Genomic DNA, 56,855 nt, shown 5'->3' with positions numbered 1-56,855 from the left:
TCGTTGAGGCGCCAGGAACGCCGCACCGGAATCCAGAGGCGGTCAGCGGTCTCGAGTGCGAGGTTCGCCGTCTGGATCGCTCTGGTGAGCACGGAGGTGTGCAGCACCTCGGGCAGCAGCCCCTCGGAGGCGAGCAGCTCCCCCGCGTGCGCCGCCTCGGTGCGTCCCTTCTCGGACAGTCGCACGTCGACCCAGCCGGTGAAGAGGTTCTTCTGGTTCCACTCGCTCTCGCCGTGGCGCAGCAGTATCAGGGTGTAGGGGGATGGCATGCCCCAAGTTTAACGGGGCCGCGTGACGGCGCCGAGCCGCGGGATGCGCGGCACGTGCGCTTCGGCGCCGGCATCCGTCGGCACGATGGTCTCCTGGGCGGCCGCCACCGCTCCGTCTGACGTGCGCACTGTCAGATCGAGCGCCGGGTCCGTCGAGCGCTTCACCACGGCGAGCGCGATCGGCCCGAGCTCGTGGTGAACGGCAGACGACGTCACGCGCCCGACGACGGCGTCCCCGGCAAGCACCTCGGCGCCGGCAGGCACCGCGATGCCCTCCGAGCCGTCCAGGTGCAGGAACACCAGCCTGCGCGGCGGGTGTCCCAGGTTGTGCACCTTCGCGATGGTCTCCTGGCCGCGGTAGCAGCCCTTGTTCAGGTGCACTGCGGTGCGCAGCCAATCCAGTTCGTGCGGAATGGTGCGCTCGTCCACCTCGGCGGTCAGGCGGGGTCGCCATGCGGCGATGCGCAGCGCCTCGGCCGCCAGCGTCCCGGCCGCCTGCACCTGGCCGGATGCGGCCCGCTGCACGAGCACACCGAGGGCATCCCGCGGAACGAGCGTCTCCGCCCAGCGGTATGCCACGCCGGGATGCTCCTGGCCGGCTTGCTCGGGATGCGCGTACTGATGTCCGCCGGCGACGACCGACGGCCATGGGTCACGCCACTGCAGACGCACGCCGTTCGCCGACGCCGCTGCGGTCTCGAGCACGGTGGATGCCTGCGTTGCCGAAGCACCGTCATCCGGACCCTCGAAGCTGCCGAGGGTGGCGAAGTCGTTCGTGCGGTCCACCGGCTCGACGCGCAGCATGAAGCGCATCTTCTGCAGGAAGTCGAGCACGGCATCGGTGTCGGAGTGCTCGACGAGCAACCAGGTCGTCTCGCCGTCGTCGACGATGTGCAGCGCGTGCTCGATGTGGCCGGCTGGGTCGAGGAGCAGTGCCTCGGCCGACTCGCCGGGCGCGAGATTGCGCAGCGACTGGCTGCTCATGGAGTCCAGCCAGCTCAGCCGGTCGCCGCCGGAGACCGCGATGACGCCGCGAGTGGAGAGGTCGACGAGCGCATCGCCGCGCTGCAGTACGCGCTGTTCGGTCAGCGGGTTCCCGTAGTGCGCGGCAACGCCTGGGTCGGATGTCTCGTCCCCTGCGGCCACAGCAGCCGGGAGCGCGAGGAATGGGGAGGCCGTCACTTCGTACCGGCTTCGGGTCCGGCCGCTGCCTCGTCGGCTGCCGAGTTCGCCGGGGCGGCGCCTGCGAGATCGGTGCGGGCGAGCCGGGCGGACGCGTGGGTGCGCAGGTCCTGGCCGAGTGCGGCGATGTCCCACGCCCAGAGCAGATGCGATTCGACCAGGCCGTAAAGCCGGGTGGCAGCCGAATAGTCCTTGGCGCCGGAGGTGCGCAGCACGGCATCCGTCGCGAGATCGATGCGGGGGCCCTTCACCTGTCCCACGTAGAGCTCGGAGATGCCGTCGGGATGGAGGATCTGCGCCTCGATCTCGAACGCGCCCGCCGACGTGCGGAGCGTCTCGACCGACTGCGCGGTGTCGAAGGGTCGCGTGTCGGAGCCCGGGAGGAGCCCGGGGCCGGCGTCTTCCGGCAAGAGCGTGCGGCTGAGGCGCCAGTAGCCGAGCTCGGTCGCCAGCGGCGTCAGCTGCTCGTCGAGCAGCCACGTGTAGGAGCTGTAGTTCAGCGCGGGGAGTCCGTCATGACTGAAGCTGATGCGCTGCCCGAACTCGCGCTCGACGTGCTCGTCGCCGATCGCGTAGTCGAGCACGCCGGTGCCCTCCCAGACTCCGAGGAGCCACGAGAGCGGAACGAGCTCCGCGGGGAGCCCTTCTGGGATGGAGATCAGCGCTGGCCCCGGAACAGGTTGTAGACGACCAGAACCGAGACGCCGGCGATCGCGAGCACTGCCAGCGACAGCAGGCCGACGAACACGAGCTCGAGGGTGACAAGCATGTGATTCAGTCTACGAGGTCGCCCGGCCACGGCGGCGCGCACGGTTCACGCATGCACCAGCGCGAGCACCAGTGTTGCGACCGCCAGGATGACGAAAGCCCCGGCAAGGCTCGTGCCCATGCGGATGACGAATCCGTGCTTCTCCTGCGTCGCCAGCTGAATGCACATGGAGACGAGCACGGCACCGGCCATGGCGATGCCGAGCCACCCGAGGTAGGCGTGCGTGCCGGCGAACGCTCCGATCAGCACGGCGGCGATGAGGGAGGCGACCCAGACGCCCACGACCGAGGTCCACCGCATGGTCGGGGTGAGGGTTTCGCCGGTCACCCGACCATTGTCCCTCGCGACGATAGGATCGGGATACTTCTCAACCGGGCGGGAGGTCGCGTGGCTCAACTGTTGGTGCTCACGCCCACGCCCGCGAACGAGGTGCTCGCCTCACTCGGATTGCTCTCGCATCGGGTACGGCAGGTCGCGGCAGACACGTCGTCGCTGCTGAACGCATCGTCGTGCGACCTGATCTTCCTCGACGCCCGGCGCGACCTGGTGGGTGCGAAAGCCCTGAGCAAGATCCTCGCCTCCACGGGCAACGCCGTGCCCGTCGTGCTGGTGCTGACCGAGGGCGGACTCACCGCGGTGACCGGCGACTGGGGTGCTGACGACGTGATCCTGGAAGGGGCCGGGCCCGCCGAGGTCGATGCTCGCATCCGTCTGGCCATCGAGCGACGCTCGAACGACCCGGCGCAGTCGAAGATCCAGGCATCGGGCGTGACGATCGACGAGGCGAGCTACTCCGCGAAGGTGCACGGGCGTCCGCTCGACCTCACGTTCAAGGAGTTCGAGCTGCTGCGCTTCCTGGCCACGCATCCGGCCCGCGTGTTCACGCGCGAGCAGCTGCTCAGCGAGGTGTGGGGGTACGACTACTTCGGCGGAACACGCACGGTCGACGTGCACGTGCGGCGCCTGCGCGCGAAGCTCGGCGACTCGGAGTCGCTGATCGGTACGGTGCGCAACGTTGGCTACCGGTTCAACGTCGTCGACGACGAGGACGCCTGAGCGCGTGTCGTCGAGGTCGGACGACGTGGCGGACGCCCTGGCGGTGGCCGACGCCGCGTTGCGTCACGACGGCACCGACCCGTTCAACGAGCAGACCCGGCTCGACCTCGCGTCCGGACGTCGGGCGGTGCACGTCGCCCGGCACGGCGGCGACCCGGTGGCCGCCGCGGCCACCGGGAACGGCGAACTCGACCTCGTCGTCGAGCCCGGGGCTCGGGGGCGCGGGGTCGGAACCGCGCTGCTGGAGTCGCTGCTTCCCGAACTGGAACCGGATGTCTCCGCCTGGTCGCACGGCGATCATCCTGCCGCCCGCGCTCTCGCGGCCGGCCACGGCTTCGACCTCGTGCGCACGCTGCTGCGGCTGCGGCTGCCGTCTCTGGAGCCGGTGGCGGGCACGGAACCGCAGGCGGGCATCCGTGTCGAGGAGTTCGATCCCCAGACGGATGCCGCGGACTGGCTGGCGCTGAACGCCCGCGCGTTCGCGTCGCATCCGGAGCAGGGGCGGATGAGCGCCGGCGACCTCGCCGAGCGCGAGGCGGAGCCATGGTTCGACCCCGCCGACTTCCTGGTTGCCAGGGACGCGTCGGGCCGGATGCTCGGCTTCCACTGGATGAAGCTCGACCCGCGCACGGGCGAGGGCGAGGTGTACGTGCTCGGCGTCGACCCCGATGCGGCGGGCCGCGGCCTTGGAAGGCTCCTGCTGACCGAGGGCCTTGAGAGGATGCGCGCCAAGGGCGTGGCCTCGGCATCCCTCTACGTGGAGGGCGACAACGAGCCTGCCCTGGCGCTGTACCGCAGCGTCGGTTTCGTCGACGATGCGGTGGATGTGCAGTTCCGCCGAGTGTCCGCACGGCAACCGGCCGGGGCTTAACCTCCCGTTTTCCCACGGTGCCATGATGAGTGGATGGACGGCGAGGACACCCTGATCGGCACCGGGCTGAGCCCCGAGTTCGACGACGACTTCGAGCAGCCGTGGAATCCCGACCTCGATCCGAGCCTGCCGCCCGACCGCTACCTCGACCGTGAGGTGAGCTGGCTCGCGTTCAACCAGCGGGTGCTGGAGCTGGCCGAGGATCCTCTGGTGCCCGTGCTCGAGCGCACCAACTTCCTCGCCATCTTCGCGACCAATCTCGACGAGTTCTTCATGGTGCGCGTCGCCGGTCTGAAGCGGCGCATCCTCACCGGACTCGCGGTGCAGACCAACACCGGCAGGGCCCCGGTGGACGTGCTCGCCGACGTCTCCGAGAAGGCGCACGAACTCCAGGTGCGCCATGCCGAGGCATACCGCGACGGCGTGATGCCCGCGCTCGCCGATGCCGGGATCTCGATCGCGACCTGGGACAGCCTCGACGCTGCCGACCGCGAGCAGATGCGCGACATCTTCTCGCGTCAGATCTTCCCAGTGTTGATGCCACTCGCGGTCGATCCGGCGCATCCGTTCCCCTACATCTCCGGGCTCTCGCTGAACCTGGCGATCCGGGTGCGCAACTCGAAGACCGGCAAGGAGCAGTTCGCCCGGCTCAAGGTGCCGACGATGCTGCCGCGGTTCGTGCGCATCGACCAGCGCGAGTCGATCGGGCAGATGCGGTTCATCATGCTCGAGGACCTGATCGCCCACCATCTGGGCGACCTGTTCCCCGGCATGGAGGTTCTGGCGCACCACGTGTTCCGCGTGACGCGGAACGAGGATGTCGAGATCGACGAGGACGAGACCGAGAACCTCATCCAGGCACTGGAGCGCGAGCTGCTGCGCCGCCGGTTCGGCCCGCCGATCCGGCTCGAGGTCTCGAAAGACATGGATCCGATCACGCTCGACCTGCTCGTGCGTGAGCTCGACATCACCGAGCAGGAGGTCTACCGGCTGCCCGCGCCGCTCGACCTCGGCGGCCTCTTCGAGCTGAGCCGCATCGAGCGTCCGGAGCTGCACTATCCGAACCACGTGCCGACGACGCCCGCGCAGCTGATGCCGCGTGAGCCCAACGCGAAACCGGATGTCTTCGCCTCGATCGCGCGCGGCAACATTCTGCTACACCACCCCTACGAGTCGTTCGCGACGAGTGTTCAGGCGTTCCTGGAGCAGGCGGCGAACGACCCTCACGTGCTGGCCATCAAGCAGACCCTCTATCGCACGAGCGGCGACAGCCCCATCGTCGAGGCGCTGATCGACGCGGCCGAGCGCGGCAAGCAGGTGCTTGCGCTGGTGGAGATCAAGGCCCGGTTCGACGAGCAGGCGAACATCGAGTGGGCGCGCAAGCTCGAGAAGGCCGGTGTGCACGTCGTCTACGGGCTCGTCGGCCTCAAGACGCACTGCAAGCTCGCGCTCGTCGTGCGCGAGGAGAACGGGGTGCTCCGGCACTACAGCCACATCGGCACCGGGAACTACAACCCAAAGACGTCGCGGATCTACGAGGATCTCGGCCTGCTCACCGCCGACGACCAGGTGGGCAAAGATCTCACGCGACTCTTCAACGAGCTCTCCGGCTACGCCATCGAGAAGAAGTTCAAACGGCTTCTGGTCGCCCCGCTGCACCTGCGCAAGGGCCTCATCAAGGCGATCGAGAACGAACGCGCCAACGCGGAAGCGGGGCGACCGAGCGGCATCCGCATCAAGGTGAACTCGATCGTCGATGAGGCGATCATCGACGCGCTCTACCGGGCGAGCCGGGCGGGTGTGCCTGTCGATCTCTGGGTGCGCGGCATCTGCGGGCTGAAGGCCGGGCAGGAGGATTACAGCGCGAACATCCGGGTGCGCTCGATCCTCGGCAGGTACCTGGAGCACTCGCGCATCTTCGCGTTCCAGAACGACGGCGAGCCGCAGGTGTACATCGGAAGCGCCGACATGATGCACCGCAACCTGGACCGCCGGGTGGAGACGCTCGTGCGCCTCGTGGATGCTGCGCACATCGCAGAGCTCGACGACCTGTTCGACCGCGCGATGGACGACCGCACGTCATCGTGGTGGCTGACCTCTGACGGCACCTGGGTGCGCCACAGCCTGGATGCGAATGGACAGCCGCTGGACGATCTGCAGAATAGGCTCATGCAGGTGATCTCGCACCGACAGCGCACGGGCAGCCGCCGGTGACCGAAACGGTCATCTATGCCGGCGGCGCGGTCTGCTGGCGCCTCATCGACGGCACCCCGCACATCCTGGTCGTGCACCGGGCGAAGTATGCCGACGTGACCCTGCCCAAGGGCAAGGTCGACCCGGGCGAGTCCCTCCCGCAGGCGGCGCAGCGTGAAGTTCTCGAGGAGACCGGGCTGAAGGTGACGCTCGGCGTGCCCCTCGGCATCACGAACTACATCATCTCCAGCGGTCGCGAGAAGTTCGTGCACTACTGGGCGGCCGAAGTGAGCGAAAAGGCCGTGCACGCCTCCACGTTCGTGCCGAACGACGAGATCGCCGCCATCGAGTGGGTTCCGCTGAAGCGCATCCGCAAGTACCTCAGCTACGAGCGGGACGCGGAGATCGTCGCGCAGTGGGCCGCGCTCTACGACGAGGGCGTCACGAAGACGTTCGCGCTCGTCGTGCTGCGGCACGCGAAGGCCACCTCGAGGTCGCACTGGAGCGGGAAGGATGCCCTTCGCCCGCTCACCAAGGTAGGCGTGCAGCAGGCCGCCAGCAACGTGCCCACCATCGCGGCGTGGCGGCCGAAGCGCATCGTCACCTCGTCGGCCGTGCGGTGCGTCGCGACCGTCGCTCCCCTGGCCGCAGCATTCGGCGTGAACGCGAAGAGAACGACCGCTCTCTCACAGGATGCCTGGGAATCGGGCACGGCGACGGCGGGCATCCGCGAGGTGGTCGGCAAGCGCGTGCGCGCCCGCAAGACAGCCGTGCTGTGCAGTCACGGGCCGGTGATCCCCGACGTGCTGCGCGAGATCGCACTCGCCACGGGCACCACCATGGGCAGCTACATCAGAGACGCCGCGGCGCTCGAGGTGGGCGAGTACTCCGTGGTGCACCTGTCGAAGAGCAACCCGGCTTCGGGCATCATCGCGATCGAGACGCACAGCCCCCGGCAGTAGCCGCCCGCCGTTCACCTGTCGTTCACCGCGAGGCGGGATTCTGGTCACGCCCCGCACATATCTTCGCTCCCGGGCGGCCATCCGGCGCTCCCCCACATCCCGAAGGGAACACAGTGAAGTTCAACAAAGCAGCCGCGGTCGGCACGGTCGCGCTGGCATCAGCGCTCGCGCTCACCGCCTGCTCCACGGGCGGCGGCAACGCGAGCAGCACCAGCTCGTCGGCATCCTCCGCGTCGGCGGCGGACTACAGCTCGCTCTCCGGCACCATCACGGCCGGCGGCTCGAGCGCTCAGGCCAATGTGCAGGCCGCATGGACGGCCGCATTCCAGGCGCAGGCGGGCGGCGTCAAGGTGAACTACGACAAGTCGCAGGGATCCGGCGGCGGCGTGACCAACTGGCTGAACGGCAGCTACGACTTCGCGGGAACTGACGCGGCCCTTTCCGCGGAGCAGTTCGCGCAGGCGAAGACGACGTGCGGTCCGGACGGCGCGGTCAACATCCCCGTGTATCTGTCCGGCGTCTCGATCGTCTACAAGCTCGACGGGGTGTCGAAGCTGAGCCTCGACGCGAAGACGATCGCGTCGATCTTCGCCGGCAAGATCACCGCCTGGAACGACCCTGCGATCGCGGCACTGAACAGCGGCGTCACCCTTCCGGCGACTCCGATCTCCGTGGTGCACCGCTCGGATGGTTCCGGCACGACAGCCAACTTCACCACGTATCTGCACCAGCAGGCACCGTCGGTCTGGACGTGGGATGCGGGCACCGCCTGGCCGAACAGCGTCGGCAGCGGTCAGCAGGGCGGCTCGGGCGTCGTGAACACGGTCGAGGCGGGCAACGGCACGATCGGCTACGCAGACCAGAGCTCGATCGGCAACGCCACTCAGGCATCCATCGAGGTCGGCTCGACCGGAAAGTTCGTGAAGTACAGCGAAGCAGCGGCGACGAAGGCCCTCGATCAGTCGGGTCAGATCACGCCGCAGGGCGACGGTGACCTGACCGTCAAGATCGACACCACGAAGATCACCGACACGAGCGCCTATCCGATCCCGCTCCTCTCGTACGACGTCGTCTGCAAGAGCTTCAAGAACGCCGACCAGGGCAAGCTCACATCCGCCTACCTCGGCTTCGTCGTGAGCAAGACCGGTCAGCAGGTCGGGGCAAAGAACGCCGGCTCGGCTCCTCTGCCCGACTCGTTCCTCACGAAGGCCGCGAAGACTCTCGCTGCCGTGAAGTAGCCGCCTCGCGAATCGCGACAACCGGCATCCGACCATTCCGTTCCGACCGTCAGAAAGAGTGAAGTGACAGACAATACCGCTGTGCGATCACCTCTGGCGAACGTGTCCGAGAATCGGTCGGATGCCGGCCGGCACCCGGATGGCCCCCGGACCACCTCCCGGGGAACGAAGGTCAAGGCGCGCCCGGCCGACCGCATCTTCCGCTTTCTGAGCACCGGTTCCGCCGGCCTGATCATGGTGATCCTGGCCGGCGTCGCCCTGTTCCTCATCATCAAGGCCGCCCCGGCGATCGGAGCCAACTGGAGCTCCCCCGATCTCGCGGCCGGCACCACGCAGGGACACTCGTCGTTCTGGGCGTACGTCGGCCCGCTGATCTGGGGCACGCTGTTCTCCGCGTTGATCGCGCTCGTGCTCGGCACACCCGTGGCGATCGGCATCGCGCTGTTCATCTCGCACTATGCGCCCCGCAGACTCGCCAGCGTGCTCGGCTACCTGGTCGACCTGCTCGCCGCCGTTCCCTCCGTGGTGTTCGGCCTCTGGGGCATCTTCATCATCAGGCCGTTCCTGATTCCGTTCCAGGACTGGCTGAACCAGTACCTGGGTTGGATCCCGCTGTTCTCCGGGCCGGTCTCGCATACCGGCTCGACCATGCTCGCCGGTGGCATCGTGCTGGCCGTCATGATCCTGCCGATCATCACGTCGATCGCGCGCGAGATCTTCCTGCAGACGCCCCGGTTGCACGAAGAGGCGGCACTCGCTCTCGGATCCACCCGCTGGGAGATGATCCGGCTCGCCGTCTTCCCGCACGCTTTCAGCGGCATCGTCAGCGCCACCCTCCTCGGGCTAGGCCGTGCACTCGGCGAGACCATGGCGATCGCGATGATCATCTCGCCGTCGCTGATCTTCTCGGTGCGCATCATCACCGACACCATGAACTCGCAGACCATTGCAGCGAATATCGCGAACAACTTCCCCGAGTCGAACCCGCTGCAACGCGAAGCCCTGATCGCCACCGGCCTCGCACTCTTCGTCATCTCCTTCGGCGTGAACTTCGTCGCACGCTGGATCGTGGCACGCACCGGCGCAGGCAACCGACGTCGCATCAAGCGCGCAGCCGCACAGGCCAGCAAGGAGGCCGCTGAAGCATGACCGCCACCGTCGTGCAGAACCGCCGCAACCAACAGGGCCCTGCGCGGAACGGCCGCAGCCCACGCGGCCCGGTGCCCAACGCGCTCACCTCCGCACAGTTGCCGCGCTTCGCCGAGCTGTACACGCTGGCCGGTGCGCTCGCGGTGAGCGCTGCCGTGCTCGCCATGATCGGCTTCAGCATCGTCGGCTGGCTGGTGCTGAGCGCTGTGGTGTATCTGGTGGGCTTGGGCATCCTCTCCACGGTCGTCGAGAACCGGCGCAAGGCGACGGACCGGGTCATCCGGGGACTGGTGACGATCGCGTTCCTGCTCGCGCTCATCCCGTTGGTCTCGACGCTCATCACCGTGATCGTGGGCGGCGCACCCGCGCTCACCTGGGACTTCATCACCAAGACCGGCGGGAGCGTTTTCGACCCGAAGACGCTCAAGGTCACGGTCGTCACCGGTGCCCTTCAGGCCATCGTCGGCACACTCGTCATCACCGGGATCGCTGCCGTGATCTCGATTCCGATCGGAATCATGGCCGCGATCTACCTGGTCGAGTATGCGCAGCCGAAGCAGTGGATGTCTCGCACCGTCACGTTCCTCGTCGACGTGATGACGGGCATCCCCTCCATCGTCGCGGGCCTGTTCGCCTTCTCGCTCTTCACGCTGGTCGTCGGGCCCAAGGCGTTCAGCGGGTTCTCGGCGTCGGTGGCGCTGTCGGTGCTGATGATCCCGATCGTGATCAGGTCGACGGAGGAGATGCTGAAACTCGTCTCCAGCGAGCTCCGCGAAGCGTCCTACGCGCTCGGCGTGACCAAGTTCGCGACCATCACCCGGATCGTGCTGCCGACCGCCATCGCCGGCATCATCACGGGCGTGATGCTCGCCATCGCGCGAGTGATCGGCGAGACCGCGCCCATCTTCATCGCGGCGAGCTTCACCGACAATTTCAACGCCAACCCGTTCAACGGGCCGATGCAGTCTCTCGCCGTGATGGTCTACACCAACTACAAGTTCCCGTCGCAGGACATAGCGTCGTCGTACCAGTCCGCGTGGGGTGCCGCACTGTTGCTGGTGATCCTCGTGGTCATCCTGAACCTCGTCGCCCGCGTCGTCGCCAAGCTGTTCGCCCCCAAGGGCCTGCGTTAGCGACCGTTAGAAACCCGAACAGGAGCAAGCGTGTCCAAGCGCATCAACGTGAACGACCTCAACGTGTACTACGGCGACTTCCTCGCCGTCGAGGGCGTGAGCATGACCATCGAGCCGCGCACCGTCACGGCGTTCATCGGGCCGAGCGGATGCGGCAAGTCCACGTTTCTGCGCACCCTGAACCGCATGCACGAGGTGATCCCCGGCGCGCATGTCGAGGGCGAGGTGCTCATCGACGGCGACAACCTCTATGCGCCAGGCGTCGACCCCGTGCTGGTGCGCCGGCAGGTGGGCATGGTTTTCCAGCGGGCCAACCCGTTCCCCACGATGACGATCCGCGACAACGTGCTGGCCGGGGTCAAGCTGAACAACCGGCGGATGTCCAAGACCGACCAGGACGACCTCGTAGAGGAGTCGCTCCGCGGAGCGAACCTATGGAACGAGGTGAAGGACCGGCTGCACCTTCCCGGCTCCGGTCTCTCCGGAGGCCAGCAGCAGCGTCTCTGCATCGCGCGCGCGATCGCCGTCTCTCCTGACATCCTGCTCATGGACGAGCCCTGCTCGGCCCTCGATCCGATCTCCACGCTCGCCATCGAGGATCTCATCGAGGAGCTGAAGAAGGAGTACACCATCGTCATCGTCACGCACAACATGCAGCAGGCGACCCGGGTGTCGGACCGCACGGCGTTCTTCAACATCGCCGGCACGGGCAAGCCGGGCAAGCTCATCGAGTACGACGACACTGCGACGATCTTCACGAAGCCGTCGGTGCAGGCGACCGAGGACTACGTGTCAGGTCGATTCGGGTAACGAAGACGAGAATGCCGGGCCGCAGAACGCCTCTCGGCGCGAGGCCGCTCGAAGCGGCGAATGATGGAGCCCGGGGTTACTGCGGCCCGGCCATACGAGTGTAACGAACTCGCACGGAGGGTATTCCCGGCCGAAGGGTCTGCGGTCGGTGACGCTGCGGCGGAGTTACACTCGCAGCCCGATGTCTCCGCACACACGCCTCCCGATCCCGTCGCCGGCGCCGCCTGCCGCGACCGAATCCGCGCGCCTGCCAGGGCTCGACGGACTGCGTGCGCTGGCTGTCATCGCCGTCATCGCCTATCACTACGTGCCGGCGGCGCTTCCCGGCGGCTTCATCGGCGTCGACGTGTTCTTCGTGATCAGCGGCTTTCTCATCACCTCGCTTCTCATCGGATCCCTCGGGCGTCGCGAGCGGCTGCGTTCGTTCTGGATGCGCCGGGCTCGCCGTCTGCTTCCCGCCCTCGTCGTGCTCGTGCTCGCGTGCTGCACCGCCGCGCTGTTCATCGGGCGGGACGTGCTCGCGCACATCGCTTCGCAGCTGGTCGGAGCGCTCACGTTCAGCAGCAATTGGGTGTACGTCGCACTGGACCAGAGCTACTTCGCACAGGGCTCGCCTCAGCTCTTCCGTAACCTGTGGTCGCTGGCCGTCGAGGAGCAGTTCTACCTGGTCTGGCCGTTGATCGTGCTCGCCCTCGTGCCGTGGATGCCGCGACACGGTCGCGCTGGCGTGCCTTTCGCGCTGGCCGCGGCATCCGTCGTCACCATGGCGGTTCTGTACAGCCCCGGAGCAGATCCCAGCCGTGTCTATTACGGCACCGACACTCACTTCTTCGGGCTGGCGCTGGGCGCGACCCTGGCGTTCGTGCTCGATCGGGCGCGACGCTGGGATCTGTACGGGCAGGAGACCGCCGCCGAACGCCTCACCCGACGCTCTGCACCGGTCGTCGGCGTGCTCGCCCTCGCCGGTCTCATCGTCTACGCGGTGTTCGTGCACGACCGCGACGCCTTCAACTACGACGGCGGCCTGACGCTCGTGTCGGTGCTCACGGTCGCCCTGGTATGGGCGGCGACAAGGCCGGCCTCCGCGCTCGGTGCGGCACTGGATGTGCGGCCGCTGCGCGCGATCGGCGTTCGCTCGTACGGCCTGTACCTCTGGCATTGGCCCGTGTTCGTGCTTGTCGGTGCCGTCGCATCCGCAGCGTCCGTGGGCTCGGCGTCCTGGGCCGTGCCGCCTATCGCGCTGGCGATCAGCGCCGCCGCCACCGCGCTGTCATACCGATTCGTCGAGACACCCATTCGCCGGAGCGGCTTCCGCACGCTCGTCAGACCGTTCACGAGAACATCCCGTGCCCGGCCGGCGCTCTTCGGCGCGGCGTGCGTGGCATGTGCTGCACTGCTGGTCGGTGTGGTCGGCACGTCGGCGGCGGCCGTCGAGGGTATGAGCGGAACGGCCGCCGAGCAGCAGGTCGCGGCCGGTCGGCGCGCGATCGAGCAGGCGCAGCACCACACGCCAACGTCGTCGCCCGCTGGGCATGCCGCTGACGCGGCAGGCGCTCCGGCGTCGTCAGGGCCGACCTCGACGCCGTCACCGACGCCCAGCGCGTCGGGTCCGGCCGCGTCTTCGGATTCGTCGCCTGTCACTGCACCGGCGCCTCGCGACGGAAGCGACATCACAGCGATCGGCGATTCGGTCATGCTCGCCTCTGCGCCCGCTCTGCTCCGCGCGTTCCCGGGTATCGCCATCGACGCCGTGGTCTCGCGCTCCCCGAGGGATGCGCCTGCTCTTCTGCAAGAGAAGGCCGCTGACGGAACGCTCCGCCACACTGTCATCATCGGCCTCGGCACGAATGGATACCTCGGAACGGGCACCCTGGATCGCGATCTGCAGGCCGTCGGCCCCGGCCGTCGCATCGTGTTCGTGAACATCTATGCGGATCGCCCGTGGCTTGGCGAGGTGAACGGCGATCTCGGCGCGTTCGTCGCGTCGCATCAGCAGGCCGCCCTTGCCGACTGGCACGATGCCATCGCAGCTCACCCGGGTTTGCTGTCGCCCGACGGCATCCATCCCGGGTCCGAAGGCGGTGTTCTCTATGCCGAGTGCGTGGCGGCGGCACTCGATCGCTTCTGACGCGATTCGAATGCTCGAATTGCTGTTTTCTCTTGCGGGTTCACTCCAGTGAGTCGCTGCGCCAGAGGCGTGCAGCTGCGGTGAGTTCCGCGGCGAATTCCGAGAAGCGCAGCGCTCGTCTGGTCAGCAGACTCGCGCGCTCCGGCTCGGTCGGCTCCGCGTCGTCGGCGAGGCTCGTGCACCCGGCGGCGCTGACACGGCAGAAGGCGGCGGCGCGTTCGAGTGCGACGGCGAAGTCGCCCTCGAAGACTCCACGCAGGATGCGATCGGCCAGGTCGATGATCTCGCTGGGCCCGGTCGGCGTCTCGGCGCCTGCCACGACGGGATCGATCGACTGCAGCACCTCGGTTCCACGCTGGAACTGCAGGCTCGTCGCGTGCGGATCCTCGCGGATCGCGAGCCGCAGAAGGTAGATGCGCCACAGTGCGCCCGGCAGGCTGTGCGCCGCGGCACGGGACCACAGCTCAGCGATCGCGTCGATACCGTTGTCGTCGGTGTACGAGACGAGGCGCGAGACGATCTCGGGGTCCGGATGCCTGCGCACCCGCTCGAGCAGCGCCGCCGCGGTCTCGTGCGCCACGCGGCTCGTCTTTGCAGGATCGTCTGCCCCGTGCAGGTCGTCGAACCGGAAGCCGGGTAGCTTCGTCGGCTTGTGGTACGGGCGGTTCGAATCGGTCACCCCACAAGGATTCCGCATCTGCCGCGTGGATGCAGGCAGAGCACGGATGTCAAGGGTCTACCCCCGGATGAGGGCCGACGATAGTGTGAAGCGTCATGAACATCCTGCTGATCATCGTGGTCATCGTCGCCGTGATATTGCTCTTCACGGGCGGTTTCGTCTCGGCGGTCAACTGGCTGCTGTGGGTCGGAATCGTTCTGCTGCTCCTGGCCATCATCGCCTGGATCATCCGCGCACTGACCGGGAGCAGGCGCGCCTGACGGGCCGCGAATCCCTCACCGACTAAGGCGGGCGTTGCAGACAGGTGTCGCGGCGCCCGCCTTTACTTGCGGCGGGTAGCTCGTTGCTCCATTCGCCCTCCTCGATGTCAGAGGCGAGGGCTACCTTCGTGGAATCGGGGACGACACGAAGGAACGGCATGGCAGCGGACATGTCCGGAGCGCCGGCGATGGTGCCCCCGGAGAATTACGATATCTCGACCCACCGGTTAAAAGCCGGTTGCTCTGCCTCTGAGCTACGGGGGCCTGGCACAGAGCCGCGCAAGGTGTGCGGAACGTGTTCCGAGTCTAAGGCACTCACGGAATTCAACCGGCGGGCTCGGAGCCCCGACGGTCTGCAATCGGTGTGCCGGGAATGCAATCGAGAGTCTGCTCGCCGGTACTACGCCGCGAACCGGGAAAAGCACATTCAGGTGATTGGCGAGCGGAAGAGGCAACGTCGTAGACAGCTTCAGCGGTTCGTCGCCGACTATCTACGGGCGCATCCGTGCCTCGATTGCGGGGCTACTGATCTGCGAGTGCTCGATTTCGACCACCGTCCGAACGAGATCAAGCGGGAAGCAGTCATGAAGCTTGTCGTTCTCGGCTTCAGCGAGTCCATCGTGATGGCCGAGATCGAAAAGTGCGACGTACGGTGCCGGAACTGCCACGCGATCGTGACGTACGAACGTATGGGCCGCAACTGGCGCACCGAGGCGATGCTGGTCGCCGAGGCGGTCCCGGTCGCCGAGACAGTGCCGGAGAGCCGGTCAACCCCTGAAGCGTGATCACCGGATCCGGTGCGGTTCCTGCCACAGCCGGGAATGATTGCAGGGAGTGGTGCGTTTGACATTCATGCAAACGCATACATCTATGAGCGGCCGGTGTGACCGGTCAACCCTGGAGGGGGACATCCCGATGCAATTCGGCATTTTCTCGGTCAGCGACATCACGCGCGACCCGACGACGGGCGTGACGCCCAGTGAGGCCGAGCGCATCGACGCCACGGTGCAGCTCGCGGTCAAGGCCGAGGAGGTCGGACTGGATGTCTTCGCCATCGGCGAGCACCACAACCCGCCGTTCTTCTCCTCCTCCCCCACGACGTTGCTGTCGCACGTCGCGGCACTGACGAAGCGGCTGATCGTCACGACGTCGACGACGCTCATCACCACGAACGATCCAGTGCGCATCGCCGAGGAGTACGCGATGCTGCAGCACCTCTCCCAAGGCCGCATGGACCTGATGCTCGGCCGCGGCAACACGGCGCCGGTCTACCCGTGGTTCGGCCAGGACATCAGGCAGGGCCTGCCTCTCGCGCTCGAACACTACAACCTGCTGCACCGTCTCTGGCGCGAGGACGTCGTGGACTGGGAGGGGCATTTCCGCACACCTCTGCAGGGCTTCACGTCGACGCCGCGCCCGCTCGACGACGTGCCGCCGTTCGTGTGGCACGGCTCGATCCGCACCCCGGAGATCGCCGAGCAGGCCGCCTACTACGGCGACGGATTCTTCGCCAACCACATCTTCTGGCCCAAGGAGCACACGCAGCGCATGGTGGAGTTCTACCGCCAGCGCTTCGAGCACTACGGCCACGGCAGCGCCAAGCAGGCCATCGTCGGTCTCGGCGGCCAGACCTACATCGCCAAGACCTCGCAGGAAGCCCGTGACGAGTTCCGCCCGTACTTCGACGAGGCGCCGGTATACGGCAACGGGCCGTCGATGGAGCAGTTCACCGAGAGCACGCCGCTCACGGTGGGATCCCCGCAGGAGGTCATCGACAAGACGCTCGGCTTCCGCGACTATGTCGGCGACTACCAACGCCAGCTCTTCCTCGTCGACCACGCCGGCCTGCCGCTCGGCAAGGTGCTCGACCAGCTCGAACTGCTCGGCGGCGAGGTGGTACCGGTGCTGCGGCGCGAGTTCGAGTCGCTGCGCGACCCCGAGGTTCCGGATGCGCCCACTCACGCGAGCCTGGTGAAGGCCAAGTACGGAGACGCCGAGCCCCGGCAGCCACGGCCGAATGCGAACCGCGGCGACAATGTGACCGGCGGCTCGCCGTATCAGGACACCGACTCGCTGACCGCCTCGCCGTTCGGGGAGGACTGAGATGGCTGAGCAGAAGGCGTTCCGCCTCGCGGTCGTGAACGCGGGCATCAGCGATCCCTCGTCGACGAAGCTGCTCGGCGACCGCATCGCGCAAGCGGTACGGAAGACGGCCGAGCGCCGCGGAAACACGGTGCGCATCACCACTGTGGATCTGCGGGAGCTGCTGCCGGAGTTGTCTGGCGCGCTGGCATCCGGATTGCTGGGCCCCCGGTTCACGGCCGCGGTCGAGGCCCTGCGCGAGGCCGACGGCATCGTGGCGAGCACCCCCGTCTACAAGGCCGGCCCGAGCGGACTGTTCAGCTCGTTCTTCCAGGTACTCGACAACGATCTGCTGATCGCCAAGCCCGTCGCGCTCGCGGCCACCGCCGGTACCGCCCGGCACGCCCTCGTCGTCGACGAGCAGATGCGGTCGCTGTTCGCGTACCTGCGGGCGCTGAGCGTGCCGACCTCGGTGTTCGCGGCGACCGAGGACTGGCAGGACAAGGCGCTCGGCTCCCGCATCGAACGCGCCGCTTTCGAGCTGCTGTTGCTCATGGAGAGCGGATTCGAGCGCGAGGTGCGCGGTTCGAGCTGGCGCAACTACCAGCACGAGTACGGCAGTGCCGGCGGCACGGAGCTCGCGATCGACCTGAACAGCGACCTCATGAAGCTGGCCACAGGCGGTTCACTCAAGCCGCGCAACTCTGTGATCGAAGGCATCGACGAGGACTAGCGGCGCCCGGCCCGCGCTCAGTATGCTGACCGCATCCCCATAAGAGAGCGCTCTCAGCATGTCTCATCGGTGCTCGAGAGACGATGCGGAGACGAAGGCGACTCGTGACAGGCTCGGATTCCTCGTTCACCGGAGTGAGCAGACGGCAGTTCCTCGGCACCGCGAGTGCCATCGCGATCGGCAGTCTCGGGACCGCCGCTTTGGCGGGCTGCACCTCGTCGCCCAGCGGCTCGAAGGCATCCTGGAGCCCGCCTTCGTCTCCGATGCGCTTCCCGAAGGGATACGTGTGGGGCGCCGCGACGAGCGCCTACCAGATCGAGGGCGCCTGGAACGTAGACGGCCGCGGCCCGTCGATCTGGGACACGTTCTCTCAGTCCGGCCTCGGGCGAATCGCCGACGGCTCGACGGGCGACGTCGCCGACGACCACTACCACCGGTGGCGAACCGACCTCGACCTGCTGAAGACACTCGGAGCGGGCGGATACCGGTTCTCGCTGGCGTGGCCGCGCATCCAGCCGGCGGGATCGGGCGCCGTGAACCAGAAGGGCCTCGACTTCTACAGGCAACTGATCGCCGGGCTGGCGGAGCGCGGCATCCGCCCCGCGATCACGCTCTACCACTGGGACCTGCCGCGGCCGCTGCAGGACGCCGGCGGCTGGCCGCTGCGCGACACCGCGAATCGGTTCGCCGACTACGCCGACATCGTGTTCGGCACCTTCAAAGACGTCGACGCCGACTGGTACACGCTGAACGAGCCGAAGACGCAGGCGTTCAACGGGTACTGGTACGGCAGCCACGCGCCGGGGATCATGGACCCCAACCAGGCCGCAGCGACAGTGCACCACCAGCTGCTCGCGCACGGGCTCACCGTGCAGTCGTTCACCGCGAACGGCGCCGCCGGCCGGGTCGGACCCGTGCTCAATCTCACGCCCGTGAGCGCGATCCAGCGGCGAAGCTGCAGACATCCAACGTTGATGCCGTGCAGAACCGGCTGTTCCTCGACCCCGTGCTGAAGGGCAGCTACCCGAAGGATGCCATCGGCACCGAGAACGGGCAGCTGCCTGCAGACCCCGACCGGTTCGCCGCGCTCATACGAGACGGCGATCTGAAGACGATCTCCTCCCCCATCGGCGTGCTCGGCGTGAACTACTACGGCGTCGCCGGCGTCGACCTGAACGGGCAGATGGTGCAGATCCACCAGACGTCGGCCGCGACCTGGCAGCAGATCTGGGCGCCGGGACTCTACGAGCTGCTCACCCGCCTCAAGGACGATTACAAGCGGGTGCCGATTGTGATCACCGAGAACGGCGTCCCCGACGACCCGATGCAGAACGGCCTGAACGACACGAAACGCATCGACTACCTGCGCTCGCACTTTCAGCAGGCGGCGCGAGCCATCGACGCGGGCGTCCCGCTCGAGGGCCACTACGTGTGGGCCCTGCTGGACAACTTCGAGTGGGCCGAGGGCTACACGCAGCGCTTCGGGCTCGTGAACGTGGACTATCCGACGCAGAAGCGCACGCCGAAGAAGAGCTTCGAATGGTACAAGAACGTGATCGCGGCCAACGCGGTGGCGCCAGCGTAGTCGCCGGCGTCCGCTCGTGGTCACATCATCGCTGCACGACCACCTTGCCCACCGTGTGACCGGACTCGACCAGGCGGTGCGCTTCGCGGAACGTCGCGGCATCCCATCCCTGCAGCACGGTCTGCGCGGTCGAGGTGACGCGACCGGCGTCGACGAGGTCCGCGACGGTATCCAGCAGTTCGTGCTGCCTGATCATGTCGGGCGTGCGCTGCACCGGACGCGTGAACATGAACTCCCAATGCCAGGAGAGGCTCTTCGCCTTGAGCACGTCGAAGTCGACGTCCTTGCCGGAGTCGATCGCCACGATCGCACCGAACGGCTTCAGCAGCCGTGCGTAGTCCGCCGCACGCCCGGCGCTGTGAGCCGTGAAGATCCAGTCCACGCCATCCGGCTCGGCGGCGAGGGTCTCGCCGACCAGGTCGGCGTGGTGGTCGACGGTCGCCACTGCTCCCAGTGAGCGTGCCCAGCGCACGTTCTCTTCGCCCGACGCTGTTGCGATGGTGCGCACGCCGGGCAAGAGCTCGCGCACGAGTTGGAGCATGATCGACCCCACGCCGCCGGTTGCACCCACGACGAGCAGCGCGCCTCGACTGTCAGCGGTCAGTGCGAGCTTGTCGAACAGCGACTCCCACGCCGTGATGGTGGTGAGCGGCAACGCTGCGGCCTCGGCGAATCCCAGCGACGACGGCTTGCGCCCGACGATGCGCTCGTCGACGAGTTGAAGATCGGCATCCGACCCCTGACGGTCGATCTGGCCTGCCCACCACACCTCGTCACCCGGACGGAACAGCGTCACCTGACTTCCGATGGCGCGGACCACCCCTGCTCCGTCGAAGCCGAGAACGCGAGGCGCGTCGAGTGCCGGACTGGCCGCGCGTTGCTTGACGTCGACCGGGTTGACGGATGCCGCCCGCACCTCCACCAGCACATCGTGCGGCGCGGGCTCCGGGTACGCCAGCTCGACGTCGACGAGGCTGCGCTCGTCGTCGATGGGCAGACCCTCGGTCAGTGCGATGGCGTGCATGCAGAACCTCCCTGCTGAGCGTTCGACAGAAACTTGCGGGTCACACGAGACGCGGCTCGATGCCCCACCGCGTCTTCAGGGTCTCGCCCGGCGCCAGCCAGGTCAGTCCCTGCGACGAGTTGAGGGCGTTCGCCGGCGCCGTCATCGGCTCGATCGCGACGGCGACGTCGCCCGAGGGCAGGGTGGCGAACGAACGATGCGTGAACGCCTGCACATAACCGTAGGAGTCGTCGACCCACAGCACCACCGAGCGGCCGTCGGGCGCGGTCAGCGAGTGCTCGGCGCGTCCGTCCTGGTGCTTCACACCGCCGAACCCGGTGTCCAGGTGAAGGTCTCCGACACGTCGGCCGCTGCGCAGGTCGAACTCCGTGCCGTCGACCGGACTCTCGCCGATCACGTTCATCCGCTCGTCCACCTCGAAGTGAGTGGTGGCCTCGAGCCGCAGCATGAGGTCGGCGGTCGGAACGCCACCGATCTTGAGGTAGGGATGCGTGCCGATCGCGACAGGAGCATCCTTGTCGCCCGCATTGACGATGGTGTGCTCCACAGTGAGTCCGTCCGCGCTCACGCTGTAGCGCACGCTGGTGTCGAGCAGGAACGGATAGCCGAGCTGCGGGTACACGGTCGCAGAGAGCGTGACCGAGTCCTTCGTGCGCATCACCAGGAGGTAGGGCGAATACCGCAACAGCCCGTGGATCGCATTGCCGCGTGCCGGCTCGGTCACCGCAAGCTTCTGCTCGCTGACGGAGCCGGACTCGTCGCGCCACCACCACGTGGCATCCGCCACCCGGTTGGGCCACGGCACGAGCACGCTTCCGCAGCCCGACGGCGTCGCCATCGACTCGGGATATGGCTCGGTGACGTCGATGCCGCCGACGGAGTACGAGCGGATGCTCGCCGCCACCTGCGTGATCGTCACCCGCGCCTGCCCCGCGGGGCTGTCGCACGTGAGCTCGTACTGGTCTCCGGTGGGCGCGCGCATGCTCCCAGCGTAGGACCGTCGCTCAGCCTGTGGGGGCGGTGCGAACGACACGGGCATGCGCGGCGCGGAGGGCGCGCAGAGCACGGGCATCCGCGGACGCACCGAGGTAGACCGCCTCGAAGTCCGCCAGTTCGCCGATGCGGCCCAGGTGCACCTGACCTGCCTTCGAGCCGTCCGCCAGCACGACGGCACGAGCGGATGCCTGCACCATCTCGCGCTTCAGCTCCGCCTCCGGCAGGTTGATGTTGGTGACGCCGGCGCGAGCATCCACCCCGTTGCAGCCGATGAATGCGAGATCGGCGTGAACGTGCGCGAACATGAGCGAGGCCAGTGGCGCCACGAGCGAGTGCTGCAGCGGGCGGAGGGTGCCGCCGGTCACGATCACCTGCACGCGCGGACCGGCGTTCTCCAGTTCGAGCGCGATCGTGAGCCCGTTCGTGATGACGGTGACGTCGTAGAGGTCTTCGCGGCGCACCAGTTCCCGGGCGAGAGCCATGCAGGTGCTGCCCACGTCGACGATCACGCTCATGCCGGGCTCGACGAGCTCGACCGCGCGGCGCGCGATCGTCAGCTTCTCGTCGGCAGAGCTCTCCAGCGCCTCCTCGAACGAACGCTCGTGCAACGGCCCGGTGACCCTGGGCATCGCTCCCCCGTGCACGCGCCGGATGCCCTGGGTCCCCTCGAGCACCGCGAGATCGGCTCGGACCGTCACCTCCGAGACCCCGAAGGTGTCGCTCAGCTCGCCGACCCGCACGAATCCGCGATCGCCGATGAGCCCCAGCATGCGCTGACGCCGAATGGTCGCCGGAGCGCCGGCATCGGGTACCGCGCCGGCGGTCGAACCCGGAACGTCAACCACAGCAGCAACTTACGTTTGCTTTTGATTGGTTGTCAATCCGTAAGGTAGGGTCGACGTGTGGGCACCATCACGAAACGCGAGTACCGCCTCGCCGACGGGCGCCAGCTCATCTACTTCGATGACGCCGACAGCACCCTGCCGGCGGACCGCGCGCCCGACCTCCGCACGCTCGATCCACGGCCGCAGACGGCGCGGATGCGCCAGGACCCGCTGACCGGCGACTGGATCTCGATCGCCGCCGCACGGCAGAACCGCGTGGTGCTCCCGCCGGCCGAGCTCGATCCGCTCGCGCCGCAGTCGGCCGGCAACCCGTCGGAGATCCCGAGCGACTACGACGTGGCCGTGTTCGAGAACAGGTCCCCGTCATTCGGTCCCGGGCTGGACGATCCGGATGCGCCGCGCAGCCTCGAGGACCTCGCGGAGGTGGGCATCGGACGCGTTCGCACCTCCGTCGGCCGATGCGAGGTGGTGTGCTTCAGCTCGGCCACCTCCGGGGCCTTCGGCAGCATCCCGGCGTCGCGGGCGCGCACCGTGATCGAGGCGTGGGCGGACCGCACCGCCGCACTCTCGGCGATGGACGGCATCCAGCAGGTCTTCCCCTTCGAGAACCGGGGCGAGGCGATCGGGGTGACGCTCGGGCATCCGCACGGGCAGATCTACGCGTACCCCTACATCACACCCCGCACGCAGCGGCTGCTCGCCTCGGTTGAGGCGTACGGGCCGACGCTGTTCGGCGACATCCTCGACTTCGAGCGGGCGGGCGAGCGGATGCTCCTGGCCGGCGCGCACTGGAGCGCTTACGTTCCGTTCGCGGCAAGGTGGCCGCTGGAGGTGCATCTCGTGCCGCACAGGCAGGTGCCCGATTTCGCGGGCACGACGGATGCGGAACGCGACGAGCTCGCGACGCTCTACCTGCGCCTGCTGCGCGGCGTCGACCGGCTCTACGACACCCCCACCCCCTACATCGCGGCCTGGCATCAGGCGCCGGTGAACGTGCACCGCGGTGACGTGCGGCTGCACCTGCAACTCACCTCGCCGCGTCGGGCGGCCGACAAGCTGAAGTTCCTGGCCGGCAGCGAAGCGGCCATGGGAGCATGGGTCGGCGATGTGCCGCCGGAGCGGCAGGCGGAATCGTTGCGCACGGCGATCGCGCTGGCAGACAAGGAGAACCCGGTATGACCGACCTCGTCGCGGCTGCTCGCGCGCGCTTCACCGAGCTCTTCGGGCACGCTCCGCAGGGCGTATGGTCGGCGCCGGGCCGGGTGAACCTGATCGGTGAGCACACCGACTACAACGACGGGTTCGTGTTCCCGTTCGCCATCGACCGGCGCACGGTCGGCGCGCTCGCGCTGCGCGACGACCGGGCGATCCGCGTCACGTCGTCGTTCTCCGACCGCGTCGTCGAGACGTCGCTGTCCGACCTCGGGCCCGGCGGCGAGCGCGGCTGGCAGAACTACCCGCTCGGCGTGGCCTGGGCGCTGGGTCAGCTCGGCGCCGATCTCGACGCCGTTCCGGGCTTCGACCTCTACCTCGACTCCGCCGTTCCGGTGGGCGCGGGCTTGTCGTCGTCGGCCGCCATCGAGTCCGCAGCGGCAGTGGCGCTCAACGACGTGTGGCGGCTCGACCTGGATCTCAAGACGCTCGTCAAGGCCGGGCACATCGCCGAGAACGAGGTGGTCGGCGCACCCACGGGCATCCTCGACCAGTCGGCGTCGTTGCTCGGCCGTGCAGACAGCGGCATCTTCATCGACTGCCGCAGCTTCGAGACCGACGTCATCCCGCTCGGGTTCGACGAGGCGGGGCTCGAGGTGCTCGTGATCGACACCAAGGTGGAACACGAGCACGCTGATGGCGGATATGCCGCGAGACGGGCATCCTGCGAGGCAGGTGCCAGAGAGCTCGGCGTTGAGTCGCTGCGAGAGGTTTCGATCGCGGACCTTCCGCGGGCGCGTGAGGTGCTCGACGGCGAGACGTTCCGTCGCGTGCGGCACGTCGTCACCGAGAACCAGCGCGTGCTCGACACGGTGCGCACGCTGCGGGAGCAGGGCCCGCGGGCGATCGGCGACTTGATGGATGCCTCGCACCGCTCCCTGCGCGACGACTTCGAGGTGTCCGTTCCGCAGCTCGACCTCGCCGTGGAGATCTCGCAGAACTACGGCGCCATCGGCGCCAGGATGACCGGAGGCGGCTTCGGCGGATCCGCGATCGCGCTGGTGCCGCACGAGCTGGTGTCCCAGGTGGAGGCATCCGTCGACGCGGCGTTCGCCGAGCACGGCTACGCCCAGCCCGACCTGTTCGCCGTCGTGCCGTCGGCGGGAGCCTCGCGCGACGAGTAGCTGCGGCGGCGCGTTCGCGACGCCGCAGCAGGCAGGAATGCGCTTGCCACGCGAGAACAGGCACGATCTGCCTGTTCTCGCGCGATCTACCTGTTCTGGGCCGACACAGTGGCTTGCGACCGGCCAGGGCGGGCAGACTGGGGGCATGTCTGCGCATCCGGATGCCCGCCTGACCGCTCTGCCATCGTTGGTTTCGGGGGCCGATCGTCCGCGCCCTGAGGTGGCGGACTCCGCGTGGGCCGCACCGGGCTCCCACCTGATCGGCGCCGTCACCCTGCGGGAGCGTGCGAGCGTTTGGTACAACGCCGTGCTGCGGGCCGACAACGAGCCGATCGTCATCGGTGAGCGGTCGAACATCCAGGACAATTGCTCGTGCCACGTCGACACGGGCTTCCCCCTCACGCTCGGCTCGGGAGTCTCGGTCGGGCACAACGCTGTACTGCACGGCTGCACGATCGAAGACGACGTGCTGATCGGCATGCACGCCACCGTGATGAACGGAGCGGTGATCGGCGCCGGATCGCTCGTCGCCGCGGGGGCGCTGGTCACTGCGGGAACGATCGTGCCGCCGCGGTCGCTCGTGGCCGGCGTGCCCGCGAAGGTGCGGCGTGAGCTGAGCGACGAAGAGGTTGCGGGCATCCGTCACAACGCCGAGGTGTACCTCGAACACCTCGAGTTGCATCGCACTGGAACGCGGATCTGAACGCCTCGGACTCGATCTGCAATCCGACTCCAACTCGGCTCGACCTCCAACTCCACTCCACCCCGACTCGAAGGAGACGGCATGACCAACCTCGCCGCTGTGATGACCGCGCTTGAAACGATCCAGATCCAGGAGAGACCGGAGCCCGAACCGGGCCCGGGGGAGGCGGTGGTTGCGATCCGCGCGGTCGGCGTCTGCGGATCCGATGTCTCGTTCTTCCGCTATGGCCGCATCGGGCCCTATGTGGTCGAAGGCGACTTCATACTCGGCCACGAGGTGTCGGGCGAGGTCGTCGCCGTGGGTCAGGGCGTCACGAGCGTCGTGCCGGGCGATCGCGTGGCGATCGAACCGAGCGTGCCCGATTGGACGTGCGCCCAGTGCCGCGCCGGGCGTTACCACCTGTGCCGGAACCTGCGGTTCCTCGCCACCCCTCCCGTGGATGGCGCCCTCGTGCAGAGGCTCGCCATCGATGCGCGCACGCTGTTCGTCATGCCCGAGTCGATGACGTTCGAGGAAGGGGCGATCGTCGAGCCGCTCTCGGTAGGGCTGTGGGGATGCCAGCGTGCGGGTCTGCGCCCCGGCGACGACGTGCTCGTCACCGGTGCCGGGCCGGTCGGACTGCTTGCGGCCGAAGCGGCACGTGCTCTCGGCGCCCGCACCGTGACGATCACCGACGTGGTCGAGCCACGCCTCGAACTGGCGGCGAAGCACGGGTTCGATACCGAGCTCAGCGGGTCGGGCTCCGGCTCATCGCGCAGCTTCGACGTGCTGCTCGAGTGTTCCGGCGCACCGGGCGTTCTGGCCGACGGTCTGGCCCGGCTCGGCCCTGCCGGCCGGGCAGCCGTGATCGGCATCGCCAAGCAGAACGCGGACCTGCCACTGCACACGCTGAATTGGAACGAGATCACGATCTCGATGGTGAGCCGCTACCAGAACACGTGGCCGCTCGGAATCGCGCTCATCTCATCCGGACGCGTCGACCTGAGCGGCGTGCACACGCACAGCTTCCCGCTCGCACAGACGGCGGACGCACTCGCGATCGGCGCGACCGACCCCACGGCCGTGAAGGCGATCATCTACCCGCAGGATGCCTGAGAGCCGCCCGGCACTGTCCGCGTCACACCGCGATCTGCTGGACATCTGGCTCGGCGATTGGTCGGTCGTCGCCGACCACTCCTGGCCCCTCCAGGAGACGGCTGTGCTCCAGATGCGATCACGCTCCGGAGAGCACATTGTGAAGGCCAGTGAGACGAGCCACCACATCGGCCGGGAGATCGCGGCGCATCGCGACGTGCTGAACGCGCTCCACGATCTGCCTGCGCCGCGCCTGCAGTTCGCAGACATCCAGGCGGGAATCCTGGTCACCGAATACCTTCCAGGACGGCTCCTGCTCGGAACGCCTGAGCAAGAGCACCCGGATTTCTTCGAACAGGCAGGAGCGATTCTCGCCAGGCTGCAGGTTCCCGGGCCGCTTTCCGATGAGTACCTGGACGCGGTGGCGGCACGCACCCTCGACGGGATCGAACGGGCGGAGTGCCTCGTCGACGACCTGTCACGCAGACGGCTCAAGATGAAGCTGCGGAGCCTGTCAAGGCATCCGGTGCGGCTCCACTTCACCCACGGCGATTATCATCCTCGCAACTGGCTCGTGCACGAGGGAAGAATCGCCGTCATCGACTTCGGCCGCGGAGCACAGCGCTCGTGGGTGAGCGATCTCGTGCGGCTTCGCAGCAAGGACTTCCACGACCGACCCGAACTCGAAGCCGCCTTCATGCGCGGCACGGGACGCGAACTCGACGCAGACGACCGTACCGTGCTCGAGTTGGAGACGATGCGCGAGGCGGTCGGTACCGTGGTCTGGTCGCACGGGATCGGCGATGACGACTTCGAGGAGCACGGTCGTGTGATGATCCGCCGGCTGCTCGAGGACGACGCGTAGCCGGTGCGCCGCTACTCCCCCCGCTCGACCTCGACCTCGGTGCCCCCGGTGAGTTCGACCAGCTGCTCATAGGTGAGCGGGAAGACCGTGTGCGGATGCCCCGCCGCGGCCCAGATCTCGGGGTAAGCCTTCAGCGCGGTGTCGACCCACGTGCGCAACGGTGCGGGATGGCCGGTCGGAGCGACTCCCCCGATTACTTGTCCCGTGGCTTCGCGCACCGTCTCGGCGGATGCCCGCTTCAACGTTCCGCCGAGCTCCTCACCCAGGTAGGCGGTGTCGACACGGTGTCCGCCAGAGGTCATCACGAGCACAGGATCGCCGTCGAGCGTGAACACCAGGGAGTTCGCGATGGCGCCCACCTCGGTGCCGATCGACGCAGCGGCGGCCGCCGCTGTCGGGGTGGCTTCGTCGAGCCAGCGCACCTCGCCCTGGATGCCGTGCGCCCGCAGTTCGCGTTCGACCGCTTGCACGGCCGAGTGTGACGTGTCGATGCTCATCGGTCCAGGGTACCGACAGGCGCGAAGCTCCTCAGCGCATCGCCGCGAGCACCGCGTCGACGTCTGTCACGTCGATGAGCGGCGCGTAGAGGGTCATCGCGTCAAGCGCGCGACGGTGGTCGGAGTCGGTGGCGCCCGCACAGGCATCCGCTGCGATCCTGACGTGCACACCGGCGTCGGCCGCAGGCAATGCCGTCGAGATCACGCAGCAGTCGGTGGAGACTCCGGCCAGCACGAGCTCGCGGCTTCCTCCGCTGGCTGCATCGAGTCGAGGGCCCCACTTGCCGAACGTGGTCTCCGTCACGATTGCGTGTGAGGATTCCGGCTCGTCGACCAACCGGTACAGCGGGTCGTCGTCTGGCACGAGAGCCCACGGCCACACCTCGTAGTACGCGCTCCAGGCGCCCTCCGGATGCTCCGGTGCGACGAATCGCGTGTGAACGACGCGGTCCCCGAATGCAGGCAGCAGTCGCCGGATGCCCGCCCTCGCCTCCTCGAAGCGGGGCGTGAACCAGCCGCTCGCCGGGTCGCCGAAGACGTGCTGCATGTCGATGACGACGAGCCAGGGTTCGGCATCCAGACCGGAGCCAGTGCCCGCGCCCCGCGTTCCACTCATTCGCCTGCCTCGGCGTGCAGCCCTCCCGTCGGATCGACGAGCGCAGCATGCTCCTCCGGCAGCGCCTCCTGGCGGCGAACACGGCCGCGACCGAACAGGATGACGCCGAGGTACCCGACCACGAGCGCGACCAGTACGCCGAGGTTCGCACCGCCCCAGATGCCCTTGGTGCCGCCGAGGCCGAACGGGCCGAGCAGGTAGCCCTGCCAGTTCAGCCAGCTCAGGCCGTAGGGATTGATGACCAGGCCCCACCCGAGCGCCGTGCCGATGACGAGCAGGGCGATGGCTAGCCAGTTCCAGCTTCCATAGCGGCCACGGGAGTCGAAGAGGTCGCGGCCCGAATAATTGCGTCGGCGCAGGGTGAGGTCGGCGAGGAAGACACCGCACCAGGCCGCGATCGGCACCCCGAGCGTGATGAGGAATCCCTGGAACGGGCCGATGAAGCTCGGCGCGAAGAACACGATGTACACCGCGCCGGCGATCATGATGATGCCGTCGATGAGAGCGGCAGCAGGGCGCGGGATGCGCAGCCCTGCACTGAGCAAGGCGATTCCTGACGAGTAGATGTCGAGAACGGCACCGCCGATGAGGCCGAGCACAGCGACGATCGCGAACGGAATGAGGAACCACGCCGGCAGGATCGTGGTCAGTGCGCCGATGGGATCCGCTCCGATGGCCGCCGACAGCTTCTGCGACGATCCCGCGAGCATGAGACCGAAGACGAGCAGGATGACCGGCGCAAGCGACGCGCCGAACGTGGTCCACCCCACGACCCCGCCGGACGAGGATGTGCGCGGCAGGTAGCGCGAGTAGTCGGCGGCGGCCTGCACCCAGCCGAGCCCGAATCCGGTCATCATGAACACGAATCCGCCGATGAGCTTGGGCAGATCGCCAGAGGGCAGTTCGGCGAGCTTCGTGAAGTCGATGTGACCGGCCACCAAGACGATGTAGACGATGGTCAGCACGGCGGTCGCGATGGTGATGATCACCTGCAGGCGCATGATCACGTGAAAGCCGAAGACGCCGCCACCGATGACGAGCACCACGACGACGATCAGCGTGATCACCTCGGTGGCCGCACCGCCGGCGCCGCCGAGCTCCTTGAAGACCGTCGTGGTGGCCAGAACGGCGAGCGCCACGAGCACCGTCTCCCAGCCAACGGTGAGCAGCCACGAGATGATCGACGGCACCTTGTTGCCGTGCACGCCGAACGCTGCACGACTCAGCGTCAGGGTCGGGGCCGAGCCGCGCTTGCCTGCGAGGGAGATGAATCCGCAGAACAGGAACGAGACGACGATTCCGAGGATGCCCACGACCGTCGCCTGCCAGAACGAGATGCCGAAGCCGAGCAGGAACGAGCCGTAGCTCACACCCAGCACCGACACGTTGGCCGCGAACCACGGCCAGAACAGGCCGTGCGGACGGCCACGGCGCTCCGCCTCGTCGATGGAGTTCAGCGCGTTCAGCTCGATCGACATCGCACTCGGGCGAGGCGCATCGGGGCCGGACGCGCCGGGGTCGGATCCGTGGGCGCGGTCGTCGAGGGCGGTCATGGCCTGGAATCTAGCGCAGGCACGTCACCAGCGGTAGCGCCCGCTCGGCCGGCTCGCTCGCGCCACCGCTGCTTCCGCTGACACTTCCGTCGAGGAGTGTCGGCGGCATGCGGCACGATCGCAGCATGCAGATACAGCTCGCCATGGTCGTGCTCGAGGTGCGCGACCTGGATGCCTCGATCGCGTTCTACCGCCGCCTCGGTCTCGAGATCCCGGATCCCGCTGGCGATCGGCCCATCGTCATCCACCGCATGCCGAGCGGGGTGAGCCTGCTCCTCACGACCAGCTTCGCCTCGGTCCACGATCCGAACTTCGAACGTCCGTCGGGCGGCTACCAGCAGCTCCTCGAGTTCTACGTCGGCGAGGACGCGCTGGTCGACAGTGTGTGGGCCGAGCTCACCGGCGCCGGCTACCACGGCCGGATGCCGCCCACCAAGACCGCGGGACCCTACGCCGCGATGGTCGACGACCCGGACGGCAACGTGATCCTGCTGACATCCGATGAGGCGGCCAGCCCCGACGCCGGCTGATCAGTCGGTCGCCTCGGTCCACACATCGGCGCGGGTAGCAGCAGCCTTGCTCCGTCGGGCGGCCGCGCCGTGCCACCAGAGCAGTCCGAAGCCGATGAGCGGCAGAAGGATGTCGGTGTACAGAATCGAGCCCGCGTTTCCTTCGGCCGTGTTCCCGGTGGTCGCGATCTGGTAGATGTGTCCGGCGGCCGCACCCCAGAGGAATACCGCAGGACCGACCAGCGCCACGAACTTCACGAGCAGACTGCGCCGCCGCGAGAACGCTATGAAGCCGACCACCGCGAAGCCGAGGCTCGCGAACGCTACCTCGAGTTGGAACGGGCTTTGCGCCCAGCCGATCACCTTCGCCGTGAAATCGCCGAAGACGCTGTGCATAAGGAAGTTGTAGGCGTAGGCCACGCCGACGGACAGCAGCAGGAACTGATCGAGGAACGCTCCGCTCACGAAACCCGGCTCGTGCCGGTGTCGTGAGGCCAGCGAGATGATTCCCGCGGTGATCAAGCCGACGATGAACAGTGTGACTGGCATGTTGCTGAAGATCAGCGTGATCGCAGCCGTCATGAACGCTTGCACGATGCCCCCTTGAGCGCGCCGCCGTCAGCGCACATGGCGGCGGCACTTCAGGCACAGCGTAATCGTCGGCAAAATCCGCCGAACACCCCCAGATCGCGGGGATGCCTATGCGCGCTCCGCGGCCTCCACCACGTTCGTCATGAGCAGGGCGACGGTCATCGGCCCGACCCCACCGGGGTTCGGCGAGAGCCAGCCCGCGACATCTTCCACCCCCGGCGCCACGTCACCGTACACCTTCGACTTGCCGGTCTCGGGGTCGTCCTCGCGGGTCACCCCGACGTCGAGCACGGCCGCGCCGGGCTTGACGTCTTCGGGGCGCACGAGGTGCTTCACTCCCGCTGCCGCCACGATCACATCGGCCTGCCGCAGGTAGAACGGCAAGTCACGGGTACCCGTGTGCGTGAGCGTCACGGTCGCGTTGATCGCCCGCCGGGTGAGCAGCAGGCCGATCGAGCGTCCGATCGTCACGCCGCGCCCGACGACGACGACGTGTTTCCCCTTGAGGTCGTAGTCGTTGCGCAGCAGCAGCTCGATCACGGCGCGCGGCGTGCAAGGCAGGGGCGTCTCAATGGGCGCGTTCACGTTGAGCACGAGCCGGCCGAGGTTGGTCGGGTGCAGGCCATCGGCATCCTTCGCTGGATCGATGCGCTCGAGGATGGCGTCGGTGTCGAGGTGTTTCGGCAGCGGCAGTTGCACGATGTAGCCGTGGCACGCCGGATCCGCATTCAGGCGGTCGACGGCTGCTTCGACATCCTCCTGCGTGGCATCCGCGGGGAGCTCGATCTGGATCGAGTTCATGCCGATCGCCTGCGACTGGCGGTGCTTCATGCCGACGTAGAGCTGCGACCCTGGGTCGGCACCGACGAGAACGGTGGCGATGCCGGGGACGATGCCCCGCTCCTTCAGCGCGGCGACGCGTTCGGCGAGTTCCTGCTTGATGGCGGCGGCGGTGGCCTTGCCATCGAGACGTGTTGCAGTCACCTTGATGTCTCCTCTGCCGTCCGAGCGAGCGCAGCTCGCTCGGCGCTGGCGTCGCGGCGGAGGTCCACCGGACCTTCGCTCCTAGCTCCAGCGCGCAAGCCTCAGCCCTCGATCGAGGACGCGAGTTCGACCTGCTCGACCGGGAATCCGGACGGGCCGAGTCCCGGGTAGAGCGGGAAGGCATCCGTCAGCTTCCGCACGCGGGCACGAAGCGCCGGGATGTCGGCGTCCTGCTTCAACGCCAGCGCGATCACGTCGGCCACGTCGGTGAACTCGGCGTCGCCGAATCCGCGGGTTGCGAGCGCAGGCGTGCCGATGCGCAGGCCGGAGGTCACCATCGGCGGGCGCGGGTCGAACGGCACGGCGTTCTTGTTCACGGTGATGCCGACCTCGTGCAGGCGGTCCTCCGCCTCCTTGCCGGTGAACTCGGACGTGCGCAGGTCGACGAGCACGAGGTGCACGTCGGTGCCGCCGGTGAGCACGTCGACACCCGCCTCCTTGGCATCCGCCGCTGTCAGGCGCTCAGCGAGGATCTGCGCGCCACGTACCGTGCGCTCCTGGCGGTCGCGGAACTCGTCGGTCGCCGCGAGCTTGAACGCCGTGGCCTTCGCGGCGATCACGTGCATGAGCGGGCCGCCCTGCTGGCCGGGGAACACGTTCGAGTTGAGCTTCTTGGCGATGTCGGCGTCGTTGCTCAGGATGAAGCCGGAGCGCGGGCCGCCGATCGTCTTGTGCACGGTCGAGCTGGTGACGTGCGCGTACGGCACGGGAGACGGGTGGATGCCCGCGGCGACGAGGCCGGCGAAGTGCGCCATGTCGACCCAGAGCGTCGCACCCACCTCGTCGGCGATCTCGCGGAACGCGGCGAAGTCGAGGTGCCGCGGATACGCGGACCATCCGGCGATGATGACCTTGGGCTTGTGTTCGAGCGCCTTCTCCCGCACCACGTCCATGTCGACGCGGAACGTCTGCGGGTCCACGCCGTACGAGGCGACGTTGTAGAGCTTGCCGGAGAAGTTGAGCCGCATGCCGTGTGTGAGGTGGCCGCCGTGAGCGAGCTCGAGTCCGAGGATCGTGTCGCCCGGCTGCGCGATCGCGCTCAGCACGGCGGCGTTGGCTGATGCCCCGGAGTGCGGCTGCACGTTCGCGTACTCGGCACCGAACAGCGACTTGGCACGCTCGATGGCGAGGTTCTCGGCGATGTCGACGAACTCGCATCCGCCGTAGTAGCGACGGCCCGGGTAGCCCTCCGCGTACTTGTTCGTGAGCACCGAGCCCTGCGATTCGAGCACCGCGCGCGGCACGAAGTTCTCGCTCGCGATCATCTCGAGGTAGTCGCGCTGGCGACCGAGCTCGAGGTTCAGCACCTCGGCGATCTCGGGGTCGACCTCGGCCAGCGGCGCGTTGAAGGTGGGCGAAACGGTCATGCGGGGCTCCTTGCCTTTCGTGAGGCGGACGTCATCACGTGTCATCGCGTCGGCCCAGGCGCGCGGCCGAATCCGCCTTCGAATCTCGCAAGGTCAGGAGTCGCTCCCCGATGGTGAACCATCCGCGACGGATGCCGGATGCCCGGCCCACGTCGATACGCCAGTTGCGACGTTTCCAGCATACCGTGGCGCTGGGGCTACGCGGCGTCGCGTGCGGCGACGAACGCGGCGACGCATCGCCGCACCTGATCGGGCGTGTGCGCGGCGGAGAGCTGCACGCGGATGCGCGCCTTGCCGACGGGCACGACCGGGTAGCTGAACGCGGTGACGTACACGCCGTGGCGTTGCATCTCGTCGGCGATGCGTGCGGTGAGTGCGGCATCGCCGAACATGACGGGCACGATCGGATGCTCGCCGGGCAGCAGCTCGAACCCCGCTTCGGTCATCAGCGAACGGAACAGCTGCGCGTTCTCGGTCAGTCGCACGCGGGCGGCGTCGGAGTTCTCGATGAGGTCGAGCGCGGCGAGGGTTCCGGCGACGATCGCGGGCGCCAGCGAGTTGGAGAACAGGTACGGCCGGGAGCGCTGGCGCAGCAGGTCGACGATCTCCTTGCGGGCGGAGACATAGCCGCCGGATGCTCCGCCGAGCGCCTTGCCGAACGTTCCGGTACGCACGTCCACACGGTCCTCGACGCCGCAGAGCTCGGGTGTGCCGCGGCCGTGTTCGCCGACGAAGCCGACCGCGTGGGAGTCGTCGACGATGACAAGAGAGTCGTACTTCTCGGCGAGGTCGCAGATGCCTTCGAGCGGGGCGATGTAGCCGTCCATCGAGAACACTCCGTCGGTGACGATGGCGCGGAACCGGGCATCCTGCGACGCCTTCAGCTGCTCCTCGAGGTCGGCGAGATCCCGGTTGCGGTAACGCAGTCGCCTCGCCTTGCACAGCCGGATGCCGTCGATGATCGACGCGTGGTTCAACTCGTCGGAGATGATCACGTCTTCGGCGCCCAGCAGCACCTCGAACAGGCCGCCGTTCGCGTCGAAGCACGACGAGTACAGGATCGTCGCCTCCGTGCCGAGGAACTCCGACACTCGCCGCTCCAGCCGGAGGTGCTGCTCCTGGGTGCCGCAGATGAACCGCACGCTCGCCAGCCCGTAGCCCCATTCCTGCAGGGCCTCGGTGGCGGCATCCACCAGCACGGTGCTGTCGGCGAGACCGAGGTAGTTGTTGGCGCAGAAGTTGAGCACCTCCTGGCCGTCCGCATCGATCTCGGCACTCTGCGGACCGCGGATGCCTCGCTCCCGCTTCGTCAGGCCTGCCGCCTCGATCTCCGCGAGCTCGCTAGCCAGGTGCTCCTTGATCGCTCCATACATGTGCTCCGCTCTCCTTCCGTCACCCGTTCTTACAGCTGCGTCCAGTCCAGGATGACCTTGCCACCGTGGGCGGATGCCGCGGCCTCGAACCCGCGCTCCCACTCGGTGGCGGGCATCCGCTCCGAGATGATCGAGCCGATCGCCTCGCGCAGCACCGAACTGGTCTGCAGCATGGCGCCCATCGCGTTCCAGGTCTCGAACATCTCACGCCCGTAGATTCCCTTGAGCGTGAGCATGTGCGTCACCACGATGCCCCAGTCGATGGCGATGGCGCCGGTCGGCAGACCCAGCATGGCGATGCGGCCGCCGTGGTTCATGTTCTCGATCATCTGCGGCAGCGCGCTCGGTGCACCGCTCATCTCGAAGCCGACGTCGAATCCCTCGCGCATGCGGAGGGCCTCCTGCGCGCTGCGGATCGTGTTCTTCGACACGTCGACCGCGAGATCCGCACCCATCCGGGTCGCCATCGCCAGCCGGTCCGGACTGATATCGGTGGCGACGATGAACCGAGCACCCACATGACGGGCGATCGCGACCGCCATCAGCCCGATCGGCCCGCAACCGGTCACGAGCACATCCTCACCGACCAGCGGGAACGCCAGCGCCGTATGCACGGCGTTGCCCAGCGGATCGAAGATGGCGCCGACATCCGGATCGATCGACTCGTGATGCACCCACACGTTCGTGCCTGGAAGGGTGAGGTACTCGGCGAACGCTCCATCGCGCTGCACGCCGAGGCCCTTGGTACGGATGCACATCTGCCTGCGCCCCGCACGGCAGTTGCGGCACATGCCGCACACGATGTGCCCCTCGCCCGACACCAGGTCGCCGACCTGCACCTCGTGCACGAGCGGCCCCACCTCGACCACCTCACCGAAGAACTCGTGACCCGGGATGAGCGGAGCCGCCACCGCTGACGCCGCCCAGTCATCCCAACGCCGGATGTGCAGATCCGTGCCGCAGATGCCGGTGCGCAGCACGCGGATCTTCACCTCATCCTCCGCCGGCACCGGCTCCGGCCGGTCCACCAGTTCGAGTCCCGGGCCGGCCTGGGCCTTGTAGAGCGCCTTCACGCCGTCGTCCTCCTTCGCACACGTGCGGAACGTCGCACAAACATCCTCTGGTCTATCTCATCGTCGGATGCCCGAGCGTGAGATCGGGTCAGTCACGCACGAGCCGTGCGTTGATCGCCTCGCGCACGCTCAGATAATGCACGGGATCCGCGGGAAAGCGGTCGAAGCGCAGCGTGCCATCCGGGTCGATGAGCTCCGTCACCGCTTCGACCCCGTCGCGCTCGCGCAGGGCTTGCATGGCCCGATGATCGGCCATGGCCTGTGCGAAGACCCGGTACCTGATCGAGGGCAACGGATGCCCGTGCTCGCCCGGATACACGACAAAAGGGTCTCCGCCCGGGAAGGCGCCGCCTGCCGTCGTGTCCCGGAACGGGTCGATGAGCCGCAGCGAGTGCCAGGAGTAATAGAAGTTGAATCCCCAGTGCAGGAAGCCCTGGATTCCGAACCGGAACAGCTGGTGCCCGATCACGCGGTTCCTGGCGGAGGGCAGCGCGAAGAACCGGTTCGCCACGTCGCGATCCTGCGAGACGCAGTAGTACGCCCACAGCTCGTCCGGACGATTGTCGAGGAAAGGCGTGATCGCGTCGGTCGCGACGACCGGAACGGGGACAGCACCGCTCTCGTAGTACGCGAAGTCGCTCAGCGCGTCGACAATGCGGCGTCCCACGAGCAGGTCGGCGACGACGTCCTTCGCGGCGAGATAGTTCGCCAGCTGCTCGTCGCCGTGCGGCTCGTCTGAGATGTGGAAGACGACCCTGTCGATATCGGCGTGTTCGTCGAGCACCTCCAGAAGCTGTGGAAGAAGCTGCTCGAGGAACGTCCGGTACCTCGGATCGGTCGCCGCGACATCCCATCCGAACAGCCGTACGGTCTCGCCGTCGCGGCGTGCGTAGACGGCCGGCGTGAACGCCGCGCCCCACTGGGTGAACAGATGAGCCACCTCGACGCCGCGGATGCCGTGGCGCCGGCAGAGGTCGAGCCACCTCGCGAGCCGCTCGAAGCCGAAACGGAACGTGCCGTCGCCGGTGTCCTCCACGTCGACCAGCTGAACCGGAGTGCGATAGTGGCCGATCCCGGTATCGAGCGGAGGGGCCCACACCGGTGCGAGCAACGAATTGACGCCCATACCCGACGCGGATGCGACGAAACGCTCGAGCAGCTCCCAGTGCTCCTCGCTGAAGACCGGAACGCGGTAATGGTCGGCGATCGCATCCGCGTGCAGCCAGTGGCTGTTCACGATGTCGAGCTCGGGCAGCCGGAGCGGCAGGACCGCAACGGTGACGTCGTCGCGGTACAGCTCCCTGCCCGCGCCGTCGCGTACCACGACGGCGACCGTATGGATGCCCGTCCTCGCCTCATCGTCGGAGGTCATGTCGAACCACACGGCACGCCAACTGCCGAACATCGGCCACAGGTTGCCGTCGTCGAGCGGTGTGAGCAGGTCGGGAAAGAGTCCGGGCGCGTCGCGATCGTACCCGCTGTCGTGTCCGGGGAATGCGGGCAGCACACAGGGCACGAGCTCGACGCGATGGACGGTCACGAGGTCGGCCGATGGTCCCTCGACGGTCAGGTGCAGCGGAGAGGGATCACGGAAGGCCGGGCTCATCGGGGGCCGGTATGCCAGCTGGAACGAGGCGGTCTCGCCCAGAGCGACGCTCAACGGCAACTCGCGCGACCACTGCCGCGGCGCGGCATCCGGGTACACCTTCTCGAGCGAGTCGCACAGCACGAAGCTCCACTCGTGCGGGCGCCCCGTCGTCTCCGCTGTCATCACTTCAGCCCGCTGCGGCCGATGCCCGCCACCACTCGCTTCTGCAGCACGACGAACAGGATGAGGATCGGCAGCATCGCCATGAGGCTCGCCGCCATCAGCACCGGGTAGTTGTTCGTGTGAACCCCCTGCAGGTTCGCGAGTCCGACGCTCAGCGGTGCGGTCCCGGCGCTCGAGGTGACGATCAGCGGCCACATCAGGTCGTTCCACGACCACAGCACCGTGATGATCCCGAGTGCCCAGAGCCCGTTCGACGCGAGCGGCAGCATGATGTTCCAGAAGATGCGGAACGAGCTCGCGCCGTCGATGCGCGCGGCATCCTCCAGCTCCTGCGGCAGCCCCATGAAGAACTGCCGCATCAGGAACGTGCCGAACGCGCTGAACACGCCGGGCGCCGCGATGCCGATCACGGTGTTGAGCCAACCCAGGCCCTGGATGATCTGATACTGCGGGATCAGGTAGATCTGCGCCGGCACCATGATGATCGACAGGATGATGCCGAGGATGATCCCCTTGGCCGAGAACCGCATGCGCGCGAACGCGTACCCGGCGATCGAGCACAGCAAGAGCTGGCCGACGAGGCGGACACCCGTGATCGCGACCGTGATCCAGAGCTCCTGTCCGAACGGCATCTGCGCGAAGACGTCAGTGTAGTTGTGCCATTGGAACACGCCGGGCCAGAAGGTGGGCGGCGCGCTCTCGACCTGCTGGCTCGTCGACAGCGACATGACCACCTGATAGATCAGCGGTGAGACCATGACGATGCCGCCGATCAGCAGCACCGTGTGGGCGCCCCAGTTCGACTGCGTGCGCCCGCGACCTCTCATGACCTCTCGCTGGCGCGTCGAGTCGCCGGTGACCACAGCGACCGTCGTGAGGTTCTCAGACATAGTTGACCCACCTTCGCTGCAGCCGGAACTGCACAGCTGTCAGCACCGCGATGATCGCGAGGATCAGGATGCCGATGGCGCAGGCGTACCCCTGGTTGTTCTGGATGAACGCCTCGTTGTAGAAGATGTAGACGATGCTCTGCGTCTGCGGCATCGCGAGGTTGGCCTTGCCGAGCATGACGTACAGCAGGTCGAACAGCTGAAAGCCGTTCACCACCGTCATGATCATCACGAAGAAGATGCTCGGGGTGAGCAGCGGCACCGTGATACTGCGGAACTGCCGGAACCGCGAGGCCCCGTCCACCTGGGCTGCCTCGTAGAGCTCCTGCGGAATCTCCCGCAGGCCGGCACTGATGATGATGAGGTTGAACCCCAGAGACATCCAAAGACCGACGATCGCGACGGCGACGAGTGCGAAACCCGGCGTAGCCAGCCAATACGGGCCCTTGATGCCCACCAGGGAGAGAAGCCAGTTGATGGGGCCGAAGTCGCCGTTGAAGATCAGCCGCCACACGATTCCCACCGCCGCCGGCATTGTCACGTAGGGGATGAAGTAGAGAGTGCGGTAGAGCGTGCGGAACCGCATCCCGGGCCGCTCGATGAGCGAGGCGAGTCCGATCGCGATCGGGATGCCGAGCAGCACGATCACCGTGTAGATCGCCGTGTTGAGGATGGAGCGCGGGATCTGCGGATCCGTGAACAACTGCGCATAGTTCGCCAGGCCGGTGAACGTCGAGCCTCCGAAGACGCCCACGGTGGTGAAGCTCAGGTAGAAGGTCTTGACGATCGGCCAGAGGTAGAACACGGCGACGCCGAAGAGCGTCGGCACGATGAAGATCCACGGCCACGGCCCGTCGGGCAGCAGCCGGCGGAGCCCGGCCGACGATCTCGCCGACCCGGTCCTCGCCGCCTCCGCCGTGACCTCAGCGGTTGAGGTGCTCATCGCGTCATTCCTTCGCGAGGGCCGCGTTCATCTTGTCTGCCAACTGCTTCGCCGCCGTCGCCACCGGCGTCTGCCCGGCGAATGCGGCCGGCAGGATGTCCGTCTCGAACTGGTTCCACGCCGAGGTGTTCTTCGAGATCGGGTACGGCGACGCGACCTTCGCCTCATCGAGGAAGAGCTGCAGCTCGAGCCCCGGGATCGACTTCGCCCACACGGTCTGGCTGCCGTTGAACGCGGGGATGACGACGCCCGCTTCCGCCTGTACGAGAGCGGCATCCTTCGTGCCGAGGTATGCGACGAAGGCGCGTGCGGCATCCGGTTGCTTGGTCGTCGCGGAGATGACATTGCCGAGACCGTGGATGACGCACTGGTTGCTCTTCGGCCCCTTGGAGAGCTCGACGACGCCGAGGTTGTCGCCGAACGCCTGGTGATAGGGCGCGGTCTCCCAGTCGCCATCCATCACCATCGCGAGCTTGCCCGAGGTGAACCAGTCGTTCGCGAGCGTGGTCGTCAACTGCTGCATCGAGGGAGAGATGCCCGCCTCGATGAGGTCGGCCCAGAACTGCAGCCCCTTGATCGAGCCGGGCAGGTCGTAGCCGGACTTCTTGTGGTCGGGCGAGATGATGTATCCGCCCGCCTGAAGCATGGTGTTGTACCAGGAGGTCTGGCCCCCGGTCAGGTCGCCCGCAAAGCCGAAGACGCTCTTGTTGAAATGGTCGGAGACCTTCTTGCCGTTGGTCTTGATGTCGTCCCACGTCCACGATGACGTCGGCTCCGGCACTCCCGCCTTGGCGAGCAGGTCCTTATTGTAGTACAGACCGATCGTGTCGAAGTCCTTCGGCACGCCCCAGAACTTGCCGCCCGCCGTGTACAGGTCGACGAGCGCCTTGGGGTAGTTGGTCTTCTTCACCGCCCCGGCGGTGACCAGATCATCGAGCGGCAGCAACTGGTTGTTCAGCGCGAAGAGCTGGATGTGCGGGCCGTTCATCCAGAAGACGTCCGGCAGGTTCTTGCCCTGCGCGAGCGTGGTCATCTTGGTCCAGTACGCGCCGCCCGTCGACGGCGTGAGTTGGATGTTGACCTTGATGTTCGGATAGATCTTGTTGAAGCCGGCGATGATCTTCTCCATCGCCGGCTGTTGGTTGACGTCCCAGATGGCGTAGCTGATGGTCGCCTTGAGGTCTTTCGACGGCGCCTTGTACGCACCGGACTGGGATCCTGTTCCCCCTTGGCTCGAGCTGCAGCCCGCGAGGGTGGCGCCCAGCCCGAGGCTGACGCCTCCGAGTGCCGCCAAGGAGAGGAAGGAACGACGGTCCATGATCGTTTCTCTTTCTTCGGTGTGGAGGGGACGGGCGTCAGGCGACGCCTCGACGTTGTTGGTGGCCCGCGAAGTAGTCGAGAAGGTCGGGTTGCAGGCCGGGCACGCGGCGCGGCACGGATCCGTCGCGGAGCGACTCCGTCGCCGCTACACCCGTGGCCACGGCGTTGCGCGCCGCGACGGGTGAGGTGTCGGTCGCGCCACCGTGGGCGACGAAGCGGACGAACTCGGCGACGGTGAGCGCGTCTGCTCCGTTGTGACCGCCCTCGCCCTCCGGTATCGGGTAGGACTGGTCGCCGGATTCGTTGTACGACGTGCGCCTGTTCCACACGCGCACAGTCCCGCCTGCGGAGTCGCCGTAGTTCTCCAGCCGCCCCTCGGTTCCGATGACCGAGTAGTTTCGCCAGTAGTCCGGGGTGAAGTGGCACTGCTCATAGCTGGCCAGCACGCCGTTGTCGAGCCGCATGGAGACCATCGAGATGTCTTCGACGTCGATGACGGGGTTGAGCTCGGTCTGCGCGGCCGGCGGCCAGTTGTCATAGGAGAACCAGTCCCCCATGACCCGTCCGGAGTTGTCGGCACGGTCGGTGACATCGCCGTAGACCGCGAGGTCGCCCATGCCTGTGACGTCGACGCTGTAGCCGCCGGCAAGCCAGTGGATGACGTCGATGTCGTGCGCGCCCTTCTGCAGCAGAAGACCAGTGGTCTTGGACCGCTCGGCGTGCCAGTCCTTGAAGTAGTAATCGCCACCGTTGCCCACGAAGTGCCTGCACCAGACGGCCTTGACCTGGCCGATCGCGTCGTCCTCGATGAGGCTGCGCATGAGGCGAACGACCGGCATGTGCCGCATGTTGTGGCCCACGTAGAGCTTGGAGCCGGACTCGTATGCGGCCTGCAGCACGTCGTCTGCGCCATCTATCGTGATGGCGAGCGGCTTCTCGAGGTAGACGGCAACGCCGGCCCGCAGCAGCTGCGCGGCGATCTCGGCGTGTGTGAAGTCGGGTGTCGTAACGAATGCGGCGTCGATCCCCTGCTCGATGAGAGCGCCGGCATCGGAGACCACCGCCGCCTCGTCGAAGATCTCGGCGGCACGAGCGCGTCCCTGCGGCGTGGTGTCGGCGACCGCAACGATCTGCGCCGGTACCGAGGAAGCCGTGACGGCCGGATCGATGGCGTTCAGCGCCAACTTGCAGCGTGCCCCTGCACCGACGACGCCGATCCTCATTCCGTCACCAACCGACATGCGTCGCTCCATTCACTTCGCCGTGCATCGTGCTGGGTCATTTGAGCACAATAAACATGACGCTGCAAGACGGAAGTTGCGCTTTTGTTGCCGATTTGTTTCATAATCGCTCAACTTCGGCCGGGATATGCGGCACGGACACGCGCCCCGCCGTGGTTCTGCAGCCTCGCCCGTACGATGACAACGTGGCGGCCAGGCGCACTGATGCGTGAGAAGCGCCGGGATTCCGGGCCCACCCGGGGATGGGATGCTTGTGAAACGCACCGAGCGTCTGCGGGCCGTTCTCGACCTGCTTGCCGAGAGCGGCAGCATCGAGATCGACGAGATAGTCGATCGCCTCGGTGTCTCGACGGCGACCGCGCGACGTGATCTCGACGCGCTCGCCGCCGAGCAGTTGCTCACCCGCACGCGTGGCGGTGCAACGGCGCAGTCGGTCGCCTACGACCTTCCGTTGCGGTACAAGCGAGAGCAGAACGCCAAACAGAAGCAGGCGATCGCAAGGGCGGCGAGCGGGCTGGTGCCCGTCGGATCGGTCGTGGGTCTCACCGGAGGGACCACAAGCACCGCGGTGGCCGGCGCGCTCGCAACCCGAGCGGATATCGCACAGCCATCGGCGAAGCATGGGCTGACGGTAGTCACCAATGCAGTGAACATCGCGGCCGAGCTTGTGATGCGACCGCAGATCCGGACCGTCGTGACCGGCGGCGTCGTACAGCCGCGCTCCTACGAGCTCGTCGGCCCTTACAGCGACGAGGTACTCGGGCAGATCACCTTGGACTTCGCCTTCATCGGCGTGAATGGCATCGATCCGTCGTTCGGCGCGACGGTGCACGACGAGCGCGAAGCCGCCATCAATGCGCTTATGGCCAGACGTGCCGGGCGCGCGGTGCTCATCGCGGACTCGAGCAAGGTCGGCAGGCGCGCGTTCGCCACGGTGGCATCGCTCGAATCGTTCGAGATCCTCATCACCGACGACGGCATCACGGATCGTCAGCGTTCGGCGTTCGAGGGAGCCGGCATTCGGGTCATCGTGGCATGACGAGCGATTGCAACTGCATTTTTGACACCGGTTGTGATCATGAACGATCATTGAATGCATGACCGATGACAACACTCGAGTGCCCGGCGCCGACCTCGAAGCCGAGCTGACGTCGCAGCCAGATGCCTGGGAGCGCGCCGTCTCGCTCGCCCCCGAACGCGCGCTGCTTCCCTCCGACGGCCAGCGCATCGCCGTCGTGGGCTGCGGCACTTCGTGGTTCATGGCGCAGTCGTACGCGAGCGCGCGTGAGCGGAGCGGGCACGGCGAGACCGACGCCTTCGCGGCATCCGAGGCTCTCATCGAGCGCGACTACGACGCGATCGTGGCGATCACGAGGTCGGGGACGACCACCGAGGTGCTCGAGCTGCTCCAGCATGTACGGTCTCGTGGCGCACGCGCTCGCACCGTCGCGGTCATCGGCGACCCGAACACGCCGATCGTCGATCTTGCCGACGACGTGATCGCCCTGCCCTTCGCCGACGAGCGCTCGGTCGTGCAGACACGGTTCGCGACGAGTGCGCTCGCCTTGCTGCGGGCATCCGTCAGAGAAGACCTGACGCCGGTCATCGCCCAGGCTCGGGCTGTGCTCGATGAGCCCCTCGACGACGAGCTCGTCGACGCCGGCCAGTACACGTTCCTGGGCAGCGAGTTCAGCGTGGGCATCGCCCACGAGGCAGCGCTGAAGCTGCGCGAGTCGTCGCAGTCGTGGACGGAGTCGTACCTGGCCAAGGAGTACCGGCACGGCCCGATCGCCATCGCGGCGCCCGGCCGGGTGACGTGGGCGTTCGGTGAGCTCCCGGAAGGCATCGCGGCCGACACGGCGGCAACGGGTGCACGCTTCGAGCATCGCGACATCGACGCGATGGCCGACCTGGTGCGGCTGCACCGCGTCGCGCTCGAGCGCGCACGGCGCAAGGGACTCGACCCTGACCAGCCGCGCCACCTGACGAGATCCGTCATCCTGGATCCACGATGACCGCTCCCACGTCGGCAGGCCCGGGCGCCGCAGTGCTCGCGTTCGACGTGGGCGGCACGGACATGAAGGCGGCACTGCTCGACGAGCAGGGCCGGATGCTCCAGAGCAGGCGGGTGCCGACCCCGCTCGACGGAGTGCGCACCGGCGAGCGCGTCGTCGACGAGGTCGCCAGGCTGGCGGAAGAGCTGACGAGCGCGCATCCCGGCGTGCGGCCCACCGCGGCCGGACTGCTCGTTCCCGGTCACGTCGACGACGTGCGCGGCATCGGCGTGTTCGCCGAGAATCTCGGCTGGCACGAGTTCCCCTTCCGGGAACGCGCGCAGGCTGCCCTCGGCATGCCCGTCGGCTTCGGACACGACGTGCGCGGAGCGGGCGAGGCGGAGCACCGCATGGGCGCGGCCCGCGGCTTCGACGACGTCGTCGTCGTGACCATCGGAACGGGCATCGCGGCCGCCGTCTTCGTCGACGGCCGGCTGTACACCGGAGGGGGCCTGGCCGGGGAGATCGGTCACGATCGCGTGGCGGAGGGGCCGATCTGCGCGTGCGGGGGTCGCGGATGCCTCGAGGCCGTCGCCTCCGCCGCCGCCATCGCGCGCCGCTACACTCTGCGCACCGGTCGTGCGGTCGCGGGGGCCAAAGAGGTGCTCGAGCTCATGCGCGCGGGCGACGCCAACGCCGCAGCCGACTGGGCCACCGCACTAGATGCCCTGGCGCTCGGCTTCTCGCACGTCGTCGCCCTGCTCGCACCCCAGGCGATCGTGATCGGCGGAGGGCTGTCCGAAGCGGGAGAAGAGCTGCTGCAGCCGCTTCGCGAGCGGCTGGACGACATCCTCACGTTCCATCGCCGGCCGCAGCTCATCAAGGCGAGCATCGGCGCCGACGCCGGGCTGTTCGGCTCCGCACTGGCAGCGCGCGATGCGCTCGCGGCGGCCCAGTCGACCGAAGACGTGCAAACAGCCGACCAAGGAGAGACATGGCGCTGACCCCGACGGCGAACCTGATCGCGGATGCCGCTGCTCGCCGCACCGGCATCGGCGCGTTCAACGTGATCCACCTGGAGACGGCGGAGGCGCTGGTCGCCGCCGCCGAGCGGTCGGGGCTGGGCGTCATCCTGCAGATCTCGGAGAACTGCGTCAGCTACCACGGCGGCCTGGAGCCCATCGCGGTCGCGAGCCTTGCGCTCGCCCGCGACTCGGCGGCGCCCGTTGCTGTGCACCTCGACCATGCAGAGGATGAGCAGCTCGCGCGCCGCGCTATCGACCTCGGTTTCGGATCGGTCATGTTCGATGCGTCGCGACGCGACTACACGCAGAACGTCGACGCCACGGCCCGGATCGTGGCGTACGCGCACGACAACGGCGTAATGGTCGAGGCGGAGCTCGGCGAGGTCGGCGGCAAAGACGGCGCCCATGCGCCCGGCGTGCGCACCGATCCCGATGAGGCGCGTTCGTTCGTGGCCGAGACCGGCGTGGACGCCCTCGCCGTGGCCGTGGGCTCCTCCCACGCGATGACGGCACGGGAGGCGTCCCTCGATCTCGACCTAATCGCACGGTTGCACGCCACGCTCGACGTGCCCCTCGTGCTGCACGGTTCGTCGGGCGTGCCCGACCCCGTGATCGTCGCCGCCATCCGCGCCGGCATGACGAAGATCAACGTCTCCACTCACCTGAACGGGTTCTTCACTCGGGCCGTGCGCGATTACCTCGCGGAGAATCCGTCAGTGGTCGACTCCCGCAAGTACGTGAGTGCGGGGCGCGCCGCGCTCAGCACGGAAGCCGAGCGGATGCTCCGCCTCTTCGCGAGCGCCGGCACAGCATCCGACGGCGCCGCGTCATCGGAAGAGAGCGTCGCGTCATCGGAAGAGCCCGCCGCGTCGGCGGACGCAGCCGAAGGAGCCACGTCGTGAACCGCACCGCACGCCTTCGCGCCGTGCTCGACCTGCTCGCCGAGACCGGGCAGATCGAGGTGGACGATATCGTGGAGCGCCTCGGCGTCTCCCCCGCCACCGCGCGCCGGGACCTCGACGCGCTCGCATCGCAGCAATTGCTCAGCCGCACCAGGGGCGGCGCCACCGGACAGTCCGTCGCCTACGACCTTCCGCTGCGGTACAAGCGCGAGCAGCACGCCGAGCAGAAGCAGGCGATCGCCCAGGCCGCGAGCTCGCTGGTGCCCCGCGGCGCCGTTGTCGGCCTCTGCGGCGGTACGACGAGCACGGCCGTCGCCAGCGCTCTCGCCGCGCGGCCCGATGTGGCGGAGCCGTCGTCGCGGCCTACGCTCACGGTGGTCACGAACGCCATCAACATCGCGGCGCAGCTCGTCATGCGCCCGCAGATCAAGGTGGTGATGACCGGCGGCGTCGTACAGGCGAGGTCGTACGAGCTCGTCGGGCCATACACCGACTCGGTGCTCGGGCAGATCGCGCTGGACTTCGCGTTCATCGGCGTGAACGGCGTCGACCCGGCGCTCGGGCCCACCGTGCACGACGAGCACGAGGCCGCCGTCAACGCGCTGATGGCCGATCGTGCGGAACGAGCCGTGCTCGTTGCCGACTCGAGCAAGATCGGGCGCCGCGCGTTCGCATCCGTCGGCAAGCCTGGCGCGTTCGACACCTTCATCACCGACGACGGCATCACCACGAAGCAGCTGAACGACTTCAAGGATGCCGGGATGCGCGTCATCGTCGCGTAGCAGGCATCCGTCGGCGAGGGCATCCACGTGCGAGGGTCGCTGCCGCACGGCGGCGCCGCTGCATGCCAGAGTGGTGCCGATGACAGCGAGCGCACCTGGCCTGTTACGCCCGGCGACGGGCGACGTCGCCCACCGCGTCACGTATGTCGAGCTGTTCTTCGACCTCGTGTTCGTGTTCGCGGTCACGCAGCTCTCGCACATCCTGATCGAGCACCAGGATCCGCTCGCCCTTCTGCACACCGTCATGCTCGCCATGGTCGTGTGGTTCGCCTGGGTGTACACGACCTGGGCGATGAGCTGGCTCAACCCCGAGCGGTGGCCCGTCGCGGCGCTGCTGTTCGTGATGATGCTGCTCGGCATGCTCGTGGCCGTCGCGATTCCGGATGCCTTCGGCGACCGAGCGCTGCTCTTCGCCATCGCGCTCACCGCGTTCGGGCTCGCCCGAAGCGTCTTCACCATCGCCGCGTTCTTCCCGACCAGCAGGCCGCACGCGATGAACTTCGTGCGCATCACGTGCTGGCACGCCGGGGTGGGCATCCTTTGGATCGCCGGTGCACTTGTGCCGTCGGATGCGCGGCTGTGGGTGTGGATCGTCGCGCTCGTGCTCGAGTACGCGGGGCCGAGGCTGCACTTCTGGGTTCCGGCTCTCGGCTCCTCCGATAACGCCACCTGGAACGTCTCCGGCGAGCACATGTCGGAGCGCGTCAGCCTCTTCCTCATCATCGCGCTCGGCGAGTCGATCATCGACACGGGGGTCAGCTTCGCCGAGGGCGGCATCGACTGGGCGCGCGGCGACGCGTTCCTCGCCGCGTTCGCCGGCACGGTGCTGCTGTTCCTGCTCTATTTCCGGCACAACCAGCGCGGCGGGAGCGAATACATCTCGAGGGCGAATGACCGGGGCATGATCGCGCAGACCGCGTTCACCTACATTCCGGTGCTGCTCGTGTTCGGCATCGTCGCATCCGCCGTCGCGGACGCGCTCATCCTCGGCGATTCGACCGCCGAGAGCGGTGCGTGGGTCGCCGGGCTGCTCTGCGGCGGCACGGCCTTGTATGCGCTCGGGAACGCGTTCTTTCGCCGCGCCACCGGCGGACCGTGGATGCCCGTGCACATCGTGGGCGGGCTCGTTCTGCTCGTGCTGTTCCCGCTGCACACGATCGTTCCGCTTGTGGCGCTGAGCTGGACCGTCAACCTCGTGCTGCTGGCGCTCGTGCTCAGCGACGGACGCACGCGCGCGGCATCCGCTGATCGCGAGGCACCCGGGCACGCGTAACTGCGTGAAGGTCAGCACCGACCGGCGACGGACGATGGGGCGGTGCCGGCGGGATTCGCCTCGCCGGCACCACCCCGGCGCCGCGTGCTCTGAGCCCCCACAGGCGCACGCGGCTTCCTGACCGTATTCGGGTCGCAGCCAGGGCCGTCGCATCGACGCCGAATGTGATGCGACGGTGGTCCGTCTCACTGGAAGAAGACGCGGCGGTCCCCCGATCATGACGCGAGTTCGGAGAAGAACTTCCCACGCGTCCGGCGGCCGCGGCCGGTGCGCGCGGGGGTACCGTACGAGGCGCGGGCGAAACGTGCCGCCGCAGGTCTGTACGCTGTGGCGACGGCGAAGCGAAGGAGCGGTTCATGGCGGACTGGGCGCTGGTCTTCGACTTGCTCGGCACGTTCTTCTTCGCCATCTCCGGGTCGCTGCTGGCCGCCAGACGCGGCTTCGACATCGTGGGTTCGCTACTGCTGGGGTCGCTGACGGGCTTGGGCGGAGGCGTCATCCGCGACCTGGTGATCGGGGTGACGCCCACCGCGTTCGCCCAGCCGATCTACCTGGCCCCTCCGCTGGCCGCGATGATCCTGGTGTTCGCGATGGTGCACGGCGTCGAGCGTTTTCCCCGCACGCTGCTGATCTTCGACGCCGGAGGCCTCGCGTTGTTCTGCACGACGGGCACGGTGAAAGCGCTGCACGCGGGCCTCAACCCGGTGGCGGCCGCCGCACTCGGCGTGACCACCGCCGTCGGCGGGGGCCTGCTGCGGGATGTCGTCGCCAACCGGGTGCCTCAGCTCTTCAACCCGCACGACATCTATGCAGTGCCCGCGATGCTGGGCGCGGCGCTGATCGCCGTGCTCTGGCAGGTGCACTGGTACAACGCAGGCATATCCGTCGCCGTAGCGGCGATCGTCTTCGCATTGCGCGTTCTCTCGTTGCGCTTCCACTGGCACATCCCGCGTGCCGTCGCAGACCGGCGGTACCGGCCGCCGGAGCAGTCGTCGTAGTGCGGGGATTCCCCGTGGCGCAGACTGAACGCGACAACGATCGCCGAGGAGTACGGGAGGCATCGAGATGAACGGGACGCAAAGCATCCTGGCGGGCTATGAGGCGGTACGCGCGGATCAGGAGGCCTTCTACCGGGACCTGCACGAGCATCCCGAGCTGTCTCACCAGGAGACCCGCACGGCGGCGAAGGTCGCAGAGGGATTGCGCTCGTGGGGATTCGAGGTGGTCGATGGCGTCGGCGGCACCGGCGTCGTCGGCATTCTGAAGAGCGCAGCGGGCCCGACCGTGCTGCTGCGTGCCGACATGGACGCCCTTCCGGTGAAGGAGGACACCGGTGCCGAGTACGCGAGTACGGCGACCGCCGCGGATGCCGCGGGCGAGCTCGTGCCCGTGATGCATGCGTGCGGCCATGACGTGCACGTCGCCTGCCTCATGGCAGCGGCTCAACTGCTAGCCGCGCAGAAGAATCTCTGGCACGGCACCCTGGTCGCCCTCTTCCAACCCGCCGAAGAGACCGGCGACGGAGCGCGCGGAATGGTCGATGACGGCCTGTTCGACCGCATCCCGCGCCCCGACGTGGCGCTCGCCCAGCATGTGCTGCCCGGTCCGTCAGGACACGTGGGAGTGCGTAAGGGTGCCGTGCTGTCCACGGCGCAGAGCCTGCGCGTCACCGTCTACGGCCGCGGCGGCCACGGCTCGATGCCGCAGAACACGATCGACCCCGTGGTTCTGGCGGCAATGATCGTCGTACGCCTGCAGGTGGTCGTCTCCCGCGAGACGGCACCCACCGACCCGGCCGTGGTCACGGTCGGAAGCCTTCGCGCCGGCACGAAGAGCAACATCATTCCCGACACCGCCGTGCTCGAGTTGAATGTGCGCGCCTACTCGGACGACACGATGGCGCGTCTGCTGGAGAGCATCCAGCGCATTGTGACAGCGGAATGCGAGGCGAGCGGATGCCCTCGCGAGCCGCTGATCGAGCGCTTCGGCGCCTTCCCCCTCACGCAGAACGACCCGGCGACGACCGACCGTGTCGCTGACGCCTTCCGTGCCTGCTTCGGCGACGCCGCCGGCACACTGGATCAGCAGACCGCCAGTGAGGACTTCAGCGACCTGCCGAACGCGCTCGGTATCCCCTATTCCTACTGGGGCATCGGCGGTATCGACGAGACGGAGTGGGATGCCGCGGTATCGGCCGGGAGAGTGCTCGAGGACATCCCGGTCAACCACTCGCCGATGTTCCTGCCCGTCATGCAACCCACGCTGAAGACCGGCACCTGCGCGCTCATCGCTGCCACCATGGCCTACCTCGGCGACGGCGGCGAGGTCTGACCCGGGCCCATCGAAGGCGGCCCTCGCCCGGTCGGATCACGCCTCCCTGAATCGGCACAGCGGCCGCGTCGGAGCCGCGCCGCGCTCGTGACGCGAATTGCGTATACAGGTCAGTCAACGGAGAATCGAGAGACCCGAACGGTGGCGCCTGCGCCATCGACGATCCTCAAGAGACCGTACCGGCGCCGTGAGGCGTGAAAGGCGACAGGCGACCTGGATGTCAGCGCATCACTCACCGCGCAGACTCGAGCGTGCAGGCGACGCCGAACTGGTACGCCTGACCCGCAAGGGCGACACGGACGCCTACGCGACGCTCTTCCGCAGGCACGCGTCGGCGGCGGCATCCGTCGCCCGTTCCGTCACGAGCAGCTACGAGCCGGACGATCTCGTCTCGGAGGCGTACGCGCGCATCCTGCAGGCTCTGAAGGCGGGCAACGGGCCGACGAACGCGTTCCGCCCGTATCTCTTCACGACGGTGCGGAACATCGCCGCCTCGTGGGGGCGCGCGGGTAAGGATGCCCTGCCGCTGGAGCCCGAGGAGCTCGACACGCTCGCGGTGCAGGAGGATCACTCGCTGGTCGTCCTCGATCGCTCGCTGACGGCGCAGGCGTTCCGTTCGCTGCCGCCTCGCTGGCAGGAGGCGCTCTGGTACAGCGAGGTCGAGGGCATGCAACCGGCCGAGCTCGCGCCCATCGTCGGACTCAGCGCGCAGGCCGCCGCCGCCCTCTGCTACCGGGCGCGCGAGGGGCTGCGGCAGGCGTGGATCCGTGCGCACCTGACGTCAGCCGATCTCGAGCCGGAGTGCGCCTGGACCATCGAGCACCTTGCTGCGCACTCGCGCGGACGGCTCGGAAAACGCGACAACGCCCGGGTGGATGCGCACCTGCAGACGTGCGAGCTGTGCACGATGGCGGCCGCCGAAGCCGAGGAGGCCGGCTCGCGGCTCGCGCTGGTGCTGCTTCCGCTGATCCTCGGCACGGGAGCGGCTACGGTCTACGCCGCCACGCTCAAGACCGGCGTCGCGGTCGGATCCGTCACCGGCGCTGCAGTCGTGGGAACGGGTGCCGCGTCCGGAGGCAGCGCGGGATCCTCCGCCGGCATCGGCGGATTCTTCAGCGGCGCGACGGGCGTGATCGTGGGTACGGCGGCATCCGTCGTGGTCGTCGGCGCGGCCGTGGCCGGCGTGCTCATCGCGACGTCACCGGGAAACGGAACGGATGCCTCGCCCGCGGTCGTCGCGCACGGGCCCTGGTCGTCACAGTCCGGTTCGTCGTCGAGCGCTCCTTCGAGCAACGCCTCGAGTCCGCCCGCCTCCCCGGCGCCGTCTCCCTCTGATGTTCCTGCGCCCGCGGACCCGTCGCCGTTGGATTCCTCGCCTTCGGGCACGGCCGACGCATCTTCCGTCCCGAGCACGCCGGTAGCGCCGACCGGGCCTACGACCCCGGTCGGGCCGAGCCAGCCGGCGCCGCCGGCGGCGCCGACGATCGGCACGGTCGACACGGGCGGCAATCTTTACTACCCGCTCGTCTCCGGCACGGCGACACCGGGCGCGACGGTGACGGTCACTGCAGGCGGAACGCCTACCAGCGTCACCGCCGACTCGTCGGGCAACTGGAAGGCGCAGGTGTCCGCTCCAACCACGACCTCGAACGCACCTGCAGCGTTCAGGTCCGGCCGAGCCCCGGCGAACGCGATCATGGCGTCGCTTGCGCAGCCGCTCGCCGCCGCGACTCCTACTCCCTCACCGTCGCCTTCCCCCGGTGATGCACCGACCACGACGTCCTCTCCCTCCGGTGTCTCGGGCGAAATCACGGTGACCCAGTCCGTCGGAGGTGTGACCTCACCCAGCGCGTCCGCGCGCTTTTCACTGACCGGGCCCGAGCTGCTCGTCGACAGCGTGTTCGGTGGGTGCTTCATTGATCTGGAGGTGCACGGCCAGGCGGGTGCTCAGGTCGAGGTCTTCATCGACGGCGAATCGGAGGGGTTCGTCACGCTCGACTCGAAGGGCGAGTGGTCAGCACCGGTCTGGGACCTGTCGGAGCGGTTGTTCCTCTCCTCCGGCACCCACCAGATCGCGGTGCGGTATGCCGACGGCTCAGGCCGCTTCGGTCCCAGCACGCACGTCAGCGTCGACGTCGGTACGGACAGCACCGCCTGACACCGACCGCACCCGACTCGCCACCACGAGCATGACCACCGAGATCACCAGCACGATCAAGGCCGCCCACGGCACCGCCCCGATCCCCCACACCGCGTAGATCGCGCCCCCGACGACGGCGCCGCCGCCGATCCCCACATTGAACGCGGTCGTATACAGAGCGCTCGCCGTGTCGCGGAATCGCGCCGACGCTGCCTGCAGCAACCTGGTCTGCAGAAGCGGTGGCAGGCATCCGAACGCGAGTGTCCACAGCGCGAACGCCCCGAGCGCCACAGGCGTGACACCGGGAACCACGGCGAGAACCGCCACACCAATGGTCGTGAGCGTCAGCGCCACGGCGATGGTGCGCCCCGGATGACGGCCCAGCCACACACCGACCAGCACGGTCGCGACGGCGCCCATCATGCCGCCCACGAAGAGCAGCGGACCGACGGCTCCGATGCCGAGACCCATGGCATCGGACACGAACGGTGCGACGTAGGCGTTCAGGGTCATGCTGCCGAGCACGATGGTTCCGGTAAGAACGCAGATGACGATCACGGGCCGGATGCTCGCATCGCGTTCCCGCCCACGTCGCTTCGTGCGCGCTACCGCCGCGACCGGCGCCGTCACCGTCGACACTCCGCCGGTGAGCGTCGGGATGCCCGCCGTCGCGGTTCCGACGGCCGGCACGCTCGCCCGCGGCAGCATGGTGCCGACCACGAGCGAGCCGACGACGAGCAGGCATCCGACCACCGCGAACGCGACGCGCCATCCGGCCGCGTGCCCGAGGACCGTCGCCAGCGGGGATCCGAGGATGAGCGCGAGCGAGACACCTCCCGACGTGATCGAGACGGCCCTCGCGAGTTGGTGCGACGGCACGATGTGGCCGGCGTACGCGCCGGTGACGGCCCAGAAGACGCCGTGCGCCACACCGCCGGCGATGCGGGCGATGACTGCCACGGCGTAGTTCGGCGCGATCGCCAGCAGCAACGAGCTGAGGCCGATCACGATGATGACGCTGACGACGAGCGCGCGCCGCGGGATGCGCCGGGTCAGCGCCGTCACCGGCGTCGCGGCCACCACCACGGTGAACGCGTACACCGAAACGAGCAGTCCGGCCTGCGGGGTCGAGACGTGCAGACCGGATGCCAGTTCGGGGAGCAGTCCCGTCGGCAGTGTCTCGCTCGTGACGGCGAGGAACGCTGCCGCGGCGAGCGCGATCATCCCGGCCCACGGAAAACGCGCGGTGCCTGGCTCGTGCGTCTGCGACATCGCCGTCTCCTCCTCGCGTTGCTCGCTTACCGGGCTTGCCGCCCTTCGTATCGGGCTTGCAGCCCTTCGCACAGCTCATGGGAGCGCGAACGCGAGCCACGCGTGCTCGGATCGCCGCGCCGATTGAGCGTGTCGAGCGGTGCAGCCGCGATCACTCTAATCGATTCGATCCGCGTGTTCTCGCGGGTGCCCTACCCTGATGGGATGGATGCCCTACAGCACTGGGTGCTGACGCTGAACTGCGCGGACAGGCCCGGCATCGTGCACGCGGTCAGCGGCGCGGTCGTGCAGGCGCGCGGCAACATCACCGAGAGCCAGCAGTTCTCCAGCGCCGACACCGGCCGGTTCTTCATGCGGCTGCAGATCCAGTCGCCGGCCGATCGTGCCGAGTTCGAGGCGGCGCTGAGCCCGGTCACCGAGCGCTACGACATGACGTACACGCTCGACACTGTCGGCAGGCCGCTGCGCACTCTCGTGCTCGTCTCGACGGCCGCGCACTGCCTGAACGACCTTCTGTTCCGGCAGCGCGCAGGGCAGCTGCCCGTTGACATCCCCCTGGTGCTCTCCAATCACGGCACCCTGCGCGATCTCGCCGGTTTCTATGGGGTGCCGTTCGACGCGCTCGCCGTGACGGATGCCGCCAGCAAGGCCGCCTTCGAGACTCGCGTTCTCGAGGAGGTGGAGCGGCACGACATCGAGCTCGTCGTGCTCGCGAGGTATATGCAGATCCTGTCTCCGCAGCTGTGCGACGCACTGGCGGGGCGCTGCATCAACATCCACCACTCGTTCCTGCCGGGCTTCAAGGGTGCGAATCCGTACAAGCAGGCACACGCCCGCGGCGTGAAGCTCATCGGCGCCACAGCGCACTTCGTCACGAGTGATCTCGACGAAGGCCCGATCATCGAGCAGAACGTGGTGCGGGTCGACCACACCCAGTCGCCGTCGCAGCTGGTCGCCATCGGTCAAGACGAGGAGAGCCGCACGCTGACGCAGGCGGTCAAGTGGTTCGCGGAGAATCGCATCCTGCTCGACGGGGCCCGCACGATCATCTTCCGCTGACCGTCGCCGCGTCGGCGGCCCGGCGTTCCTTTCTCGCGAGACTGCACACCCACCCCGAAACATCGGGAAATACCCACACTCTCGGGGTGTACGTGCAGTCTCGCGCGTGGCCGACCAGCGCGGCCACTTAAGCGACCAACGCGGCCGCTTAAGATGGAGACGATGTCTGCCCAGAATTCCGAGCATCCGCACGCCCCCGCCCAGCCTCAGATCGGGCCATGGGACGTTCTCCGTTTCGTCATCGAACTCTTCGCGTTCGTGAGCCTGGCGGTCTGGGGCTTCATCGCGTGGCCGTTGCCCTGGAACATCGTCGTCGGCATCGTCGCACCGCTGTTCGCGATCGTGCTCTGGGCCCTTTTCCGGTCGCCGAAGGCGGTCATCCGCATCGACACGTTCGGCAAGGCGATCATCGAGATCATCGTCATGACGGCGGCAGCGTTCGCCTGGTGGGATCTGGGCCAACCCGTCGTCGCCGTCGTCTTCGCGCTCGTCGCCCTGCTGAGCGGCATCGTCAGCGGGCGACGGGAACTCTCGTGAGCGAGTTCACGAGCGTCTCAGCAGGTTCTGCCGCCGCGCTGGTCATCCACAGCGCTCGCAAGCTGGATGTCGACGGCCAGGTCGACGACTTCTGGCTGGCCGCTTCGGGCGACCGCATCGTCGACACCGGCAACGGCACGGGCTGGCGGGCTTACGCCGCCGGCGCGGATGCGGTGACGGATGCCCGTGGCCGCTGGCTCACGCCCGGCTTCATCGACGTTCACTCCCACGGCGCTGGCGGATGCGCATACGAGGGCGACCTCGACGACCTGCGCACCGCGCTACGCACGCATCGCAAGCACGGTACGACGCGCTCCGTGCTGAGTCTCGTCGCCAACCCGGTTCCGCAGCTGTGTGAGAGCCTGCGGCTCATCGCCGACCTGGCCGACTCCGACCCGCTCGTGCTGGGCTCGCACCTCGAGGGTCCGTTCCTCAACCCTGGCAAACGGGGTGCCCACAATCCAGACTTCCTCATCACGCCCGACGACCTCGAGGCGGTCGAACTGCTCATCGCCGCGGCCAGGGACACGCTACGGCAGATCACGATAGCGCCGGAACTGCCGGGGGCGATGGAGGCGATCGACGTGCTCGTCGAGGCGGGTGTCGTGGTCGCCGTCGGACACACGAACGCGACCGAGGAGCAGGCCGGGCGGGCGTTCGATGCCGGTGCGCGCGTGCTCACGCACGCGTTCAATGCGATGCCGGGCATCCACCACCGTGCGCCAGGACCGATCGTGGCCGCGATGGACGACCCGCGCGTCACGCTCGAACTGATCCTCGACGGTTTTCACGTGCATCCGGATGTCGCCCACCTCGCGTTCGTGCAGGCTCCGCATCGTATAGCGCTCATCACGGATGCCATGGCCGCGGCCGGCTCCGCCGATGGCGTCTACCAGCTCGGATCGCTCACTGTGAACGTCGTGAACGGCCAGGCCATGCTGGCGGACGGATCGAGCATTGCGGGGTCAACCCTGACGCAGGACACAGCGCTGAAGATCGCTGTGGAGCGCGCACGCGTCGCGCCTGCTGCGGCCGTCGAGGCGCTGACGCTGACGCCGGCCCGCATGCTCGGCCGCGAGCACGAACTGGGTCGCCTCGCGGCCGGCTACCTGGCCGACGCGGTGCTGCTCGACCACGAGTGGTCCGTGCAGCGCGTCTGGGCCGCCGGCGCGCCGCTGACCTGAGCCCTGCCCCCTCCTGCACGATCCACCTCCCCCGAGCCCACACGCTTCCCGCAAGGCTCACCTCAGCCGAGCGCGCTTGCGGCAATACTCACCCCCACCGCGCGCGCTTCCTCATCCTCGATTCACCGTCCGAATTTGTCACTGTGCCGGCCGTTGATGACAGGTTCGGACTGGTATTCACCGCAGGATGACTACCAGTCCACAGCGCCCCCGAGCATTGAGTTATGCACTCCGGTGCCCCAGAGAGACCTGCCGGATCGGCGAGACGACACCATCGTGGAATGCCTCGTCCACCGAAACTCCTGCCGGTCCAGCTCGGCAACAGCTTCTCCGTTCGAGCGGCTCGAGACGCCGACGTCTCGTACCGAAGACTTCGCCACACCGACCTGGCCACCCCCTTCTATGGCGCAAGAATGCTTGCGGCGAAGACCGGAGGCGAGTCGGATGCCGCGCCCAGTCCGCACGATGAGAGTCCCCAGGCCGCAGAAGCACGACACCTCACCGCCGAGATCGTCAGTCTCGCGTACGCCCTGGCACAGGTCGCCCCACCCGATTGGTTCTTCTGCCATGTGACCGCTGCCGTGTTGTGGAAGCTCCCTGTACCGCTTCGCCTGCTGCGAGCGACG

The 56,855-nt window shown here is 67.8% G+C and carries 56 protein-coding genes, 1 tRNA gene and 1 riboswitch (2 of these 58 cut by a window edge); of the genes, 34 read left to right on the top strand and 23 right to left on the bottom strand.

Annotated elements, in window-relative coordinates:
* The 4 genes from ACYVI5_RS02150 to ACYVI5_RS02135 all read right to left on the bottom strand — a co-directional run.
* Positions 1-269: the beginning of a 2,3-diphosphoglycerate-dependent phosphoglycerate mutase gene (locus ACYVI5_RS02150; RefSeq protein WP_460532221.1), read on the bottom strand. 487 nt of this gene lie to the left of the window's left edge; the window shows 269 of its 756 coding nt (coding positions 1-269); the start codon lies at positions 267-269; the stop codon falls past the left edge of the window.
* A 9-nt stretch (positions 270-278) separates the two neighbouring features.
* On the bottom strand, positions 279-1,451 hold the full coding sequence (gene ygfZ / locus ACYVI5_RS02145; protein WP_460578792.1) for a YgfZ/GcvT domain-containing protein: 1,173 nt from the start codon (positions 1,449-1,451) through the stop codon (positions 279-281).
* A complete protein-coding gene (locus ACYVI5_RS02140) occupies positions 1,448-2,113 on the bottom strand; it encodes a heme-binding beta-barrel domain-containing protein (protein WP_460532827.1) in 666 nt (221 codons plus the stop codon). The genes ygfZ and ACYVI5_RS02140 overlap by 4 nt, the downstream gene beginning before the upstream one ends.
* Before the next feature lie 152 nt (positions 2,114-2,265).
* Positions 2,266-2,547: a hypothetical protein gene (locus ACYVI5_RS02135; RefSeq protein ID WP_460532215.1), complete on the bottom strand. Its 282-nt coding sequence runs from the start codon at positions 2,545-2,547 to the stop codon at positions 2,266-2,268.
* Positions 2,548-2,607: 60 nt separating this feature from the next.
* Here ACYVI5_RS02135 and ACYVI5_RS02130 point away from each other — a divergent pair, with 60 nt between their 5' ends.
* From ACYVI5_RS02130 to ACYVI5_RS02090, 9 genes are all read left to right on the top strand, one after another.
* On the top strand, positions 2,608-3,276 hold the full coding sequence (locus ACYVI5_RS02130; protein ID WP_460532212.1) for a winged helix-turn-helix transcriptional regulator: 669 nt from the start codon (positions 2,608-2,610) through the stop codon (positions 3,274-3,276).
* Positions 3,277-3,301: 25 nt separating this feature from the next.
* Positions 3,302-4,147, top strand: coding sequence for a GNAT family N-acetyltransferase (mshD, locus tag ACYVI5_RS02125; protein WP_460578791.1), 846 nt, complete (start codon positions 3,302-3,304; stop codon positions 4,145-4,147).
* 33 nt (positions 4,148-4,180) lie between these two features.
* Positions 4,181-6,361, top strand: a complete 2,181-nt coding sequence (locus ACYVI5_RS02120) for a polyphosphate kinase (RefSeq protein ID WP_460578790.1) — start codon at positions 4,181-4,183, stop codon at positions 6,359-6,361.
* Positions 6,358-7,302, top strand: coding sequence for an NUDIX hydrolase (locus tag ACYVI5_RS02115; RefSeq protein ID WP_460578789.1), 945 nt, complete (start codon positions 6,358-6,360; stop codon positions 7,300-7,302). Before ACYVI5_RS02120 ends, ACYVI5_RS02115 begins: the two co-directional genes overlap by 4 nt.
* Positions 7,303-7,415: 113 nt before the next feature.
* Positions 7,416-8,540: a phosphate ABC transporter substrate-binding protein PstS gene (gene pstS / locus ACYVI5_RS02110; protein ID WP_460578788.1), complete on the top strand. Its 1,125-nt coding sequence runs from the start codon at positions 7,416-7,418 to the stop codon at positions 8,538-8,540.
* 81 nt (positions 8,541-8,621) lie between these two features.
* Entirely contained in the window at positions 8,622-9,689 is a 1,068-nt protein-coding gene (gene pstC / locus ACYVI5_RS02105) for a phosphate ABC transporter permease subunit PstC (protein WP_460532196.1), read from the top strand.
* Positions 9,686-10,822: a PstA family ABC transporter permease gene (pstA, locus tag ACYVI5_RS02100; RefSeq protein WP_460578787.1), complete on the top strand. Its 1,137-nt coding sequence runs from the start codon at positions 9,686-9,688 to the stop codon at positions 10,820-10,822. The genes pstC and pstA overlap by 4 nt, the downstream gene beginning before the upstream one ends.
* Before the next feature lie 30 nt (positions 10,823-10,852).
* Positions 10,853-11,632: a phosphate ABC transporter ATP-binding protein PstB gene (pstB, locus tag ACYVI5_RS02095; RefSeq protein WP_440297317.1), complete on the top strand. Its 780-nt coding sequence runs from the start codon at positions 10,853-10,855 to the stop codon at positions 11,630-11,632.
* A 181-nt stretch (positions 11,633-11,813) separates the two neighbouring features.
* Positions 11,814-13,760: an acyltransferase family protein gene (locus ACYVI5_RS02090; protein ID WP_460578786.1), complete on the top strand. Its 1,947-nt coding sequence runs from the start codon at positions 11,814-11,816 to the stop codon at positions 13,758-13,760.
* Between the two features lie 40 nt (positions 13,761-13,800).
* Here the strand turns inward: ACYVI5_RS02090 and ACYVI5_RS02085 are convergent, their stop codons facing one another.
* A complete protein-coding gene (locus ACYVI5_RS02085; protein WP_460532185.1) occupies positions 13,801-14,439 on the bottom strand; it encodes a DNA-directed RNA polymerase subunit beta in 639 nt (212 codons plus the stop codon).
* Between the two features lie 95 nt (positions 14,440-14,534).
* Between ACYVI5_RS02085 and ACYVI5_RS02080 the strand changes: the two genes are divergently transcribed.
* Complete coding sequence (locus ACYVI5_RS02080; protein ID WP_460532182.1) at positions 14,535-14,699, top strand: cytochrome c-type biogenesis protein; 165 nt, start codon at positions 14,535-14,537, stop codon at positions 14,697-14,699.
* Between the two features lie 189 nt (positions 14,700-14,888).
* Here ACYVI5_RS02080 and ACYVI5_RS02075 read toward each other — a convergent pair.
* A tRNA-Lys gene (locus tag ACYVI5_RS02075) sits at positions 14,889-14,963 on the bottom strand.
* Between the two features lie 272 nt (positions 14,964-15,235).
* Here ACYVI5_RS02075 and ACYVI5_RS02070 point away from each other — a divergent pair.
* The 5 genes from ACYVI5_RS02070 to ACYVI5_RS02050 all read left to right on the top strand — a co-directional run bounded on the left by ACYVI5_RS02070 (position 15,236) and on the right by ACYVI5_RS02050 (position 19,099).
* Positions 15,236-15,484 (top strand): hypothetical protein, encoded by a 249-nt coding sequence (locus ACYVI5_RS02070; RefSeq protein ID WP_460578785.1) that lies wholly within the window; start codon positions 15,236-15,238, stop codon positions 15,482-15,484.
* Positions 15,485-15,614: 130 nt separating this feature from the next.
* Complete coding sequence (locus ACYVI5_RS02065) at positions 15,615-16,802, top strand: LLM class flavin-dependent oxidoreductase (protein ID WP_460578784.1); 1,188 nt, start codon at positions 15,615-15,617, stop codon at positions 16,800-16,802.
* Position 16,803: 1 nt separating this feature from the next.
* Complete coding sequence (locus ACYVI5_RS02060) at positions 16,804-17,514, top strand: NADPH-dependent FMN reductase family protein (protein WP_460578783.1); 711 nt, start codon at positions 16,804-16,806, stop codon at positions 17,512-17,514.
* 104 nt (positions 17,515-17,618) lie between these two features.
* The gene (locus tag ACYVI5_RS02055) at positions 17,619-18,527 is read left to right on the top strand and encodes a glycoside hydrolase family protein (RefSeq protein WP_460578782.1); all 909 of its coding nucleotides are present in this window, start codon (positions 17,619-17,621) and stop codon (positions 18,525-18,527) included.
* Positions 18,494-19,099: a glycoside hydrolase family 1 protein gene (locus ACYVI5_RS02050; protein WP_460578781.1), complete on the top strand. Its 606-nt coding sequence runs from the start codon at positions 18,494-18,496 to the stop codon at positions 19,097-19,099. Before ACYVI5_RS02055 ends, ACYVI5_RS02050 begins: the two co-directional genes overlap by 34 nt.
* A 25-nt stretch (positions 19,100-19,124) precedes the next feature.
* Here the strand turns inward: ACYVI5_RS02050 and ACYVI5_RS02045 are convergent, their stop codons facing one another.
* Genes ACYVI5_RS02045 through ACYVI5_RS02035 form a run of 3 tightly spaced genes read right to left on the bottom strand, consistent with a single transcriptional unit; the run spans position 19,125 to position 21,964 of the window.
* On the bottom strand, positions 19,125-20,123 hold the full coding sequence (locus tag ACYVI5_RS02045; RefSeq protein ID WP_460578780.1) for a zinc-binding alcohol dehydrogenase family protein: 999 nt from the start codon (positions 20,121-20,123) through the stop codon (positions 19,125-19,127).
* Between the two features lie 40 nt (positions 20,124-20,163).
* Positions 20,164-21,105 carry an aldose 1-epimerase family protein gene (locus tag ACYVI5_RS02040; protein WP_460578779.1) on the bottom strand — a complete coding sequence of 314 codons (942 nt, stop codon included), beginning with the start codon at positions 21,103-21,105 and terminating at the stop codon, positions 20,164-20,166.
* A gap of 22 nt (positions 21,106-21,127) precedes the next feature.
* Positions 21,128-21,964: a DeoR/GlpR family DNA-binding transcription regulator gene (locus tag ACYVI5_RS02035; protein ID WP_460578778.1), complete on the bottom strand. Its 837-nt coding sequence runs from the start codon at positions 21,962-21,964 to the stop codon at positions 21,128-21,130.
* Between the two features lie 57 nt (positions 21,965-22,021).
* Between ACYVI5_RS02035 and galT the strand changes: the two genes are divergently transcribed.
* The 5 genes from galT (at position 22,022) to ACYVI5_RS02010 (ending at position 26,942) form a co-directional block, all read left to right on the top strand.
* The gene (gene galT / locus ACYVI5_RS02030; protein WP_460578777.1) at positions 22,022-23,143 is read left to right on the top strand and encodes a galactose-1-phosphate uridylyltransferase; all 1,122 of its coding nucleotides are present in this window, start codon (positions 22,022-22,024) and stop codon (positions 23,141-23,143) included.
* Positions 23,140-24,300, top strand: coding sequence for a galactokinase (gene galK, locus ACYVI5_RS02025; RefSeq protein WP_460578776.1), 1,161 nt, complete (start codon positions 23,140-23,142; stop codon positions 24,298-24,300). The genes galT and galK overlap by 4 nt, the downstream gene beginning before the upstream one ends.
* A gap of 145 nt (positions 24,301-24,445) precedes the next feature.
* Complete coding sequence (locus tag ACYVI5_RS02020; protein WP_460532152.1) at positions 24,446-25,003, top strand: gamma carbonic anhydrase family protein; 558 nt, start codon at positions 24,446-24,448, stop codon at positions 25,001-25,003.
* An 81-nt stretch (positions 25,004-25,084) separates the two neighbouring features.
* Positions 25,085-26,098, top strand: coding sequence for an NAD(P)-dependent alcohol dehydrogenase (locus ACYVI5_RS02015; protein ID WP_460578775.1), 1,014 nt, complete (start codon positions 25,085-25,087; stop codon positions 26,096-26,098).
* Positions 26,091-26,942: an aminoglycoside phosphotransferase/kinase family protein gene (locus tag ACYVI5_RS02010; protein WP_460578774.1), complete on the top strand. Its 852-nt coding sequence runs from the start codon at positions 26,091-26,093 to the stop codon at positions 26,940-26,942. The genes ACYVI5_RS02015 and ACYVI5_RS02010 overlap by 8 nt, the downstream gene beginning before the upstream one ends.
* Positions 26,943-26,953: 11 nt before the next feature.
* Here the strand turns inward: ACYVI5_RS02010 and ACYVI5_RS02005 are convergent, their stop codons facing one another.
* Genes ACYVI5_RS02005 through ACYVI5_RS01995 form a run of 3 tightly spaced genes read right to left on the bottom strand, consistent with a single transcriptional unit; the run spans position 26,954 to position 29,608 of the window.
* On the bottom strand, positions 26,954-27,439 hold the full coding sequence (locus ACYVI5_RS02005) for a YbaK/EbsC family protein (RefSeq protein WP_460578773.1): 486 nt from the start codon (positions 27,437-27,439) through the stop codon (positions 26,954-26,956).
* A gap of 31 nt (positions 27,440-27,470) precedes the next feature.
* Positions 27,471-28,055: a cysteine hydrolase family protein gene (locus ACYVI5_RS02000; RefSeq protein WP_460578772.1), complete on the bottom strand. Its 585-nt coding sequence runs from the start codon at positions 28,053-28,055 to the stop codon at positions 27,471-27,473.
* Positions 28,052-29,608 carry a purine-cytosine permease family protein gene (locus ACYVI5_RS01995; RefSeq protein WP_460578771.1) on the bottom strand — a complete coding sequence of 519 codons (1,557 nt, stop codon included), beginning with the start codon at positions 29,606-29,608 and terminating at the stop codon, positions 28,052-28,054. The genes ACYVI5_RS02000 and ACYVI5_RS01995 overlap by 4 nt, the downstream gene beginning before the upstream one ends.
* Before the next feature lie 125 nt (positions 29,609-29,733).
* Here ACYVI5_RS01995 and ACYVI5_RS01990 point away from each other — a divergent pair, with 125 nt between their 5' ends.
* Positions 29,734-30,138 (top strand): VOC family protein, encoded by a 405-nt coding sequence (locus ACYVI5_RS01990; protein ID WP_460578770.1) that lies wholly within the window; start codon positions 29,734-29,736, stop codon positions 30,136-30,138.
* Here ACYVI5_RS01990 and ACYVI5_RS01985 read toward each other — a convergent pair whose 3' ends face one another.
* The 10 genes from ACYVI5_RS01985 to ACYVI5_RS01940 all read right to left on the bottom strand — a co-directional run bounded on the left by ACYVI5_RS01985 (position 30,139) and on the right by ACYVI5_RS01940 (position 41,730).
* Positions 30,139-30,711, bottom strand: coding sequence for a DUF6790 family protein (locus ACYVI5_RS01985; protein WP_460578769.1), 573 nt, complete (start codon positions 30,709-30,711; stop codon positions 30,139-30,141).
* 105 nt (positions 30,712-30,816) lie between these two features.
* A complete protein-coding gene (locus tag ACYVI5_RS01980; protein ID WP_460532132.1) occupies positions 30,817-31,692 on the bottom strand; it encodes a bifunctional methylenetetrahydrofolate dehydrogenase/methenyltetrahydrofolate cyclohydrolase in 876 nt (291 codons plus the stop codon).
* Between the two features lie 101 nt (positions 31,693-31,793).
* Complete coding sequence (gene glyA / locus ACYVI5_RS01975; protein ID WP_460578768.1) at positions 31,794-33,119, bottom strand: serine hydroxymethyltransferase; 1,326 nt, start codon at positions 33,117-33,119, stop codon at positions 31,794-31,796.
* 45 nt (positions 33,120-33,164) lie between these two features.
* Positions 33,165-33,297, bottom strand: a riboswitch (ZMP/ZTP riboswitch).
* 19 nt (positions 33,298-33,316) lie between these two features.
* Entirely contained in the window at positions 33,317-34,492 is a 1,176-nt protein-coding gene (locus tag ACYVI5_RS01970) for a PLP-dependent aspartate aminotransferase family protein (RefSeq protein WP_460578767.1), read from the bottom strand.
* A gap of 29 nt (positions 34,493-34,521) precedes the next feature.
* Positions 34,522-35,565 (bottom strand): L-threonine 3-dehydrogenase, encoded by a 1,044-nt coding sequence (tdh, locus tag ACYVI5_RS01965; RefSeq protein WP_460578766.1) that lies wholly within the window; start codon positions 35,563-35,565, stop codon positions 34,522-34,524.
* An 88-nt stretch (positions 35,566-35,653) separates the two neighbouring features.
* Positions 35,654-37,336: a DUF4091 domain-containing protein gene (locus ACYVI5_RS01960; RefSeq protein WP_460578765.1), complete on the bottom strand. Its 1,683-nt coding sequence runs from the start codon at positions 37,334-37,336 to the stop codon at positions 35,654-35,656.
* Positions 37,336-38,226, bottom strand: a complete 891-nt coding sequence (locus tag ACYVI5_RS01955; RefSeq protein WP_460578764.1) for a carbohydrate ABC transporter permease — start codon at positions 38,224-38,226, stop codon at positions 37,336-37,338. The genes ACYVI5_RS01960 and ACYVI5_RS01955 overlap by 1 nt, the downstream gene beginning before the upstream one ends.
* The gene (locus ACYVI5_RS01950) at positions 38,219-39,169 is read right to left on the bottom strand and encodes a carbohydrate ABC transporter permease (RefSeq protein ID WP_460578763.1); all 951 of its coding nucleotides are present in this window, start codon (positions 39,167-39,169) and stop codon (positions 38,219-38,221) included. Before ACYVI5_RS01950 ends, ACYVI5_RS01955 begins: the two co-directional genes overlap by 8 nt.
* A gap of 4 nt (positions 39,170-39,173) precedes the next feature.
* Complete coding sequence (locus tag ACYVI5_RS01945) at positions 39,174-40,487, bottom strand: ABC transporter substrate-binding protein (RefSeq protein WP_460578762.1); 1,314 nt, start codon at positions 40,485-40,487, stop codon at positions 39,174-39,176.
* A 37-nt stretch (positions 40,488-40,524) separates the two neighbouring features.
* Entirely contained in the window at positions 40,525-41,730 is a 1,206-nt protein-coding gene (locus ACYVI5_RS01940; protein ID WP_460578761.1) for a Gfo/Idh/MocA family protein, read from the bottom strand.
* 253 nt (positions 41,731-41,983) lie between these two features.
* On the opposite strand from ACYVI5_RS01940, the gene ACYVI5_RS01935 reads away from it, so the two are divergent.
* From ACYVI5_RS01935 to ACYVI5_RS01895, 9 genes are all read left to right on the top strand, one after another.
* Positions 41,984-42,769 carry a DeoR/GlpR family DNA-binding transcription regulator gene (locus ACYVI5_RS01935; protein ID WP_460578829.1) on the top strand — a complete coding sequence of 262 codons (786 nt, stop codon included), beginning with the start codon at positions 41,984-41,986 and terminating at the stop codon, positions 42,767-42,769.
* Between the two features lie 58 nt (positions 42,770-42,827).
* Positions 42,828-43,745 (top strand): SIS domain-containing protein, encoded by a 918-nt coding sequence (locus ACYVI5_RS01930; RefSeq protein ID WP_460578760.1) that lies wholly within the window; start codon positions 42,828-42,830, stop codon positions 43,743-43,745.
* Positions 43,742-44,728 carry an ROK family protein gene (locus tag ACYVI5_RS01925; RefSeq protein ID WP_460578759.1) on the top strand — a complete coding sequence of 329 codons (987 nt, stop codon included), beginning with the start codon at positions 43,742-43,744 and terminating at the stop codon, positions 44,726-44,728. The genes ACYVI5_RS01930 and ACYVI5_RS01925 overlap by 4 nt, the downstream gene beginning before the upstream one ends.
* Complete coding sequence (locus ACYVI5_RS01920; protein ID WP_460578758.1) at positions 44,719-45,651, top strand: class II fructose-bisphosphate aldolase; 933 nt, start codon at positions 44,719-44,721, stop codon at positions 45,649-45,651. The genes ACYVI5_RS01925 and ACYVI5_RS01920 overlap by 10 nt, the downstream gene beginning before the upstream one ends.
* Complete coding sequence (locus ACYVI5_RS01915) at positions 45,648-46,433, top strand: DeoR/GlpR family DNA-binding transcription regulator (RefSeq protein WP_460578757.1); 786 nt, start codon at positions 45,648-45,650, stop codon at positions 46,431-46,433. Before ACYVI5_RS01920 ends, ACYVI5_RS01915 begins: the two co-directional genes overlap by 4 nt.
* Positions 46,434-46,512: 79 nt before the next feature.
* On the top strand, positions 46,513-47,706 hold the full coding sequence (locus tag ACYVI5_RS01910) for a low temperature requirement protein A (RefSeq protein ID WP_460578756.1): 1,194 nt from the start codon (positions 46,513-46,515) through the stop codon (positions 47,704-47,706).
* 356 nt (positions 47,707-48,062) lie between these two features.
* The gene (locus ACYVI5_RS01905) at positions 48,063-48,704 is read left to right on the top strand and encodes a trimeric intracellular cation channel family protein (protein ID WP_460578755.1); all 642 of its coding nucleotides are present in this window, start codon (positions 48,063-48,065) and stop codon (positions 48,702-48,704) included.
* 67 nt (positions 48,705-48,771) lie between these two features.
* Entirely contained in the window at positions 48,772-50,037 is a 1,266-nt protein-coding gene (locus tag ACYVI5_RS01900; protein ID WP_460578754.1) for a zinc-binding metallopeptidase family protein, read from the top strand.
* 217 nt (positions 50,038-50,254) lie between these two features.
* The gene (locus ACYVI5_RS01895; protein WP_460578753.1) at positions 50,255-52,195 is read left to right on the top strand and encodes a sigma-70 family RNA polymerase sigma factor; all 1,941 of its coding nucleotides are present in this window, start codon (positions 50,255-50,257) and stop codon (positions 52,193-52,195) included.
* Here the strand turns inward: ACYVI5_RS01895 and ACYVI5_RS01890 are convergent.
* On the bottom strand, positions 52,133-53,449 hold the full coding sequence (locus ACYVI5_RS01890; RefSeq protein WP_460578752.1) for an MFS transporter: 1,317 nt from the start codon (positions 53,447-53,449) through the stop codon (positions 52,133-52,135). The two genes, ACYVI5_RS01895 and ACYVI5_RS01890, sit on opposite strands and share 63 nt — an antisense overlap.
* Before the next feature lie 204 nt (positions 53,450-53,653).
* Here ACYVI5_RS01890 and purU point away from each other — a divergent pair, with 204 nt between their 5' ends.
* From purU to ACYVI5_RS01870, 4 genes are all read left to right on the top strand, one after another.
* A complete protein-coding gene (gene purU / locus ACYVI5_RS01885) occupies positions 53,654-54,508 on the top strand; it encodes a formyltetrahydrofolate deformylase (protein WP_460532083.1) in 855 nt (284 codons plus the stop codon).
* A 162-nt stretch (positions 54,509-54,670) separates the two neighbouring features.
* Positions 54,671-55,045, top strand: coding sequence for a YrdB family protein (locus ACYVI5_RS01880; protein ID WP_460532080.1), 375 nt, complete (start codon positions 54,671-54,673; stop codon positions 55,043-55,045).
* Entirely contained in the window at positions 55,042-56,229 is a 1,188-nt protein-coding gene (gene nagA, locus ACYVI5_RS01875) for an N-acetylglucosamine-6-phosphate deacetylase (protein WP_460578751.1), read from the top strand. The genes ACYVI5_RS01880 and nagA overlap by 4 nt, the downstream gene beginning before the upstream one ends.
* A 281-nt stretch (positions 56,230-56,510) precedes the next feature.
* Positions 56,511-56,855 carry the 5' portion of a hypothetical protein gene (locus ACYVI5_RS01870; RefSeq protein WP_460578750.1) on the top strand. 714 nt of this gene lie beyond the right edge of the window, so 345 of the gene's 1,059 nt are visible here — the first part of the coding sequence; it begins with the start codon at positions 56,511-56,513; its stop codon lies off the right edge, out of view.

It is taken from the genome of Humibacter ginsengisoli (assembly GCF_054780095.1).
Note: the sequence above shows the minus strand (reverse complement) of the source record. Positions and strands in the feature narration are given on the sequence as shown.

Excerpts from the sequence above, each read along its gene's own strand:
- ACYVI5_RS02120 (WP_460578790.1), top strand. The coding sequence starts at position 4,181 with ATGGACGGCGAGGACACCCTGATCGGCACCGGGCTGAGCCCCGAGTTC.
- pstA (WP_460578787.1), top strand. The coding sequence starts at position 9,686 with ATGACCGCCACCGTCGTGCAGAACCGCCGCAACCAACAGGGCCCTGCG.
- ACYVI5_RS02090 (WP_460578786.1), top strand. The coding sequence starts at position 11,814 with ATGTCTCCGCACACACGCCTCCCGATCCCGTCGCCGGCGCCGCCTGCC.
- ACYVI5_RS02080 (WP_460532182.1), top strand. The coding sequence starts at position 14,535 with ATGAACATCCTGCTGATCATCGTGGTCATCGTCGCCGTGATATTGCTC.
- ACYVI5_RS02065 (WP_460578784.1), top strand. The coding sequence starts at position 15,615 with ATGCAATTCGGCATTTTCTCGGTCAGCGACATCACGCGCGACCCGACG.
- ACYVI5_RS02060 (WP_460578783.1), top strand. The coding sequence starts at position 16,804 with ATGGCTGAGCAGAAGGCGTTCCGCCTCGCGGTCGTGAACGCGGGCATC.
- ACYVI5_RS02045 (WP_460578780.1), bottom strand. The coding sequence starts at position 20,123 with ATGCACGCCATCGCACTGACCGAGGGTCTGCCCATCGACGACGAGCGC.
- ACYVI5_RS02040 (WP_460578779.1), bottom strand. The coding sequence starts at position 21,105 with ATGCGCGCGCCCACCGGAGACCAGTACGAGCTCACGTGCGACAGCCCC.
- galK (WP_460578776.1), top strand. The coding sequence starts at position 23,140 with ATGACCGACCTCGTCGCGGCTGCTCGCGCGCGCTTCACCGAGCTCTTC.
- ACYVI5_RS02020 (WP_460532152.1), top strand. The coding sequence starts at position 24,446 with ATGTCTGCGCATCCGGATGCCCGCCTGACCGCTCTGCCATCGTTGGTT.
- ACYVI5_RS02015 (WP_460578775.1), top strand. The coding sequence starts at position 25,085 with ATGACCAACCTCGCCGCTGTGATGACCGCGCTTGAAACGATCCAGATC.
- ACYVI5_RS02010 (WP_460578774.1), top strand. The coding sequence starts at position 26,091 with ATGCCTGAGAGCCGCCCGGCACTGTCCGCGTCACACCGCGATCTGCTG.
- ACYVI5_RS02005 (WP_460578773.1), bottom strand. The coding sequence starts at position 27,439 with ATGAGCATCGACACGTCACACTCGGCCGTGCAAGCGGTCGAACGCGAA.
- ACYVI5_RS02000 (WP_460578772.1), bottom strand. The coding sequence starts at position 28,055 with ATGAGTGGAACGCGGGGCGCGGGCACTGGCTCCGGTCTGGATGCCGAA.
- ACYVI5_RS01995 (WP_460578771.1), bottom strand. The coding sequence starts at position 29,608 with ATGACCGCCCTCGACGACCGCGCCCACGGATCCGACCCCGGCGCGTCC.
- ACYVI5_RS01990 (WP_460578770.1), top strand. The coding sequence starts at position 29,734 with ATGCAGATACAGCTCGCCATGGTCGTGCTCGAGGTGCGCGACCTGGAT.
- glyA (WP_460578768.1), bottom strand. The coding sequence starts at position 33,119 with ATGACCGTTTCGCCCACCTTCAACGCGCCGCTGGCCGAGGTCGACCCC.
- ACYVI5_RS01970 (WP_460578767.1), bottom strand. The coding sequence starts at position 34,492 with ATGTATGGAGCGATCAAGGAGCACCTGGCTAGCGAGCTCGCGGAGATC.
- ACYVI5_RS01960 (WP_460578765.1), bottom strand. The coding sequence starts at position 37,336 with ATGACAGCGGAGACGACGGGGCGCCCGCACGAGTGGAGCTTCGTGCTG.
- ACYVI5_RS01955 (WP_460578764.1), bottom strand. The coding sequence starts at position 38,226 with ATGTCTGAGAACCTCACGACGGTCGCTGTGGTCACCGGCGACTCGACG.
- ACYVI5_RS01950 (WP_460578763.1), bottom strand. The coding sequence starts at position 39,169 with ATGAGCACCTCAACCGCTGAGGTCACGGCGGAGGCGGCGAGGACCGGG.
- ACYVI5_RS01945 (WP_460578762.1), bottom strand. The coding sequence starts at position 40,487 with ATGGACCGTCGTTCCTTCCTCTCCTTGGCGGCACTCGGAGGCGTCAGC.
- ACYVI5_RS01940 (WP_460578761.1), bottom strand. The coding sequence starts at position 41,730 with ATGTCGGTTGGTGACGGAATGAGGATCGGCGTCGTCGGTGCAGGGGCA.
- ACYVI5_RS01930 (WP_460578760.1), top strand. The coding sequence starts at position 42,828 with ATGACCGATGACAACACTCGAGTGCCCGGCGCCGACCTCGAAGCCGAG.
- ACYVI5_RS01925 (WP_460578759.1), top strand. The coding sequence starts at position 43,742 with ATGACCGCTCCCACGTCGGCAGGCCCGGGCGCCGCAGTGCTCGCGTTC.
- ACYVI5_RS01920 (WP_460578758.1), top strand. The coding sequence starts at position 44,719 with ATGGCGCTGACCCCGACGGCGAACCTGATCGCGGATGCCGCTGCTCGC.
- ACYVI5_RS01910 (WP_460578756.1), top strand. The coding sequence starts at position 46,513 with ATGACAGCGAGCGCACCTGGCCTGTTACGCCCGGCGACGGGCGACGTC.
- ACYVI5_RS01905 (WP_460578755.1), top strand. The coding sequence starts at position 48,063 with ATGGCGGACTGGGCGCTGGTCTTCGACTTGCTCGGCACGTTCTTCTTC.
- ACYVI5_RS01900 (WP_460578754.1), top strand. The coding sequence starts at position 48,772 with ATGAACGGGACGCAAAGCATCCTGGCGGGCTATGAGGCGGTACGCGCG.
- ACYVI5_RS01895 (WP_460578753.1), top strand. The coding sequence starts at position 50,255 with ATGTCAGCGCATCACTCACCGCGCAGACTCGAGCGTGCAGGCGACGCC.
- ACYVI5_RS01890 (WP_460578752.1), bottom strand. The coding sequence starts at position 53,449 with ATGTCGCAGACGCACGAGCCAGGCACCGCGCGTTTTCCGTGGGCCGGG.
- purU (WP_460532083.1), top strand. The coding sequence starts at position 53,654 with ATGGATGCCCTACAGCACTGGGTGCTGACGCTGAACTGCGCGGACAGG.
- ACYVI5_RS01880 (WP_460532080.1), top strand. The coding sequence starts at position 54,671 with ATGTCTGCCCAGAATTCCGAGCATCCGCACGCCCCCGCCCAGCCTCAG.